Source organism: Sciscionella sediminilitoris (genome assembly GCF_000737195.2).
In the GTDB taxonomy this organism is placed as follows: domain Bacteria; phylum Actinomycetota; class Actinomycetes; order Mycobacteriales; family Pseudonocardiaceae; genus Sciscionella; species Sciscionella sediminilitoris.
Window position 1 is genome coordinate 1 of sequence record NZ_JALM01000133.1, and the last position, 49,852, is coordinate 49,852.

General features: G+C 65.5%; 52 protein-coding genes. 20 read left to right on the forward strand and 32 right to left on the reverse strand.

The features are described from left to right. Positions 1-16: 16 nt before the first annotated feature. From AD72_RS32910 to AD72_RS32935, 7 genes are all read right to left on the reverse strand, one after another. On the reverse strand, positions 17-409 hold the full coding sequence (locus AD72_RS32910) for a hypothetical protein (RefSeq protein ID WP_031470555.1): 393 nt from the start codon (positions 407-409) through the stop codon (positions 17-19). Between the two features lie 177 nt (positions 410-586). After that, a complete protein-coding gene (locus tag AD72_RS32915) occupies positions 587-1,273 on the reverse strand; it encodes a hypothetical protein (RefSeq protein WP_031470556.1) in 687 nt (228 codons plus the stop codon). Between the two features lie 65 nt (positions 1,274-1,338). Beyond that, on the reverse strand, positions 1,339-1,920 hold the full coding sequence (locus AD72_RS36935) for a hypothetical protein (RefSeq protein WP_156365491.1): 582 nt from the start codon (positions 1,918-1,920) through the stop codon (positions 1,339-1,341). Positions 1,921-2,200: 280 nt separating this feature from the next. Beyond that, positions 2,201-2,332, reverse strand: a complete 132-nt coding sequence (locus AD72_RS37980) for a hypothetical protein (RefSeq protein WP_255357209.1) — start codon at positions 2,330-2,332, stop codon at positions 2,201-2,203. Beyond that, the gene (locus tag AD72_RS37810; protein ID WP_031470558.1) at positions 2,329-3,279 is read right to left on the reverse strand and encodes a hypothetical protein; all 951 of its coding nucleotides are present in this window, start codon (positions 3,277-3,279) and stop codon (positions 2,329-2,331) included. Before AD72_RS37810 ends, AD72_RS37980 begins: the two co-directional genes overlap by 4 nt. Positions 3,280-3,368: 89 nt before the next feature. Next, positions 3,369-3,863 carry a hypothetical protein gene (locus AD72_RS32930; protein ID WP_082469295.1) on the reverse strand — a complete coding sequence of 165 codons (495 nt, stop codon included), beginning with the start codon at positions 3,861-3,863 and terminating at the stop codon, positions 3,369-3,371. Positions 3,864-3,964: 101 nt separating this feature from the next. After that, a complete protein-coding gene (locus tag AD72_RS32935; RefSeq protein ID WP_082469296.1) occupies positions 3,965-4,564 on the reverse strand; it encodes a hypothetical protein in 600 nt (199 codons plus the stop codon). Between the two features lie 706 nt (positions 4,565-5,270). On the opposite strand from AD72_RS32935, the gene AD72_RS37815 reads away from it, so the two are divergent. Both AD72_RS37815 and AD72_RS32940 read left to right on the forward strand, forming a co-directional pair. Next, positions 5,271-5,426 carry a hypothetical protein gene (locus AD72_RS37815; protein ID WP_231645107.1) on the forward strand — a complete coding sequence of 52 codons (156 nt, stop codon included), beginning with the start codon at positions 5,271-5,273 and terminating at the stop codon, positions 5,424-5,426. Further along, entirely contained in the window at positions 5,399-6,010 is a 612-nt protein-coding gene (locus AD72_RS32940) for an MmgE/PrpD family protein (protein ID WP_231645108.1), read from the forward strand. The genes AD72_RS37815 and AD72_RS32940 overlap by 28 nt, the downstream gene beginning before the upstream one ends. 73 nt (positions 6,011-6,083) lie before the next feature. Here AD72_RS32940 and AD72_RS36945 read toward each other — a convergent pair whose 3' ends face one another. From AD72_RS36945 to AD72_RS32975, 9 genes are all read right to left on the reverse strand, one after another. Beyond that, the gene (locus AD72_RS36945; protein WP_156365492.1) at positions 6,084-6,197 is read right to left on the reverse strand and encodes an FAD-binding protein; all 114 of its coding nucleotides are present in this window, start codon (positions 6,195-6,197) and stop codon (positions 6,084-6,086) included. Positions 6,198-6,221: 24 nt separating this feature from the next. Then, on the reverse strand, positions 6,222-7,028 hold the full coding sequence (locus AD72_RS32945; protein WP_197285149.1) for an alpha/beta fold hydrolase: 807 nt from the start codon (positions 7,026-7,028) through the stop codon (positions 6,222-6,224). A 16-nt stretch (positions 7,029-7,044) separates the two neighbouring features. Next, a complete protein-coding gene (locus AD72_RS32950; RefSeq protein ID WP_197285150.1) occupies positions 7,045-7,956 on the reverse strand; it encodes a beta/alpha barrel domain-containing protein in 912 nt (303 codons plus the stop codon). Positions 7,957-7,985: 29 nt separating this feature from the next. Then, positions 7,986-9,620, reverse strand: a complete 1,635-nt coding sequence (locus tag AD72_RS32955) for an AMP-binding protein (protein ID WP_031470563.1) — start codon at positions 9,618-9,620, stop codon at positions 7,986-7,988. 136 nt (positions 9,621-9,756) lie between these two features. Then, the gene (locus AD72_RS32960; RefSeq protein ID WP_031470564.1) at positions 9,757-10,785 is read right to left on the reverse strand and encodes an LLM class flavin-dependent oxidoreductase; all 1,029 of its coding nucleotides are present in this window, start codon (positions 10,783-10,785) and stop codon (positions 9,757-9,759) included. Between the two features lie 29 nt (positions 10,786-10,814). Next, positions 10,815-11,306, reverse strand: coding sequence for a PaaI family thioesterase (locus tag AD72_RS36170; protein WP_231645109.1), 492 nt, complete (start codon positions 11,304-11,306; stop codon positions 10,815-10,817). Beyond that, positions 11,299-12,315 (reverse strand): Ldh family oxidoreductase, encoded by a 1,017-nt coding sequence (locus AD72_RS32965; protein WP_231645110.1) that lies wholly within the window; start codon positions 12,313-12,315, stop codon positions 11,299-11,301. Before AD72_RS32965 ends, AD72_RS36170 begins: the two co-directional genes overlap by 8 nt. Further along, positions 12,312-13,622: an MFS transporter gene (locus AD72_RS32970; RefSeq protein ID WP_031470566.1), complete on the reverse strand. Its 1,311-nt coding sequence runs from the start codon at positions 13,620-13,622 to the stop codon at positions 12,312-12,314. Before AD72_RS32970 ends, AD72_RS32965 begins: the two co-directional genes overlap by 4 nt. Before the next feature lie 40 nt (positions 13,623-13,662). After that, positions 13,663-14,178, reverse strand: a complete 516-nt coding sequence (locus AD72_RS32975) for a flavin reductase family protein (RefSeq protein ID WP_031470567.1) — start codon at positions 14,176-14,178, stop codon at positions 13,663-13,665. An 82-nt stretch (positions 14,179-14,260) separates the two neighbouring features. On the opposite strand from AD72_RS32975, the gene AD72_RS32980 reads away from it, so the two are divergent. Both AD72_RS32980 and AD72_RS32985 read left to right on the forward strand, forming a co-directional pair. Next, positions 14,261-14,800, forward strand: a complete 540-nt coding sequence (locus AD72_RS32980; protein WP_031470568.1) for a MarR family winged helix-turn-helix transcriptional regulator — start codon at positions 14,261-14,263, stop codon at positions 14,798-14,800. 19 nt (positions 14,801-14,819) lie between these two features. After that, entirely contained in the window at positions 14,820-16,043 is a 1,224-nt protein-coding gene (locus AD72_RS32985) for a bifunctional 3,4-dihydroxy-2-butanone-4-phosphate synthase/GTP cyclohydrolase II (protein ID WP_031470569.1), read from the forward strand. A gap of 213 nt (positions 16,044-16,256) precedes the next feature. Here the strand turns inward: AD72_RS32985 and AD72_RS38290 are convergent, their stop codons facing one another. After that, positions 16,257-16,559 carry an Imm1 family immunity protein gene (locus tag AD72_RS38290; RefSeq protein ID WP_425480796.1) on the reverse strand — a complete coding sequence of 101 codons (303 nt, stop codon included), beginning with the start codon at positions 16,557-16,559 and terminating at the stop codon, positions 16,257-16,259. On the opposite strand from AD72_RS38290, the gene AD72_RS32990 reads away from it, so the two are divergent. After that, positions 16,471-17,685 (forward strand): hypothetical protein, encoded by a 1,215-nt coding sequence (locus AD72_RS32990; RefSeq protein ID WP_231645112.1) that lies wholly within the window; start codon positions 16,471-16,473, stop codon positions 17,683-17,685. The genes AD72_RS38290 and AD72_RS32990 overlap by 89 nt on opposite strands. A gap of 98 nt (positions 17,686-17,783) precedes the next feature. Here the strand turns inward: AD72_RS32990 and AD72_RS36180 are convergent. From AD72_RS36180 to AD72_RS33010, 4 genes are all read right to left on the reverse strand, one after another. After that, positions 17,784-18,583, reverse strand: a protein-coding gene (locus AD72_RS36180; RefSeq protein ID WP_156365494.1) for an IS5 family transposase whose coding sequence is annotated in 2 segments (ribosomal slippage) — positions 17,784-18,262 and positions 18,262-18,583 — 801 coding nt in all. Because the reading frame shifts where the segments join, the coding sequence is not laid out codon by codon here. A 488-nt stretch (positions 18,584-19,071) separates the two neighbouring features. Next, entirely contained in the window at positions 19,072-20,598 is a 1,527-nt protein-coding gene (locus tag AD72_RS33000; protein ID WP_031470573.1) for a long-chain-fatty-acid--CoA ligase, read from the reverse strand. Positions 20,599-20,633: 35 nt separating this feature from the next. Next, a complete protein-coding gene (locus AD72_RS33005) occupies positions 20,634-21,533 on the reverse strand; it encodes a TIGR03620 family F420-dependent LLM class oxidoreductase (RefSeq protein ID WP_037348195.1) in 900 nt (299 codons plus the stop codon). A 90-nt stretch (positions 21,534-21,623) separates the two neighbouring features. After that, entirely contained in the window at positions 21,624-22,355 is a 732-nt protein-coding gene (locus AD72_RS33010) for an IclR family transcriptional regulator (protein WP_031470575.1), read from the reverse strand. Positions 22,356-22,463: 108 nt separating this feature from the next. Here AD72_RS33010 and AD72_RS33015 point away from each other — a divergent pair, with 108 nt between their 5' ends. The 10 genes from AD72_RS33015 (at position 22,464) to AD72_RS33060 (ending at position 32,693) form a co-directional block, all read left to right on the forward strand. Next, on the forward strand, positions 22,464-23,321 hold the full coding sequence (locus tag AD72_RS33015) for an isocitrate lyase/PEP mutase family protein (RefSeq protein WP_031470576.1): 858 nt from the start codon (positions 22,464-22,466) through the stop codon (positions 23,319-23,321). A 1-nt stretch (position 23,322) separates the two neighbouring features. Then, positions 23,323-24,570, forward strand: a complete 1,248-nt coding sequence (locus AD72_RS33020; RefSeq protein ID WP_031470577.1) for a 3-isopropylmalate dehydratase large subunit — start codon at positions 23,323-23,325, stop codon at positions 24,568-24,570. After that, positions 24,567-25,079, forward strand: a complete 513-nt coding sequence (locus AD72_RS33025; protein ID WP_031470578.1) for a LeuD/DmdB family oxidoreductase small subunit — start codon at positions 24,567-24,569, stop codon at positions 25,077-25,079. Before AD72_RS33020 ends, AD72_RS33025 begins: the two co-directional genes overlap by 4 nt. Positions 25,080-25,099: 20 nt before the next feature. Continuing rightward, positions 25,100-25,561 carry a cupin domain-containing protein gene (locus AD72_RS33030; RefSeq protein WP_197285151.1) on the forward strand — a complete coding sequence of 154 codons (462 nt, stop codon included), beginning with the start codon at positions 25,100-25,102 and terminating at the stop codon, positions 25,559-25,561. Between the two features lie 34 nt (positions 25,562-25,595). Continuing rightward, positions 25,596-26,354 carry a maleate cis-trans isomerase family protein gene (locus AD72_RS33035; RefSeq protein WP_031470580.1) on the forward strand — a complete coding sequence of 253 codons (759 nt, stop codon included), beginning with the start codon at positions 25,596-25,598 and terminating at the stop codon, positions 26,352-26,354. 29 nt (positions 26,355-26,383) lie between these two features. Beyond that, positions 26,384-28,387: an oxidoreductase gene (locus AD72_RS33040; RefSeq protein ID WP_031470581.1), complete on the forward strand. Its 2,004-nt coding sequence runs from the start codon at positions 26,384-26,386 to the stop codon at positions 28,385-28,387. 19 nt (positions 28,388-28,406) lie between these two features. Continuing rightward, the gene (locus tag AD72_RS33045; protein WP_051899280.1) at positions 28,407-28,985 is read left to right on the forward strand and encodes a nuclear transport factor 2 family protein; all 579 of its coding nucleotides are present in this window, start codon (positions 28,407-28,409) and stop codon (positions 28,983-28,985) included. 82 nt (positions 28,986-29,067) lie between these two features. Continuing rightward, the gene (locus tag AD72_RS33050) at positions 29,068-29,871 is read left to right on the forward strand and encodes an amidohydrolase family protein (protein ID WP_197285152.1); all 804 of its coding nucleotides are present in this window, start codon (positions 29,068-29,070) and stop codon (positions 29,869-29,871) included. A 225-nt stretch (positions 29,872-30,096) separates the two neighbouring features. Beyond that, entirely contained in the window at positions 30,097-31,257 is a 1,161-nt protein-coding gene (locus tag AD72_RS33055; RefSeq protein ID WP_051899281.1) for an MFS transporter, read from the forward strand. A gap of 32 nt (positions 31,258-31,289) precedes the next feature. Continuing rightward, positions 31,290-32,693 carry an MFS transporter gene (locus tag AD72_RS33060; protein ID WP_051899282.1) on the forward strand — a complete coding sequence of 468 codons (1,404 nt, stop codon included), beginning with the start codon at positions 31,290-31,292 and terminating at the stop codon, positions 32,691-32,693. 55 nt (positions 32,694-32,748) lie between these two features. Here AD72_RS33060 and AD72_RS33065 read toward each other — a convergent pair whose 3' ends face one another. The 11 genes from AD72_RS33065 to AD72_RS33115 form a co-directional block, all read right to left on the reverse strand. Continuing rightward, positions 32,749-33,456, reverse strand: coding sequence for an SDR family NAD(P)-dependent oxidoreductase (locus AD72_RS33065; RefSeq protein ID WP_197285154.1), 708 nt, complete (start codon positions 33,454-33,456; stop codon positions 32,749-32,751). A 23-nt stretch (positions 33,457-33,479) separates the two neighbouring features. Continuing rightward, positions 33,480-34,031, reverse strand: a complete 552-nt coding sequence (locus AD72_RS33070) for a hypothetical protein (protein WP_063890842.1) — start codon at positions 34,029-34,031, stop codon at positions 33,480-33,482. Continuing rightward, positions 34,028-35,176, reverse strand: a complete 1,149-nt coding sequence (locus AD72_RS33075) for a thiolase family protein (protein ID WP_031470587.1) — start codon at positions 35,174-35,176, stop codon at positions 34,028-34,030. The genes AD72_RS33070 and AD72_RS33075 overlap by 4 nt, the downstream gene beginning before the upstream one ends. Next, positions 35,169-35,579 (reverse strand): Zn-ribbon domain-containing OB-fold protein, encoded by a 411-nt coding sequence (locus tag AD72_RS33080; RefSeq protein ID WP_051899284.1) that lies wholly within the window; start codon positions 35,577-35,579, stop codon positions 35,169-35,171. Before AD72_RS33080 ends, AD72_RS33075 begins: the two co-directional genes overlap by 8 nt. Continuing rightward, positions 35,576-36,688, reverse strand: a complete 1,113-nt coding sequence (locus AD72_RS33085; protein WP_231645117.1) for a CaiB/BaiF CoA transferase family protein — start codon at positions 36,686-36,688, stop codon at positions 35,576-35,578. Before AD72_RS33085 ends, AD72_RS33080 begins: the two co-directional genes overlap by 4 nt. Before the next feature lie 54 nt (positions 36,689-36,742). Then, a complete protein-coding gene (locus AD72_RS33090; protein ID WP_031470590.1) occupies positions 36,743-37,639 on the reverse strand; it encodes an SMP-30/gluconolactonase/LRE family protein in 897 nt (298 codons plus the stop codon). 13 nt (positions 37,640-37,652) lie between these two features. After that, complete coding sequence (locus tag AD72_RS33095; protein ID WP_031470591.1) at positions 37,653-39,269, reverse strand: class I adenylate-forming enzyme family protein; 1,617 nt, start codon at positions 39,267-39,269, stop codon at positions 37,653-37,655. A 46-nt stretch (positions 39,270-39,315) separates the two neighbouring features. Then, on the reverse strand, positions 39,316-40,257 hold the full coding sequence (locus AD72_RS33100) for an NADP-dependent oxidoreductase (RefSeq protein ID WP_031470592.1): 942 nt from the start codon (positions 40,255-40,257) through the stop codon (positions 39,316-39,318). Between the two features lie 76 nt (positions 40,258-40,333). Beyond that, positions 40,334-41,041, reverse strand: coding sequence for a carboxymuconolactone decarboxylase family protein (locus AD72_RS33105; RefSeq protein ID WP_197285155.1), 708 nt, complete (start codon positions 41,039-41,041; stop codon positions 40,334-40,336). A 31-nt stretch (positions 41,042-41,072) separates the two neighbouring features. Further along, entirely contained in the window at positions 41,073-42,686 is a 1,614-nt protein-coding gene (locus AD72_RS33110; RefSeq protein ID WP_031470594.1) for a thiamine pyrophosphate-binding protein, read from the reverse strand. Positions 42,687-42,766: 80 nt separating this feature from the next. Beyond that, on the reverse strand, positions 42,767-44,134 hold the full coding sequence (locus tag AD72_RS33115) for an MFS transporter (protein WP_051899286.1): 1,368 nt from the start codon (positions 44,132-44,134) through the stop codon (positions 42,767-42,769). Between the two features lie 274 nt (positions 44,135-44,408). Between AD72_RS33115 and AD72_RS33120 the strand changes: the two genes are divergently transcribed. From AD72_RS33120 to AD72_RS33145, 5 genes are all read left to right on the forward strand, one after another. Continuing rightward, positions 44,409-45,197 carry a class II aldolase/adducin family protein gene (locus AD72_RS33120; protein ID WP_031470596.1) on the forward strand — a complete coding sequence of 263 codons (789 nt, stop codon included), beginning with the start codon at positions 44,409-44,411 and terminating at the stop codon, positions 45,195-45,197. Between the two features lie 68 nt (positions 45,198-45,265). Further along, positions 45,266-45,958, forward strand: coding sequence for a GntR family transcriptional regulator (locus tag AD72_RS33125; RefSeq protein ID WP_231645119.1), 693 nt, complete (start codon positions 45,266-45,268; stop codon positions 45,956-45,958). Positions 45,959-46,837: 879 nt separating this feature from the next. After that, positions 46,838-47,623, forward strand: coding sequence for an HpcH/HpaI aldolase/citrate lyase family protein (locus AD72_RS33135; protein WP_031470599.1), 786 nt, complete (start codon positions 46,838-46,840; stop codon positions 47,621-47,623). Between the two features lie 12 nt (positions 47,624-47,635). Next, positions 47,636-48,820, forward strand: a complete 1,185-nt coding sequence (locus tag AD72_RS33140) for an acyl-CoA dehydrogenase family protein (protein ID WP_037348200.1) — start codon at positions 47,636-47,638, stop codon at positions 48,818-48,820. Between the two features lie 20 nt (positions 48,821-48,840). Further along, complete coding sequence (locus AD72_RS33145) at positions 48,841-49,461, forward strand: FAS1-like dehydratase domain-containing protein (protein WP_051899287.1); 621 nt, start codon at positions 48,841-48,843, stop codon at positions 49,459-49,461. The last annotated feature ends 391 nt before the right edge of the window (positions 49,462-49,852 follow it).

The following is a 49,852-nucleotide window of genomic DNA, read 5'->3' on the forward strand; positions in this document are numbered from 1 at the left end:
CATTCACTGGCCGCGGTCAGGTGAGTTCGAGCTGTCCCGCGTGCAGGGCAGCGTCGGCGGTGTGCTTGGCGGCGCGCTGCAACGCGGGGCGCGGTTCCTCGAAAACCCAGTGCATGAGCGGATAGAGCAGATGTGTTAGGTCGGGGCGGGAATTGACCACGGAGGTGTAGATCTCGCGTAGTGTGCCGGCGAAGTCCTCGGCGGTCTGCGCGCGCAGCTGCTCGGCGAGATCGGGACCGTGGGGGTCGCGCTGTCCGATCAGGGACAACGCGGCCACGACCGACAGGGCCACGTCGCGGCGGCCGGAGTGGTTGGACTGGTTCCACGCCGTGTCGACGGCTTCAGCGATGGCAACGGCGTGCTCTCCGGGTTCGCGGTGGTTGCGCCGTTGCGTGGTGGATTGGCTCATGCGTCCGCCCTCCTGGTGTGCGGCGTTGGTGCCCGGAGCGTTCCTGCATCGGGAACAGGTGTGACCGACGAGGAATGCGCCTGAGCGAAGAAATCAGAATTTAGAATGGGAAATCGGAGAATATTGCTGCGTTAGAGGAATTTCCTCATTCGTCGTCCAGCTGGTCGGATACGACTGCTATGTCGCCTGCTTGCATTCCGTCGGCAACGTCGACGCAGGGGCACACCAGTCGAAGCGCCAGTCTTCCGCGTCGTAGGGATTCGACCAGTTGCAGGACTGCGCGATCGACTCCAGCTCGGCCGAGATGACGCCGAGTTCATCGGGCTGTGCGTGATGGACTGGAGAAGGCCACATCCGGGCGGTCCAGCCGCGTCGTGGCGGCGCCCATGATCCAGGCCGCAAGCTGGGCCAGATCCAGCCCTTGAGTCCGGGCATAGTCGGTGCCGTAGACGCGAGCGACACAGGGTGCTCGGTTACGGTGCCGTTTTCAGCGAGGGTCAGGAGGAGCCACTGGGGGTAGTCCGTGGCGATCCAATGGAACCACTGGCCATCGTCGAAGGCGTAGATGTCGCAGCAGCTTTCGTGCGGTACCCAGTCGGCGCGGTGGACCGTGGCCTCGGGGATAGCGTCCTTCCCGGACGCCCGGGTGAACGTGTCGAATCCAGCCACGTCCCAGGCCAGTGCGAACCGCGCGAAGCGGTCGCGCACCTCGTTCGGTGCGGTGGAGGCGAGCAGTTGCCGTCCGATGGGAAATCGCGCCACGTCGTCGGGGGCCAGGAAGCCGCCGAATGTGCCGAGTGGTTGGGCGTGTGCCCCGCGGCCGAGGGCGAACAGGGTGTGTGCGCGGGTGGCGTCGGTGTCCATGGATATCGGCCTTTCTGCGCGTGCATGCGCGCGTAGTCGTGGTCGGTGTCGCGGTCTCCCCGGGGTCAGTCGGTGCGGGAAGCTGCGTGGGGATGGGGTTGGGCGTTGTCGGCTTCAGAACCGTCGATGGCGGTGTCGGGGAAGGTCGCCATGCCGACGAGTTCGTCAGCCCGGTACATGCGGCATTCGGTCTCGTCGCGGTTGTGGGCGTCCTGCTCGGGATCGTCGGAGCGAGGGGTGTACACGTCAGCGAAGACCCGATCGTCCGAGATGGTGACCGAGACGATGTCCTGTCCGTCGTCGGTGCTCATGCCTTCTTCGAGATCAGCAGCGGGCAGGCAGTAGAAGACCGGAACATCGGGCTTCGAGTGATCCTCGGTTTCGTCGTCCTCAGAGCGGTTGCCCTCCGGGGCGCAGGCGCCGGCAGGGTTGTGCGCCTCGTGCGCGTCGGGCGCGGGCGCGGCCACCTGCCAGGCGCGGGGAGCAACCAGGCCGGCGCGCATGCGCGCGTCCAGGTCGATCACCGCGTGGGTCAGGTCGGTCGCCAATCGGCGCACATGCCAATCCGTGGCTTCCCTGGGAAGCTGACGCACCGCTCCGGCGGTGACGATCATGCTTCGGTACGGGCGCTCGCAACTGGTTTTCATCGTCGACCTCCCAACGGAGAGAACAAGGACAAGGCAGCAAAGGAGGGATACGACCAGCGGACTCGGATGGCTGGTCGCGGAGTTCGGTCGCAGCGGCGACGGGAGGCCGAAAAATAAATGGGCCGACGGACCCACCCGGAGGGTGTTCGCACGGTCCGCCGGCCTGCCGTAACCCTGTGAAAGGGCTGCCGTCCCCGAAGGGAGGCACGGCCAGGGTAGCTCACTGAGCCACCGGAGAGCCCGTACCGCTCGCCCTGTGTAGTTGTCGTTTCGGTGCTGGTCAGACGGTGTGCGAGGGGCGCGGTCGATACCGGGTGACCACCTCCCAGAGCCGTCGGTAGTTGGTGTCGCCGAGTTGGGCGTTCACGTCCGGTGACTCGTGCGGGAGGGCGACCGGGGCGACGCCGGTCATGCTCGGGTAACCGGCTCGGATGCCGGCGGCGACCGCGGCGACCACGTCGGTGTCGGCGGAATCCCCGGTGACGTGCACGTGGACGTGCGGGGTGGCGCGGCACGCGGTGGCACCACACTCCACGTTGCCGGTGCCGTGACCGAGTGGGCGCGAAAGGGGACGATGATCAGGTCGACGCCGCCGAGCGTGGCCACGGTGTCGGCCTGGTGCGGGTCCAGATGCAGTAGCGTCACCGCGTGCCGGCAGGCGAGATCGGTCATGGCTTCCCGCACCGCGTCCTCGGGGGCGGCTGTGAATCGGTGACGAACAGCGTGCGCAGGCTGCCCGACCCGGTGGCGGGCGGATCGTGCCGCGCGCTGGATGGCTCGGTGCAGGTCGAGCCGGGTGGGGCGCGCGTTGATCAGGCCGAGGTGTTCTCCGGCTGCCGTCCCAGCTAGCGCGAGGCTGGCCGTGCTCGCCGTGCCGACCTCGCCCGAGGGGTCGGGATCAAGCACCGCCACCACCAACGCCGGGCGCTCCACGAGCATCGATTTTTGCTTTCGCAACACACCGGGGTCGTCCGGGACCGTGACCAGGTGGGTTGCGCCGAGCGCGAGAGCGTGTCGGTACAGGTCGGGCTCGTCCTGATCCTCGGGATCGGCGAGCAGCATCACCGCCTCGCGGGGAGGGAGTTCGTGCGGGCGGGCGCGCAGGACCGGCGCGGCCTGCGCGTCGATCAGCACCAAAGCGGCACGGTTCCAGTCTTCCCTAGCGAGCTGGTGCGGCGGGCGTGCCACCAGACGCACCCCGCGTGCGTACTGCAGGACGCCGCCCAGCATCGGCACAGCGGGCCGGCGCGCCATCCCCACGCCGACCGTTGTCAAGGCGCGCGCCAGCGTGGCGCGGTCGGTCCGGAACAGTACGGGCGCCGTCGACGCGGCGGTGGTGGTGTCGGTCGCGGTGGTCATCGCGCGTGCCTCCAAAAGAAAGGTGTTGCGGTATAAGAAAGTTCGGAAAGAAGGGGCGCCCGGATACGTCGCGGGCGCCCCCTGCGGGGTCAGCCGACCCAGTAGGTTCCGGTGTGGGCCGTGGTCAGCTCGACGTGCGGCATCGGTTCCCCCGGGTACGGGGTGTGCATGATCAGCCGGCCGCCGTTGTTCGGTGCGTCATCGGGAATGCGGCGCAGGGTGAACGCGAACGCGCCGCGCGGGTCGCCGACGCTGATCGTGACCGTGATCGAATCCTCGCCGGGATCGGTGTGGATCGTGGCGCCGTTGGCCCACGACAGCGGTACCCGCTGTGGACGGTGCGGCCCCTCGCGGAAGTCCGGCGCGGACTCCACATCGTCAACCCCGGGGTCCTCGTACGGGTCGTAGGCATCGCAGACCAACGAGCCGGATTCGTCGGCGTAGCCGTCCGGTTCCTCGGACAAAGACTCGCCGCACGCCTGGCACCGGTATTCGGTGTCCTCGGCGTTCTCGACCGTGATCACCGAGGAGTCGTCGTCGTAGTCGGTGGAGATCATCTCGCCGTTGGCGGACAGCACAAACACAGCGCACCTCGCAGAAGGGAGATCAAGACGGAAGGGAAGGACGGGAGGTGCGGCCGGCCGCCGCGCACGGGAACAGCGGCGCGGCCAGCCGCACGGAAGGGTCAGAATCGGCAGGTAAACCGCACGGACTTGCCGCAAGTCGGGCAGGCCACGTAGGCGCGGTCACGGTCGCCTAACGGCACGCGCACCAGCTCAGGCACGCGGTAGGCGTGCGGACTGCCCGACCAGGAGTACAGGTGCACCGTGTCGGCGGTCTCCCAGCGATGCCCGTTCACGTATTCACCCGTGGCGTTGGAGTAGTCGGCCAACTCTTCCAACTCGTCCACAGTGGAGCGATAGACGGTTGGGGCGACATACAGGCCGAGGTGATCGCTCACGGTGATCATCAAATCGCCGAGTTCGGCCGAGGACAGCACCACGAACCCGAGATCATCGATCAGGTGATCGGAGAAGTTGATCAGGTTGTGATGCCACAGTTCCCCGTCACCATGCAGACCGGCCGGAGGTTCGCTCGTGCGATCGATGATCCACTTCGCGATCACCTCATCGTGCGGCCACTTGTGGCCGTTCGCGTCCATCCACTCGCGCAAGTCGTCGGTCAGATCGTCCGCGTACTCGCCGCGATCGTTGATCCATTCCTGCGTGTCCACGGTCAGATACCCGTCACCGTGCGACCACGCTTCAACAGACACACTGGTCATGAGAATGCCTTTCACTGATTACGGCTGCGGGAATATCGGGGTGCGAATCCCTACCCGCAATGTTTGTTTCTGTTCGGAACTTTCCGGGATCTCTTCCCTGTTGTTTCGATGGTTCTAGCCTAACGCCGGCGCCGCGCGCGTCACAACATCGCGCGATGGGTTTTTCTGGCGATTTTCCTTGGCGGGCCAAGCTGTCTTTGCCCGAGCCTGACCAGTGTTGATGCGTGCATCAAAGAGAAGTAGCGAACGCTGAACTGAAGCCGTGTTTGACTCTTTTCTATGGAATTCGGAAAGCGTCTTTGGTGGGCGCGAATAGAAATGGAGGAAACGCGATTAATGGTAAGTCGGTGCCACACGCCATGCGTCGTCCACCACCCACGCTCCCTCCGGTTCATGCCTCTCTCCCCTCAGTCGTCAACCGGTTCCCGCGGGGTACCGAGGCTTGGTGCGCTCAGGAAGGGCCAGCAGCCCGTTGACCTGCGACAACGCGCGGCCGGGGGCTTCTTATTTAATGGGAAGATGAGCAGGCAGATGAGTGGGAAGATGAGCAGGTTGATCACATGAGGTCACAGTGCGTAGATCATCTAATTCTCTGATTGGGTGGAGTTGACCACTCAATAGGTTTGGACGGCGCGCTTGAGCGGCGTGCCTACCTGCGTCGGAGTGATCATGGACGGTCCGGGGGTGCTACGCGCATCCGCTGGACATGGACGACACCAACCGGGCCCAGACGGGCCACCCCGGTGTCGCGATCTTTCCCGTCGCCACCGCCGAAGCCGAACGGCTCGACGTGGACGCCGCAGGTTCCTGGATGCGGTCGCTGTCGGGTATGAGGTGTGCTGCCGGATCGGCGCGGCATTGACCCCGAGCAGCTACGAGCGGGGCTTTCACATCACGGCCGTGTCCGGCATTTTCGGTGCCGTCGCGGCAGTGGCCAGGCTGCGCGGGTTCGACGCCGAGGCCACGGCGTCGGCGTTCGGTCTTGCGCTGAGCAAGGCCGCGGGCAGCATGCGGTACCTCGCCAACGGCGCGTGGCACAAGCGGCTGCACCCCGGATTTCTCGCGCACGACGCGCTGACCTGCGCCACGCTGGCGGAGGCGGGTGTGCGCGGAGCCGACGGCGCGATCGAGGGGCGATACGGCCTGCTGGCGGGATACACCGAGAAGGCACAGCCGAAGGCCCTCACCCACGAACTCGGAACGAGCTGGCTGCTGCTCGACACCGCCGTCAAGCCCTACCCGTCCTGCAGGCTCACCCACGGTGCCATCGACGCCGCGCTCGCGCTGCGCGATGCCGTCGCGCAGGAGGAGCGCGCTGAGGCGGCACTCCAGGTCGGAATCCCGCCGACCGCCATGACGATCGTTGGCGAACACAGTTGTGCGAGTGCATTGATCAGTTCCCGGTCGGCGCGGCCATCGCTCATCTCCATCAATTCGGAGACGTAGGCTTCCCTGGTGTAGGACGGTGCGTCGATCCGGTCGGCTTTCGTGCCCGGCTCGAAGTCCTCGGTGATCGAGGTCAAGTCCTCGGGCCGCCCTTCTCCAGCAACGTCATGGTGGCCCCGGCCTCCCGGGCGGAGATGGCGGCGGCTAACCCGGTCAGGCCGGCTCCGGCGACGACAATGTGCGGCATTGGTCCTCCTTGGCCGGTGAGCAGTCAGTTCTTGGCAAAATCATTGAGGGTCGCGGCAAATCGTTCGGCCTCTTCGAGGAACGGGCTATGGCCGCTGTGCTCGAAAATTTCTACGCGCCCTTCGGGAAGTACGGAGAACAGTGACGCGGTGTCCGGACTTACCAAACTGTCGTGCCGGCCAAGTACAACGAGCACAGGTCGCCGTACACGCGGGAGTGTGTCTCGCAGATCTTGGCAGACTCCGTCCCAAAATACCGAGGCGGCACCGGCCGGTGGGGCACACCGCAGCGTCTCCTCGATCAAAGCGCCGAGTGTGTCATGCGGCAGGTGATTGTGAAAAAAGGTGGGGACAATGGTCCGCACCGTATCCTCGAAACTGGCCTCGATCGCAGTACGTAGCTGGTCGGCGGCCGCAAGTTCGAACCCGCCGAGCCGCCACTCGCCGTGGTTCAGCTGGCACACGCCGGGACCGATAAGCACGATCTTCGCCACGCGTTCGGAGCCAAACAGGTCCGCGTGATAGAGCGCGGTGGTGCCACCAAATGACCATCCGACCAACACAACGTCGTGGAGGTCGAGTGATGCGAGGAACTCGTTCAAATCATGTGCCCACCGGGCAATGCGCTGTCCCTGCGCGGTCTTTTCCGATGCCCCCTGCCCTCGGAAATCCAAGCCCAGCAATCGGAGCTCACTAGACAACAGATCGAACTGCCGGTCGAAGTAACGCGTCGACCCACCCCAGCCTGGAAGGAACAACACCGGACGACCGTTTTCCGGTCCGGAATCTCGATAGTGGAGGCTTATTCCGTCACTTGTAGTAAAGTTCGGCACTGATTTCTCCTTAACTTCACCATTGAAAGGAAAAGGTCCCTTTGGCCGTTTCCGGAACGGCTCCGGTGTGGCGGAGGAATCCTTTGCTGGGGGCACCGATCTCGTCGGCGAGCCAGTTGGCGGTGTCGATGAGGCGAGGCAGGTCGATTCCGGTGGGTATGCCGCACAGTTCGAGCAGTTGGATGGCGTCCTCGGTGCAGACCCCGCCGCCCTGGGTGCCGCGCATGGCGGGGTGCCCGCCGCTGCCGGCGAGGGAGGTGTCGATGTTGCGGATGCCGAGTTCCAGCAGGGGGAGCAGGGCGGCCAGGCCCATGCCGCGCGCGTCGTGGATCTGCACGGTGAGGTTCTCGTGGGGCACGTGGGCGGTTGCGGCGGTGACGAGTTCGCGGATCTGGGGCGGCGCGGCGTAGCCGGCGGAGTCGGCGAGGATCCAGTGGTCCACTCCGATGTCGAGCAGTCGGCGGGCCAGCGGTTCGAGGTCCTCACCACCACGGGCGGGACCGTTGGGCCCGCCCCAGGCGAAGATGATGTAGGTGCCGAGCACGGTGTCGTGGTCCGCGGCGAAGGCGGCCATGCGTTCGAGTTCGGCGAGCGACTCCGTGGTCGACCGGCCGATGTTAGCGCGGGCGAAGTCCTCGTCGGCCGAGAGCAGGAAGGACGCAGTGTTGGCGCCTACGTCGACCGCGCGGGCGAGGCCACGGGTGTTTCCGACGCAGCACCCCAGACTGAGTCCGGGAACGCGCGGGATCGTCGCGAACACCTCCTCGGCGTCGGCGAGGCCCGGCACCAGGTCGGGCCGCACGAACGAGGACAACTCGAACGCCCGGACGCCGGCGTCCAGGAGCCGTTGCACGAGCTCGATCTTCACCTCAGTGGGGACCACGTGATCTTGGAAGGTGAGGCGGGGCGCGATCTCGCGGATGCGCACATTTTCAGGCTTGGGCATGGCTGGTTTCCTCAGGCGTGTCGGGTCGGTGTGAGCCCGGCGGCGTGCGCGTCCCAGGCGTCCGCAGCGCCATGGCCGCGCAGGTCGTTCTTACGGACCTTGCCGGTCGGCGTGACGGGCAGTTCGTCGACGACCCGGTAGTAGCGCGGCACCATGAAGTGCGGCATGGACCGGTCGCAGTGCGCGAAGAGCTCTGTGAAGTCCAGGTGCCGGCCGGATTCGAGCTGGACCACGGCGAGCACCTCGTCCTCGCCCAGCTCCGACGGGGTGCCGACCGCGGCAGCCGCGACCACGCCTGGGTAGGCGAGCAACACCGACTCCACTTCGTGGGAGGAGATGTTTTCGCCGCGGCGACGCAGGGCGTCCTTCTTGCGGTCGATGAAGTAGAAGTAGCCGTCGTCGTCGGTGTAGCCGAGGTCGCCGGTGTGCCACCACAAGTCGTGCATGGTCACGAGTGTCGCGGCCGGATCGCGGTGGTAGCCGGAGAACATGACGTGCGGCAGGCGTGGCCGGTAGACGATCTCCCCGGCCTGGCCTGCAGCGGCGCGGTTGCCGGACTCGTCATGGATTTCCACAATGGATGATTCGGTTGGCAGGCCGATCGAGCCGACTTTCCGCGCGTGCAGCGGGTTGTAGAGGACGTTCTTGATTTCGGTGAGCCCGTAGCCCTCGACGATGTGCACGCCGAAGCGGTCCTCGAAGGGATGCAGCACCTGCGGTGGGGCGGGCGCGGCGAATGCCTTCGTGACGTGGTGGTCGCGGTCGTGCTCCGATGCGGGCTGGGCCAGCAGCATCGGCAGGATGGAGCCGAGCGCGTTGAACTGGGTGACCCGGTGTGCCCGGATGTCGTCCCAGAACTTGCTGGCGCTGAACCGGCGGCCGAGTACCACCGTCGCACCGGCGTAGAACCCGTGCAGCGAGATGTTGACCTGTGCGGCGCCGTGGAACAGCGGCAGGCAGGTGTAGAGCCGCTCATCGTATGTGGTGCCCATCTGGGCCGCGCATTCGCGTGCGGCGGCCACCTGCATCTGGTTCGGGTACACGACGCCCTTGCTGCGACCGGTGGTGCCGGAGGTGAGCATGATCGCGACCGGGTCGTCCCCGGCGACGTCGGGAAGGTCGGTCGCCGGGTCGCCGGCCGCGAGCAGCTCGCTCCAGGTCCGCACTTCGACCCCGCGCGGGATGCGACCGGGTGCTGCGTCGTCGAGCAGGACCACGGTTGTCAGCGTCTCCGGTGGTTCCGGCAGGTCAGCGACGAGTTCGAGCAGCGGTGCCTCGGTCACCAGGATGCGCACGTCGGTGCTGCGCAGCGCGTGATCGAGAAAGGAGCCCTTGTAGGCGGTGTTGACCGGTACCTCAACGAGGCCGGCGCGGGCGGCTCCGAGCCAGGTGAGCAGGTACTCGGGCCGGTTGGGCAGCAAGATCCCGACCGAGCTGCCCGGGCTGCCGCCCACTGCGATCAGTCCGCGTGCGACAGCGGTCGCTGCTGTGTCGAGCTCGCCATAGGTCAGTTCGGTGTCGTCGAACACGAGGGCGGGCTTGTCCGGGTGCGCCATGGCCCGGGCGGCGAGGAGTCCGCTGACCGTGCTGTCGGCGAGGTCGTTGAATCTCAGATCCCCGGTGCCCCGGGTGGTGGTTCGGCTCATGACTGGTCCGCCTCTCCGCGATGCGCAGTGGTGGTTGCCTCCGACCCCGTTTTTCGTCGCGTGGTCTCTTGTGGTCGGCTTGCGTCACGGTGCTGTGCGATGCGGTTGAGGAGGGCTGGGGTTGGTACCGGGCTACTCATGCCAGCTCCTTTTTCGCTCGGGCCAGGAAGCCCTCCAGGGCGGGGTCCCAGGCCGCTTCGGCTCCGGTGGTCACGAGGAACGTGTCGATGCCGAGGTCTCGGTACTTGCCGAGGGTGTCCAGGATGCGTTCCTCGGTGCCCACTAGCGCTTGGGAGTTGGCGAACCCGCCGAGGAGCTTGGTCAGGCCGGTCCAGAAGCAGTCGTCGTGCAGCTCCTCGTTGGTGAGAGCCAGCGCGCGTTCCCGGCCGACGGAGGCATCGGTGGATGACGAGCGCAGGAACTTGGTGGTGCCGGCGGCTTCGGCGATCTGCTGTTCTACGGCCCGGGCGTGGGCCCAGGCGTCGTCGTCGGTGTCTCCGACGAACAGCCGCAGGCTCAGGGAGAATCGCATCGGGCGGCCGTAGCGCTCGGCAGCGTCGGTGACCCGGTCGATGCGTTCCTTGGTCCCGGCGAATGGTTCGCCCCAGAGCATGTAGAGGTCGGCGTGGCGGGCCCCGAAGTCCACGGCGTCGGCGCTCTCGCCACCCATGAAGATCGGCACTTCGCCTTGGACCGGCTTGGTCTGAATCTTCACGGCTTCGGCCGTGTAGTACTCGCCGTGATGGTCGAACGGCGTGGTCTCGGTCCAGGTGCGGCGGACCACGTCGAGGTACTCGACCGCCCGCCGATAGCGCTCGCTCTTGGGCAGGTCATCGGACTCGCGGCGCAGGTCTTTCTCGGACCCGCCGACGACCACGTTGATGGCGAGCCGACCGCGGGCGAGCACGTCGAGGGTGGCGAAGTAGCGCGCGGCGGCCACCGGCGGCATTACGCCGGGACGGTGCGCGACGATGGGCGAAAACTTCTCCGATGCCGCGAGCGCGAATGGTGCGGTGGCGTGGTTGTGCGGCCAAGTGGAGGAATACCCGACGAGGACCCTGTCGATCACCTCGGATCGGTCCAGTTCTCGGACCCTGGCGATCATCTGGTCCGGGCCGGTCTCGCTGGGTTGGAGGGGTTGAAGCCCCGTGAAGAAGTCGACCATGGTGTGCCCCTCAGCTCTCTGTGTGGGATTCATTGCGGGTACGGGGTTGTTGGGCAAGCCAGTTCTCGTGCCGGGCGAAGTGGTCCGGGCGGCGAGTGCGCAGTTCGGCACGGGCAGTGGCCAGTTCCGGCCCGCTGGCTAGTGCCATCCAGGCGGAGACCTGCCACCCGTGGCCGGCATGGCCATCGATCCGAGCTGCGACTGTCAGTAGCCGTTCGACGGGCGACCGGGCGGAGATAGGAGACCGCCAGAGATTTGGTGACCAACCGCGACTCCCGGCGCAGTGCGGCTGCGGTCAGCACGTCATCGAACACCGCGGCAATCCAGCCGCCGTGCGCCACACCGGGCCCGCCCTGCCAGGACCGTGCGCAGCTCACCTCAGCTCGAACAACGTCGTCATGCACATCGGCGATCCCGACGCCGAGTCGGCAGACATCGTCGCCAGCGCATCCACCGCACAGCAGCCGACCCGACGGGGAGGGCTCGATCGCGAAGGTGTCGGGAGCGAATGATTCAGCCATGTGCTCCTCCGCGCGAGGTGTGCCCGGCCTCCCGGCGCAGAGCTGTGACCACCGTTTCGGGCACCTCGATCGTGCCCCGCCGGAGCGCCTCCTCGCGGCAGGCAACCGAGCGGTCGAACGGCACGCGGACAGCACCACCGCCTTCGACAGGGCGGGTTTCCCGGATCGACTCGGCGAATGCAGCGACCCTTCGGCGGTAGTCCGCTGAGTCGGTCAGCACACGCGGATCGACGAGCACGATGAAGAGCCCGCAGTCCGACACGCCTGGCGGTTCGGCGGCCGCGCCGGTCATCATGCCGAGCAGCTGGACGATCATGGCCAATCCGGAGCCCTTATGCCCGCCCCACACGCTGAACGCGCCTTCCAGGGCGGCGGCCGGGTCGAGCGTCGGAAAGCCGGTGCCGTCGTAAGCCTGGCCCGGTTCCAGGTCCGCGCCGAGCCGGGCCTTGAGCATGACCTCGCCGTACATGACCGCGGAGGTTCCGATGTCCCAGATGAACGGCGCCGGGGTAGACGGGAATCCGAACGCGATCGGGTTCGTGCCGAATCGGCCTTCAGTACCCCCGTGGGGTGCGACCACCGCAGGCCCGCTTCCGGCGATCATTCCCGCGAGCCCGGCTTGTGTGGCCTTTTCCAGATAGTAGGAGAACATGCCGGTGTACCAGGTGTTTCGGGCGCCGACGACCGAGATGCCATGTTCGCGTGCCTTTCCTATAGCCAGTTCCAGCGCACGCATGCCGACGACGTAGCCGACCTGGTCGCCGCCGTCGAGATTTGCCGACACCGCGGTCTCGGCAACGACGCGGATGGGCCCCGGTGACTCCTGTGCGGCTCGGATGCGCTCGACGATGGCCAGGCCACGGGCGAGACCACCGAACGGCAGCCCGCGCAGTTCGCAGTCGAGGAGGTGATCGGCGATGATCTCGGCTTCCTTCGCAGCGTGCCCAGCTCTGGTCATCGTCGTGGTGGCGAGCGCGCGGGCATCGGAGAGCGTCAAGGTGGTCATCATGGGGCCTCCGTCGACAAGGGAGTGATCTGGGGCGACGATGTCGGCTCCAGAGCGGAGCGGCGAGCGAGGGCCAGGGCGGCGACCGCGCTGACCGCGGCGGCGGCCATCAGCAGGTAGGCGGGTGCGCGGTTGTCGCCGGTGACCTCGACCAGCGCCTGGCTGACGAAGACCGCCGAACCGCCCAGCACCGCCGCAGCGACGTTGTAGGAAATGCCGATGACGCTGCCTCGCGTCCGCACCGGCACGAGCTGGACGAAGGTGATCGCTGCGATGCCCGAGTAGAACGCCGGACCCGCCGACAGCAGCACCACGCAACAGATCACCAGCCACAATGACGGGGCGGTCGAGAGCACGGCGAACAACGGATACGTGAGTACGAGCACGGCAATCGAGGTCGCCAGGAGCACCTTCGGGCGGCCCTTCCAGTCGGAGACGCGGCCACCGGCGCCCACCAGGAACACACCAACCACCAAGGCGAAACCGATCACGACCGTGGCAGTGAAGGGCGACAGGTGCAGTTGAATGAGGTAACTCTGTACGTAGGTGTAGACCATGTAGACGCCGACGATGTGCAGGACGGACACCCCCACGAGGAGACACACCCGCGGCCACTGGTTGACCTTGGTCTCCATCTCGGACAAACGGCTTCGTGCCGCGACAAACTCCGGGGTTTCACCGAGGCGGCTGCGCAGGTAGAGGCCGATCGCCCCGATGGGCAGCGCGAGCAGGAACGGCAGCCGCCAACCCCAGGCGAGCATCTCTTGCGGGGTCAGTGCGGCGCTCAGCGACAGCACCATCACGGCACCGATGAGAAACCCGGCAAGACTGCCGGCCTGCACACGGCTCGACAATGCCCCACGCCGGTGCGGCGGGGCAAACTCGGCGACGTAGATGATGGCTGTCGTGTATTCGACGCCGCCCGACAGGCCCTGAACGAACCGCAACAACACCAGCATGATCGGCGCGGCGATGCCAATGCTGTTTGTCGAGGGCAGCAGGCCGATCAATGTGGTTGCTCCGGCCATCAGCAACAGCGACGCAACCAGGGCGGGCCGGCGGCCCAGCCGGTCGGCCAGCGGCCCGAAGACCAGCGCGCCCGCCGGGCGAGCGAGAAACGCCGAACCGAACACCGCGAACGCCGAGAGCAGGGCCGCGCCGGGGCTGGCGGACGGGAAGAAGACCTTGGCTAGCACGGTAGCAAGGAACCCGTATACGGCGTAGTCGTAGGTTTCCACCGTATTGCCGATCGCGGCCGCGAGAGTCGTGCGTCTCAGCGTCCGGGCCGGAACTTCCGCTGTGGTGGTCATGCCACACCTCTCCGTTGAGGTTGCCGGGATGTTGTTGCGATCAGGCGGACACGAGGTGCCCGTACTGGCTTCGGAAGAACAGCAGCGGTGACGCTGCGGTATCGGCGTCCAGATCGTCGACGCGGCCGACGACGATCTGGTGGTCACCGGCGTCGTGCACGACCTCGATCGTGCAGCCGATCCAGGCCACCACGCCCTCGATGACCGGATCTCCGTGCGGCCCCGTCTGCCAGGCCACATCGGCGAACTTGTCACCCCCCGACGCCGACAGCGCACGGCAGACCCGCTCCTGGTCGGCGGCGAGCACGTTCACGCAGAAGGTGCCGCGCTCGGCGATGACCGGAAACGTCGACGACGACTTGCCGGGCAGGAAGGCCACGAGCGGCGGGGCGAGCGAGACCGACGTGAACGACGAGACGGCCATGCCTACCGGCCTGCCCTTCGAGTCCAGCGAGGTGATCGCGGCGACACCGCTAGGAAAGTGCCCGAGAACGGACCGGAACCGTGCGGAGTCGAGACCCGGCCGCGTGGGGCAAGAGAACCGAGTTGTAAGCATGCTTAGATAATATAAGCGTGCGATCGGATATTGCAAGCATGCTGACGTGACGGCAGTCTGCGGCCGCCCATATGCTGGTCACATGACAGAGCCACTGCCCTACATCGATCCGTTCGACGACGGCCGCTCGCCGACTCGTGCGACTACCGACATGGATGAGGCGTCGTCGCTGATCGATGCGGCATTCCGACTCGAGCGAGCTGTCACGAGGATCGGCAACACCCGGTTGCGGCCGTGGAAGCTGACGCTGTCGAGCTACACCGCGCTGCGAATCGTGGCCAATCGACCCCACCTCACCCTCGCCCAGCTCGCACGACGTTGCTACGTGCGGTCGCAGACTATGACCCGGATCGTCACCGAGCTCGAGAACCGAGGCTTCGTGGCGCGCAGTGCTCACCCGGAGAGCGAACGGGCGCTCTCGCTCCAGGTCACCGAGGCGGGCCTGGCCGCGCTGGAGGAGATGAGCAGCGAGGTGGGCAAGATCAGCGACACGCTCAACGCAGTCCTCAGCCCGAATGACATCGCGACGGCCGACCAACACCTGCGCCAGGCCGCTCTCGTCGTCGAGAACGAACTTCGAGAAGTGGCCCGGGTAGGAAATAAGCATGCGAACATAAAGTAACCATGCTTATAGTGTCCTCATGGAGGAAGACCGAGTAGCCCAGGCACTGGCCGCCCTTCGCGACGGCTGGCCGGCGCTGGTGACCGATGCCCGCGACCGCGAGGACGAAGGCGACGTCGTGCTCGCCGCACATGCCGTCACGCCGGACTGGGTGGCCTGGACCGTCCGGCACACGTCCGGCCTGCTGTGTGCTCCGATGACGCCGCGCCGTGCCGCCGACCTGCGGCTCCCGCTCATGGTGGAGCACAACGAAGACACGCGGGGAACCGCCTACACGGTCACGGTGGACGCAAGAACCGGCGTGACCACCGGCATCAGCGCTGCCGACCGTGCACGCACACTGCGCGCACTCGCGGATTCTTCGGCCACCGCCGCAGATTTCGTTCGCCCTGGGCACATCCTGCCGTTGCGCGCGCGAGCCGGCGGAGTGCTGGAGCGCCCGGGGCATACCGAAGCCGCCGTCGATCTGTGCCGGCTCGCCGGCTTGGCGCCCGTCGCTGCCATCGCGGAGCTGGTGGACGACGACGGGTCGATGCTGCGAGGACCCGGAGTCGAAGCGCTCGGACGCCGCTTCGACCTGCCGACGCTGACGATCGCCGAGTTGATCTCCTACCGCCAGCGGCACCCGCTCCCGGTCGCCGAACAACCGCGCGTGGTTCGGACAGCGGAGACGGAATTGCCAACGGAGTACGGCCAGTTCCGGGCACTGGGCTATCTCGATCTGCAGACCGGCGCCGAACATGTCGCACTCGTCCGCGGCGAGCTCCAGGACCCGGCCACGACGCGGGTGCACTCCGAATGCCTCACCGGGGAATCCCTCCACTCCCAGCGCTGCGACTGCGGCCCTCAACTCCACGACGCGCTGCGCCGGATTGGCCAGGAGGGTGGTGTGCTGGTGTACCTGCGCGGACACGAAGGCCGCGCGATCGGATTGCAGAAGAAGCTGACCGCCTACGAGTTGCAAGACACCGGTCTGGACACTGTGGATGCGAACCTCCACCTCGGCGAACCGGCCGATGCGCGTGAGTACGGCGCCGCCGCAGCGATACTCCACGACCTCGGTGTGGCGAACGTTCAGCTGCTGACAAACAACCCAGTCAAGGTCGAGGCTATAGAGGCTAGCGGCGTCGCCGTTGTGGACCGTCTACCCCTCACAGTCGGCGCCGCTCCAACGAACCTTCACTACCTGGCCACCAAACAACACCGAATGGGCCACCTGCTCGACCAACGCGAGATTTCCTGAATCGCAAGGTCAGCGGCGATTAGGGTCGTGGCTGTCCGTTCGGCTCCCAGCGGCCAGGGTGTCGCCCGGGACCGACAGGACCCGCCAGACGTCAAGTCCGCCGCACCGGGCGGCATACTGCTCAGCCGTTACCCGGTCACCGAACCGCACCTCTTGCGACCGTGTGGTGTGCACGATTTTGACCGCCACGAAGCCTCCCCGTCCGCTGGCAATTCACTCGAACCGCGATGTTCGCACTTCTGTTCGATCGACGCTCGGCGGCGCCCACTTCGCGAAGGGATCACGGGGGGCGGAGTCGCGTGCGGGTTGCCAGCCCAACGTGAGGGGACGCGTGGCAGTCTGCAGGAACTCCACCAGCGCCTCAACAAGCGAGTCGGTAGGGACCTCGCAGTGTGGGGGGAAACTCGTCGGTTTCGTAGATGACTGGTTGCTCGAGGCCGTCTCCGTGGCTGTAGAGGTGGACCGGCTCGGCACCGTGGCCGTCGTTGCCCTGCTACGACAGCGCTCCGCGGTCACCGTGGACGCCGATGATCACGGAGTGGTCCGGCACGGTCAGAAACGCCTCGGGATCGTCCTCTGGAGGAAAGGGAATCCCATTGGGCCGATCGCCACAGTGCACTGGCGGCTCGACGAGCGCGGCCGGTATGTGGCTGACGAGACCCGCAAGCCACTCCAACAAGCGCAGTTCCCGGAATCCCCGGACCATCCAGGCGTACTCGGCGAACTCTGCGAAACCTTGCTAACGATGGCCGACGGAGCCACGGGCGCACTACTGATGACGCTCGGAATGATGCCTTGCAAGAACGTCCAGACCAGCGCGGTGCAGCCGGCGGCCAAACAGTCACAGCGACACCAACGCCGCCACGGCCAGCCGCTGACGCGGTATCACGTTCTCGACGTCCAACCGATGACGCGCTCGCTCGACAAGGAGGGCCACGCCAAGCGAGACGGCATCGGAGCAGCCTTCCACCGTTGCCGCGGCCACTTCAAGACGTTCCACCCTGACGCTCCCTTGTTCGGCAAGCTCACCGGCCAGTACTGGTGGAACGCTCACGAGCGAGGCGACCGCCGGAACGGGACCACGAAGGCGTCCTATCGCGTGCATCCGCCCACCGAGGACAACGTGGGCGTAGTCTACGAAGGCAAGCTTGCCGACCTGCTACCGGCGAACGGTGCTGCAGAAGGGACTGCCAGCCCACCACGGCACGCGCAAGCGGCCCACGACGCCGTTCAAGACCAGCTCGCCGCTGCGCTCGAAGAAGCCGGACTTGTGCCGCTGCGGCCAGCAGCACACGAGCCCCAGTACGACCTTGCCTGGCAGCACTGCAACGAGTTGTGGATCGCCGAGGTCAAGAGCACCAACGCTAGCAACGAGGTGCGTCAAGTTCGCGCAGCGATCGGCCAAGTGCTGCACTACCGCAGCGAACTCGCCACCGCCGGACGAACGGTTCGTACGGTGATTGCAACCGAGCACCCCGTAAACGACCAAGCGCTCATCGAAGCCTGCCGCATGACCGACATCGCCCTCACCTGCCCGGCCGAATTCGACCAACTCATCTGCGCCCAAGTTAGCCGAGCACGAAACACGGTAGGCGACCACGGCCTCGGCAGAGCTCCGATGGACGCGGAGCACCAGGGATAACCCTGCGAGACGTCAAGGGCGATTCACCCTCGACGCGATTGCGACAACTGGGGCCGACCCCTGCGTACAGGGCCGGCCCCGTTGACGGCTTAGAGCTCCTAACGCATTCGGTTTGGGAGTCGTCGCCAGGTGATGAGGCTGCAGGCGAGCGCGAGGAACCCGTGGTGGATGTCGGTGCGGCGTTCCCAGCGTTCGGCCAGGCGGCGGAACTGGTGCAGTAGTGCGAGGGTTTGCTCCACGACCCAGCGCACGGGTTGGTTGTTGTCACGGGTGCCTCGGCGGCTGATCAGCGGTCGAATCCGGCGCTGTCGCAACAGGTCTCGGTACTTGTCGTGGTCGTAGCCTCGGTCGGCCACCACGGCCTCGGGTGTGCGGCGTGGCCGGCCCCGGCGCCCGCGGATGAGCGGGACGGCATCGACCAGCGGGATGAGTTGGGTGATGTCGTTGCGGTTGCCGCCGGTGAGCGTGACCGCGAGTGGGACACCGCCGCCCTCGCAGATCAGGTGGTGCTTGGAACCGGTCTTGCCTCGGTCGACCGGACTCGGTCCGGTCGCCTCGCCCCCCTTTTTGCGCGGATGTGGGAGGCGTCCACACACGCGCGTGACCAGTCGATCTCCCCGGCGGCGTTCAACTCGGCGAGTAGCTCCTGATGCAACCGGTCGAAGATCCCGAGCTCCTGCCAGTCCCGAAGCCGTCGCCAGCACGTCATCCCGGAACCAAACCCCAGCTCCTGAGGCAGGTCCTCCCACCCGATCCCGGTGAACAACACGAACAGGATCCCCTGCAACACCTGCCGATCCGGCAACGGCTTCGGCCCCGTCCGACTCGCCGGACGCACCGGCAACAACGGCCCTATCCGGGCCCACAACTCGTCCGACACGACCCACGGCGCAGCCACACCAAGATCATCTCAAACCAAGATCATCAACCTGTTAGGGGCCTAATCCCCATGCCTGGCTTCCTTTCGCCGTGTGCTCCTCGATACCCTCATGAGGTGAGGGGCGACTCCCTTGTCTGCCACCCACGCGGTCGGCGTCGTGGACACCGTTCAGGAACGCCGCGTACGGCAGGCTGTATCGTCGGCCCACCCCGAACATGGTGCCGTGCCCTCCAGCCGGGTCGAGCCCGTCGACGGCGGCGCGCACGGCGGGGGCTGCTCTCGGCTCGCGCGGCCGCGAACGCCGCGATCCCGATGTGATCGAGAAATAGGCCACGCAGGCGGGGCCTGAGTGCATCCGCTGCGCGGCCCACGTCGGTCCCGACGGCGAGCCGTGCGAGCGCCGTCGTGGCGGATGAGGTGGGCGGGCTGGCAGGGCAGGTGGTCATGGGACGGCCTCTCCTTCGAGTTCGAGTCCGATTAGGACGGTGTCGGAGTCCAGTTGGCTGTCAGATCTCCCGCTTGAGGATCTTGCCGGTCGCGGTCATCGGCAGGGTGTCGCGGAATTCGACGATGCGGGGGTACTTGTAGGCCGCGAGCCGCTCCTTGGCCCAGGCCACGATGTCCTCCTCCGTAACGTCGTCGTGGTCCTTGTGCTTGACGACGACGGCTTTGATCTCTTCTCCGTGGGAGGGGTGTGGGATGCCGATGACCGCGACAAGTGCGACCGCGGGGTGCGTGATCAGAGCCTCTTCGAGCTCGCGGGGGTAGACGTTGTAGCCGCCGCGGATGATGAGGTCTTTTGCCCGGTCGACGATGTAGTAGAAGCCGTCATTGTCTTTCGTGGCGAGGTCACCGGAGCGGAACCAGCCGTCGCGGATGGCTTCGGCGGTGGCTTCGGGGCGTTTGTAGTAGCCCTTCATGACGTTGTGGCCCTTGATCGCAATCTCGCCGACGGCTTCCGGATCCTGGGGCAGGTTCGTCCAGTCGTCGTTGATCAGTTTCATCTCGATTCCGGGCAGCGGCCTGCCGATCGAGCCGACTCGAGGTTGCTCGCCGGCGGTGGAGAACGACGCTAGTGGCGAGGTTTCGGAGAGTCCGTAGCCTTCGAGGATCGTCACGCCGAATCGTTCGCGGAATTCCTTGTGGATTTCGCCGGGCAACGCCGCGCCGCCCGATGCGGCCACGCGCAGAGTGTCCGCGACGGTGTCGATGTTCGGGGTGTCGTCGAGGGCGCGGAGCAGTCCCCAGTACATGGTGGGCACACCGGCGAAAAACGTCACCTTGTGCTCGAGCATCAGGTCGAGTGCGGTCGTGGCGTCGAAGCGCGGCTGCATGACAATCGTACCGCCGAACGCGATTGCGGTGTTCTGGATGGCGGTTTGCCCGAAGGAGTGGAACAACGGGAGCACACACAGAAACGTGTCTGGGTCCTCGGTGCTGACACCGAAGATGTGCTTGGTGGCGAGCGCGTTGTCACGGAGGTTGCGGTGGCGCAGCTCGGCGCCTTTGGGATGGCCGGTGGTGCCTGAGGTGTAGAGGATGACGGCCGTGTCGTCGTCATCGGTGTCGACTGTGTCGAAGGAGTGCGGCTGGTCAGCGGCCCAGGGCAGCGCGGTGCCGGGTGAGGCTCCGAGGGAAAGGAATAGCTCACAGCCCGGGGTTTCCTCGAACGCGGTGCGCGCGGCCGTGCCGAGCGGAAGGTCGGGGCTGCCGTCGAAGGCGACGTAGGCCTTGGCGTCGGAGTCAGCGAGATGGTAGGCGATTTCGCGGGCCTTGAGCAGGATGTTCAGCGGTACCACGGTGGCGCCGACCTTGAGGATTCCATAGTAGACGATCGAGAAACATGGCAGGTTCGGGCAGGACAGCGCAACCTTGTCGCCGGGGCGAATGCCGCGCGCGGCCAGCAGATTGGCCACCTGGTTCGCCGATTCGTCCAGCTCGGTGTAGGTGAGTCGGAGATCTGCGGAGACGATGGCGGTGCGAGCGGGGTATTTCGTACTCGTGTTTTCGAGAAGGTCAGCGAGGTTGGCCACAGGAGATCACCAATCTGTGCGGGTGGTCGGGTTGGTCAGGCGGACGTGCGAAGGGACTGTGCCAGCAGCTTGAGTTGTGCGACGCCGCCGTCGGGTTCGTCGATGAGCGGGTGCGCCGCGACTTGGGTGGCTCCGGCGTCGAGGTGGGCGCGCATCCGGCGCATAACGGTGTCCTCGTCGGCGATTACGACCAGGGAATCGATCAGTTTCTGGCTGCCGCCGCCTTCAAAGTCGTTGTCGGTGAAGCCCAGTGCGCGGAAGTGGTTGACGTAGTTGGGCAGCGTGAGCCGTGAGGCCACGAACGCGTGCGCCTTCTGGTACGTCCGTGCGTCCGGTGTACCGATGATGAAAGCCTGGTGGGGTACCAGTAGCGGCCCTCCGCCGAGGCGTTTTCGTGCGTCGGCGGTGTGTTCAGGAGGGGCGCAGAAGCTGTGAATGCCATCGGCGCGTTCGCGGGCCAGCTCCTGCATTTTGGGGCGCAGCGCGGCCAGGACGACCGGGACACGCCGCTCGTGCTGCGGCTGGAACGGTCCGGCCGAGTCGAGCGAATCCAGGTAGTCCCGCATGAAGGTCAATGGCCTTGAGTACGCCTGCCCGCGGTCGGCTACCCGGGTCGCGTGGCTGGTGCCGAGCCCGAGTACGAACCGCCCCGGGTAGGCGTCGTTCAAGGTGTGCGCGGCGGCGGCGGTGGCGGTTGCGTCTCGAGCCCAGATGTTCGCGATGCCGCTGGCTACGGCGAGCTTCTCGGTCGCGGCGAGTAGAACTCCCGCCTGGGTGAACACTTCATTGCTCGTAGGTGTTTCGGGGATCCACAAAGTCCCGTATCCCATCGCCTCGACCTGTCGAGCGATGGCGCGGCACGCGGCCGAGGGCTGTCCCCGCAAGGTGAGCCAAGCAGCCAGCGGAGACTGCGAGACGGAGGGCACTTCGCGCATACAAGTTCCTCAGCTTCGAATAGTTCCAGAATGGGAAACTAGTAGTTTCAATTTCTGAATCAGAGTAAAGTGAAGCCGAGGTTTCGTCTACTACTTGATCGCCGCGGTGCGCTCGGCCAGCGTGGCGAGGAACCGGGGGGCGAAGTCGAGCATCTTCTGCTTGGTCCACCGGCTCCCGGGACCGGACACCGAAACGGACATCTCGGTGCCGGGTAGGGGTGCGGCGAGGCCGTGCAGGCCGGGATGGTTCGCCTCGAACGACAGGACGAAGCCGTCCTGGCGTATCTGCCTGATCTCCTGGCGTACGCGTTCCACGTCGTCGACGGGTTTGTTCGCGAGCAACTGGTCGACCAGGTCATCGGCGAGGCTCACCAGGATTGCGAGGCCGGAGCTGCCGCGCGTGACCGGTGTCAGTTCTCCGATGGTCAGCACCCGTCGCAGGGGATGCAGGGTGCTTTCCGCCCCGAGAATCAACATGGCCTGGTCGCCGATGCGGCGGTGCAGGGTGCACGTTTCTCCAGCTTCTGACGCGATTTGCTGCAGCATCGGCAGGTAGGCGGTGTGTGTGTCGAAGTTGGGCAGTGCCGACGCGGCAAGGGCGAACAGTTTGCTGCCGCCGAGGTAGCCGCCGCCTTTGGCATGGTCGATATAGGACTCGTCCTGCAGGACTCGCAGCAGCCGGTAGACCATGCTCTTGCTGTACCCGGTCCGGCGGATCAGCTCGTCGAGCATGACCGGATCGCTTGAAGCGCCGACGATTTCCAGTACCCGCAGGGCGCGGCGAGCGGTGTCGGCTCCTTCGGCGCGAGGCGTTTCCGGCATGTCATTCCCTTTCGTCAGCCCGTGGAGACGTCGCTGTTGACACGGTGCCCCACGCTACGTACGCTCAGTTTCTCATAGTGAATCCGATAGTTCTAGATTGTGACACTAATGCATGAAGGACCAGGCGCTCGGCTCAGGGCGCTGCTTGCTTCCGGCGAGGTGCTGGTTGCCCCCGGCGTCTACGACGGCATCTCGGCGAATCTCGTGCGCCGCATGGGGTTCACCGGCGCATACCTGACCGGGGCGGGGGTGGCGGCGTCGGGGTTCGGCCTGCCGGATATCGGTCTGGCCACCGCCTCGGAGATGGCGGAGCGGGCGGCCATGGCGGCCGGCGTGCTCGAGGACGTGCCCCTGATCGCCGACGCGGACACCGGCTACGGCGCGCCGTTGAACGTCACCCGGACGGTGCGGGCATACGAGCGGGCCGGGGTGGCCGCGATCCAGCTGGAAGACCAAGCATTTCCCAAGCGCTGTGGCCATCTCCCGGACAAGGAACTGGTGGGGGAGAAGGAGTTTCTGGACAAGCTGGGTGCGGCACTCGACGCTCGCGACGATGCCCTCGTCGTCGCCCGGACCGACGCGCGTGCCGTGCTCGGCCTCGACGCGGCGATCGACCGGGCTAACTCCTACGCGGACGCCGGCGCCGACATCGTCTTCGTCGAGGCGCCGAGAACCACCGAGGAGATCGAGCGGATCGCCAAGGAGATCAAGGCGCCCAAGCTGATCAACCTCGTCCAGACGGGGCTGACCCCCGACGAGGGTCCGCAGCGACTCCAGGAGTTGGGTTTCGCCATCGCGATTCACCCGAGCGAACCGCTGTTCGCCGTGGCCAGCACGGTGATCGACTCGCTCGTGTCGCTCGGCGGCGTGCTGCCGGACCGCGAGTCGTCCGGGGTCGCCTCGTTCTTCGATCTGGTCGGGCTGCGCGAATGGTCCGCGCTTGGCGAGAAGTGGGGGAGGTCGTGACATGGGCATGACGATGATCGACAAAATCCTGGCCCGCGCCGGAGGCATCGAGCGGGTCGCCGTCGGAGAGACGGTGGTCGTCGACGTCGACCTGACGGTGCTGATCGATCTGCAGTTCGCGACCGGCTGGATCGAGCCGGTCAAGATCGCCGATCCGGACAAGCTGGCGATCGTGATGGACCATGCGGTGCCGGCACCGACGCTCCAGGACGCGGCAGGTGGTACCGCCGCGCGGCGATTCGCCGACCGGTTCGGGGTCACGCGGTTCTACGACATCGGCCGCCACGGGATCTGTCACCAGGTCATCGCGGAGAACGGGCTGGCACTGCCCGGTCAGGTGCTGGCCTGCACCGACTCCCACACCTGCGCCGCCGGGGCGTACAACACGGCTGCACGCGGACTCGGTATCGCCGAGGTCCTGTCGGTGATGTGCACCGGCAAGACCTGGTTCACGATCGCGCCGACCATCCGGTACGAGTTCTCCGGCGAGAAGCCCAGGCACGTCAGCGGGAAGGACATCTTCCTGCATATTGCCGGGACCTACGGGGATGCCACCAACCACAATCTGGAGTACGGCGGCCCCGGCCTGGCCTCGGTGCCGATGAACGACCGCCGCACGATCGCGACCCAGGGCGCGGAAATCTCCGCGGATTTCAGCATCTTCGGCGCCGACGAGACCTGCCGGGAATTCCTGGCCACGGTGACCAGCGAGCCGTTCGACCCCGTCGAGCCCGACCCCGGCGCCGAGTACGCGGCGGTCCGCGAGATCGACCTCGGCTCGCTGGTGCCGTACGTGGCCCGCCCCGGAACGGTCAGCAGCAACGCCTTCCCGATCACCGAGGTCGAGCGCCGCACGGTTGATCAGTGCTTCATCGGTTCGTGCGCGAACGGACAGCTCGACGACCTCCGGATCGCGGCCGAGGTCCTGCGTGGCAAACAGGTCGCGGACGGGGTGCGCCTGATCGTCACGCCCGCTTCCCAGGGCGTCTACCGCGACGCGATGCGCCTGGGATATCTGGGCGACATCGTCGACGCGGGCGGCGTGGTCACCAACTCGACGTGCGGCGCCTGCTTCGGCTACCACATGGGAGTCGTCGGCCCAGGCGAGGTGTGCCTCACGTCCTCCACCCGGAACTTCACCGGACGCATGGGCAGCCCGCAGGCGGAGATCTACATGGCCTCCCCGGCAACAGTGGCCGCCTCCGCGGTCGCCGGAGTCATCACCGACCCGAGGGCGGTGGCCGCGTGACCACGGAAATCGAGGGCCGCGTCTGGGTGGTTGACGACTCGGTCAACACCGACGCCATGTACCCCGGGTTCGCGATGAAGCTGAGCCACGAGGAAGCCGCGAGACACGTCTTCTACGAGCTGCGTCCCGGGTGGACCGAGCAGGTGCGCGAAGGCGACATCGTGGTCGCCGGGAACAACTTCGGCGTGGGGTCTTCCCGGCCGGTCGCCCGGTTGCTGCGCATTCTCGGCGTCCGCGCGTTGCTCGCGAACGAGTTCAACTCGCTGTTCTACCGCAACTGCATCAACTACGGCCTGCCAGCGCTCACCGTTCCCGGGGTGCGAGCGGCGTTCAACGACGGCGAACGAGCGCGGCTCGACATTGGGACCGGGCAGGTCGAAAACCTCGACACCGGTGCCCATTTCTCGGTTCCCGGACTCCCTGCGATGCTCACCGGCATTCTCGACGCCGGGGGCCTGATTCCGCGCTTGAGCCGCGACGGGTATCTGCCGTCTGGAGCATACGAATGAAACCTGACCGCTCCCGGGTCGTGACCACGGGGCTGAACGAGGACGGCCGCTCGACAGTCATTTCCGACGAGCCCGGTGTCCTACTGCTGGACGGACCGTTCGTCAAGGTGTTCAACCTGTGGGAGACCAACGACTTTCCGATCGCGATCACGGACGAGTTCGGACCGCAGCTCCACGACGGGTTCGAACCGGACTCGGGCATGCGGGTCTACCGCACTCTCATCGCTCCTGACGAGAGCTGGAACGCGGACCCGGACACCCGGGCGGAAGCGCTGAACACCGGAGCGGACTTCCACCAGACGGCCACTGTGGACATTCAGACCGTACTGTCCGGCGAGGTTCATGCCGTGCTGGAGGAACGCGAAGTCGTGCTGCGGGCGGGCGACAGCATCGTCACCAGAGGCGTTCCGCACACGTGGCGGAACCGCTCCAGCCAGGTCGCGGTCCTGCTTGCGGTGATGATCTCGGCTGCCACATCTTGACAATTTTGACTCCCTCCAAGGAAGAAGGGTGCACATGACCGACATCTACGGGTACCGGCTGAAGATCGGAGTGGTGACGCCGTCGGTGAACACCGTCGTTCAGCCCGAGTACGACGCCATACGGCCCCAGGGCGTGACCAACCACATCGCACGAATTCACGTCACGAACATCGACACCGTCGCCGACGCGGGAATCCACCAGTCGATCGCGGACATCGACGCCGGCGTCGACGGAGCCGTCGAGCGAGTGCTGACCTGCGAACCGGACCTGATCGTGCTCGGCGTATCGCTGGAGGCCATCTACGCCGATCCCGAAGCGGGGCAAGCGATCGAGGGACGGCTGCGCGCCAAGTTCGGCCAACCGGACCTTCGGCTCGTGCACGCCGGAGAATCGATCCCCGCCGCGCTGGCGGCCCACGGCGTGACCAGCGGGTCGATCGCCTTGCTCACCCCCTATGGCGACACCGCGGAACCACAGCTCACTTCGTTCATGAAGAGCTGCGGCTACGAGATCCAGGAGATCGAGCATCTGCGCGCACCCAGCCTGGTGAAGATCGCACACAACACCCCCGAGGCGATGCGTGCCAAGGCCGAAAAGCTCGCGGCGACGAAGCCGCGCGCGATCGTCCAGTTCGGCGCCAACCTCCCGTTCGCTCCCACGGCAGTGCGCCTCGAAGCTGAGTTCGGTATCCCGGTCATCCCGGTCAACACCGCAAGCTACTGGCATGCACTGCGCACCTCCGGAATCGACGACAAAATCGACGGATTTGGCGCTCTGCTCTCCGAACACTGACCTACCACCACGAGCGAACGGGCAGAAACATGCCAGACAATCCTTACGAGAATCTGCTGTCGCCGATCCGGATCGGCCCGCGCACCGCGCGTAACCGCGTGTGGCAGACGGCGCATGCAACGGAATTCTCCACCGACGGGACATTCGCGGACGAGAGCGTCGAGTACTACGCCGAACGCGCCCGTGGCGGGGTCGCCGCGATCACCATGGAGGCGATGGCGGTCCACCCCACCTCGCGGCCGCGGCGGGGCGTCATCCTCGCTTACGACGAGCGCGTCGTCGACACCTACCGCAAGGTCGCGGCCGCGGTGCAACCGCACGGGACACTGCTGATTGCGCAGCTGTGGCACCGGGGCAGGCAGACCGACGGCATGGTCAGCCGTCTGCCGACCTGGGCGCCGAGCGCGGTGCCGGATGTGACCTATCGCGAGATCCCGCACGCGGTCACGCTCGCCGAGATCGACGAACTGGTGGAGCATTACGTGCTCGCCGCCCGCTATGCCATGGAAGGCGGGGTCGACGGGGTCGAGGTGCATGGTGTCTCGCACGGCTACCTGATCAATCAGTTCCTTTCTCCCGCGACGAACCATCGCACGGACGACTACGGCGGGTCGCTGGAAAACCGGCTGCGGCTGCTTCGGCGGATCGCCGACGGCGTGCGCGCGGTGGTGCCGGCCGACCGGGTCATGGGCATCCGCATCAACAGCAACGACGGAGCCATGGAAAGCGGGCTCGGCAACGCCGAATGGGTCGAGATCGCCCGCGAACTCGCGTCCTGGGGAGTCTTCGACTACCTGTCGACGACGCAGGGCACGTATCAGGACCCTATGTCGATCTTCGGTACGCCGGCCGCGAAACCACTGGCCTACGAGGTCGAGGACACGGCCCGGCTCAAGCAGGTCACCGGTTCGTTGCCGGTGATCGCGGTCGGCCGCATCACCACGCCCGAACTGGCAGAAGAGATCGTCGCCTCAGGCAAAGCCGACATGGTCGGCATGGCCCGCCAGCTGATCGCGGACCCCATGTGGGTGCGCAAGGCGGAAGAAAACCGTGCCGACGACATTCGTCCTTGCGTCGGCGCGAACTGGTGCCTGACGGCGGCAATGCGCAGCACTCCGCTGATGTGCATCCACAATCCCGGGGTCGGCCGCGAGAAGCAGCTCAGGGAAATGCCTGCCTCCGCGGGCAGCAAACGGGTCGCCGTTGTGGGCGGTGGACCGGCCGGCTTGCGCTCCGCGCTCACCGCGGCCGAGCGCGGCCACCAGGTCACGCTGTTCGAAAAGTCCCATGTGCTCGGCGGCCAGGTCAACCTGATCACCCAGGCCCCGACCTATCGCGAATGGTCCGGTGTGATCAGCTGGCTCGAAAGCCAGCTTGCCAAGACCGACGCCAAGATCGTGCTCGAACACGAAGTGCAGGCATCGGAACTCGTCGACGCCTTCGACGAGATCATCGTGGCGACCGGGTCGACACCGCTCCGGCACGGCTGGACCGCGGCGCAACCCGCCCGCTGGGCACCCAGCGCGGACATCCTGCCCGGATCCGATCAATGGAACGTGTTCGCCCCCGAGGACATTCTGAGCGGCAAGGCCGACATTCCGAACCGGGTCTTGGTTCTCGACGACACGGGCGACCGGCAGGCTTTCGTCGTGGCCGAATACCTCGTGCAGCGGCGGCACCCGGTCCACGTCGTCACCGGCTTCCAGCAGATCGCGCACCAGACCGTCGGCGGCATGGACCACGGATTCGTCTACGGCGCGCTGCGGAAACAAGGTGTCATCTTCACCACTAACACGATGCTCACCGAAATCAACGGAGACGAGGTCGTCCTCACTGACGTCCACACCCAGGAACAAACTCGCCTCGACTCCGTCGATGCCGTGGTTCTTTCCCTCGGCAACGTCGCGAACGACCGGCTCTCGCGGGAGCTAGAAGCCCTCGGCGTCGCTTGGCGGTCGGTGGGGGACTGCCAGTCGCCTCGGCGCATTTTCAACGCTATTTGGGAAGGCGAACTCGCCGCGCTCGCACTCTGACCACGTTGAGGAGGATTTGATGCCCACCGAGGCACAACTGCAGGAACTGCTCGACAAACAAGCCATCTACGAGGTCCTGTGCCGCTACTGCCGCGGCGTGGACCGGTTAGACAAAGAGCTCGTCCTCTCCTGCTTTCACCCGGACACCCCCGACACCCACCTCGGACTCGGCGGGACGTTGTACACCGGAACGATCGAGGAGTACCTGGACGCGGAATTCCCCAAGTTCCGCGAAACCACCGCCGGCATGATGCACTACATCATGAACTTCCTCTGCGAGGTCGACGGGGACCGCGCAGTCGCAGAGACCTACCAGCTGTCCACGACCTGGGGTAAGGATCCCACCGATCCGCGCGTGAACATGCAGAACTCCAACCGCTACATCGACTACCTCGAGCGGCGGAACGGCGAATGGCGCATCGCCGAACGCACGCTCATGCGCAACTACACCTACCTCGAAAACCGGCCAGGGGAGTTCCCCGACGCGATCAACGGCTGGCCCAAGTACGCCCGGGACCCCTCCGACCCCGCATATTTCTCGGTCCGCGACTACCGCGCGCAACACGAGCAGTCGCAGGAGGATCTCGATGGAGCTTAGCGAGGATCGGTTTCACACGCCGTGTCCCCCACCCGATCCACGACCGCGCCGGCCCCGGAGGTTCACCGTTCCGGCCGGTGGGGTGGACACACATGCTCACGTCATCGGCACCGAAAACTACGTTGACGACCGGCGGTACACGCCAACACCGGCCAGCGCCGATGAATACCTCGCCATGCTCCGCGCAACCGGTATGACGCATGGCGTACTGATCCAGACGAGCGTCCACGGCACCGACAACAGCGTCATGCTCGACGTGCTGACAGAACACCCCGACATGCTGCGAGGTATCGCGGTCGTCCCGGCGAACGTGACCGATCGAACGCTGGCGACACTCAAGGCTTCGGGCTGCGTCGGGATACGGCTGAACATCATCGGCGGTGGCGGGATCGGTGACGGACTCGCCCAACTCGACCGATACGAGGCGATTTGCCGGGAACTGGATTGGCACATCCAGTTTCTCGTGACACCTGCCCAGCTGCTCGCAACGGCACCACGGTTGCGCGAGCTGACCGTTCCCTACGTGCTGGACCACCTGGGAGACGTCGACGTCACCGATGGGACGGCGTCTCCCCGCTGGGCGGCCATGCTGGACCTCATGCGCAGCGGAGCCTGGACCAAGTTGTCGGGGGCGTTCAGGCTCGCGACGACGTACCCCTTCGCCGAGCTGCGGCCGTTCGTCCGCGAGCTGCTCGACGTCGCCCCAGAGCGGTGCGTATGGGGTTCCGACTGGCCCCACGTGGCGTTCTGGGGAACCATGCCGAACGTCGGTGACCTCCTCGACCTGCTGGCGGACTGGGCTCCTGATTCAGCACAGCGGGACGCCGTTCTCGCTGGGAACCCGCAACGCCTCTACGGCTTTCCACCGCCGCCCGCGGTCCCATAGCGCACTGCGACCTCGCGTCATCACCTCGAAACAACTCCGCGAAACGGGTACAGATTCATGTCAACGTCGACTCAATCCGTACGGCCGCGTGGCCGCCGCAACAACATCCGCTGGACGCTGTTACCCATCCTGTTCCTGGGATTCACGGTCGCCTGGATGGACCGCACGAACCTCAGCGTCGCGGCACCGTTCATGAGTGACGATCTCGAACTTGGCCCCTAGCTCATGGGGTTGGCCTTCGGAATCTTCTCCTTCGTGCAGATCATCACCCTGCCGGCAGCGGGCTGGATCGTCGACCGGTTCGGGGTACGCCTCACCTTTTTCTTCGCCGCAGTGTCCTGGGCCGCGATAACGGTGGCCACGGCACTCGTACGCGGCTTCGTCTCACTGGTGACACTGCGGTTCATCCTCGGTGCCGGCGAAGCTCCGATGGCGCCGTGCGCCAACAAGGCCGTCGCCGAATGGTTCCCGAAGCGAGAACGCGCGTTCGCGATAGGCAGCTACCAGGTCGGGTCGGATTTCGGCGTCGTCATCACCATGCCGATCGTGAGTGGCCTTATCGCATTCATGGGTTGGCGAATCTCGTTCGTCGTGACCGGACTGATCGGTCTCGTGTGGGCGTTCGTCTGGCTGCGATTCTACCGATCACCGAGGAACCACCCGAAGCTCAGCGAGCAGGAACTCGCGTACATCGAGTCGGGCGGCTCGAGGAGCAGCGAGAACGAACACGAGGTGCATGGTGGGAGGATCCGGTGGATCGACCTGTTCCGGTATCGCACCATCTGGGGACTCATCGGCGTCATGTACTGCCGGGCCTCGGTGATCTACTTCTTCATCACCTGGTTTCCAAGTTACCTTGTTGACGAGCTCGGTTTCAGCCTGCTCGAGGTGGGGATCTACGGAGTCATCCCCGGATTGATGGCCGCGGGGGCCAGTATGGCCGGAGGGGCCCTGTCCGACTGGATGATCCGCCGCGGCACTGACCCGTCCTGGGCGCGAAAGCTCCCGATGGCGATCGGCCTCTTGCTGGGCGCCGCGATCGTTCCGGTCGGCTTCAGCGACAACGCCGTCGTCGCAGTGCTTCTGCTCGGAGTGTCGTCAGCGGGGGTGTCACTCGCGGCAGGCCCGCTATACGCGATGATGATCGAGGTCACGCCGGGCGCCGGCAACGTCGCCTCGACGACGAGCCTGCTGGTCTCCGCCAGCGCCGTCGGGGTCGCTGTCGGCCCCGTACTGGTCGGGTTCATCCTCGGCGCAACAGGGTCCTATGTGATCCCCCTATTGCTCGCCGGCGGATTCACGATTCTCGGCATCGTCTTCCTGTTCACCCTGGTGGGAAAGAACGAGGCCCTGCCCGTCAAGGGAAAGACCGTCGCGGCGCGATGAGTTTGCACCGCCGTCCGCTCAAAGGAGAGCCCATGACCATCAACCCCGGAGGCACGAGCACCGGCCGCCTCGCCGCTTCCCCGTCAGCCAGACTCGAACGCCTGCCCCGGATCACTGGGCCGCACCGCGTCTGGCTCGTCATCCTCAGCGTCATGTACATGTGCGACCTCGCCGACATCTATGGCCTGTCCTACGCGGCTCCCGCGATGCGCAAGACGTGGGAGCTGTCGACCACGCAGGTTGGAGCCCTCACCTCCTGCACCTTTCTCGGCATGGCGATCGGCGCCGTCGTCGGTGGACGGCTGTCCGACCGCTTCGGGCGCCGCCGCACGATGATCATCGCGGCACTGATCTTCTCGCTCAGCTCCATCCTTTCCGGACTGGCACCCGGCTTCTGGGTGTTCGCGGTCCTGCGTTTCCTGACTGGCGCCGGTCTGCAGGCCGCACTCGGCGTCGTTCTCGTCTACGTAGCGGAAATGTTCCCCAAAGCATCCCGCGGCCGGTTCCTGTCGGTTGTGGTCGGTATGGGCTCGCTGGGCATCCCGTTGATCGCGGTAGCGTCGCGCGCCATCGTCCCCGCCGGCCCCGAAACCTGGCGCTGGATATTCGTTCTTGGCGGCATCGGGCTCATCCCGGCGCTGCTCGGTCTGTTCCTGCTGCCAGAATCCGTGCGCTGGGATGAGTCCAACGGCAACGCCGCTCGCGCCGGCCGGTTCGTCACGAGGCTCGAGCAACAGATCATCGCCCGCACCGGTGCGCCGCTCCCAGATCCCGGGCCCGCCGCAGTCGCGGCGAAACAGGCGGCGACGCAACTATTCACCGCGCGATACCGTCGTCGGACGTTGGTGTCCTGCGCGGCAATGGCACTGCTCATCCTCGGCTTCTACGGCTTCAACAACTGGGTGCCCACGCTACTGGTCGACCGTGGGTTCACCATGGCTGACGCACTGACCGTGGGCACGATACTCTCGCTCGCTCCCGTGGCCGGTGCCCTCGCGGCCGTACCGATCACCGACCGGTGGGAACGGCGGTGGATCTGCATGGTGTTGTGCCTGCTGGCCGCCGCAGCGATGATCGTGTTCGCGTTCACCCACAACTATGCCGCGCTCGTGATCTCAGGCTTCGTCGCGGCGTTCGTCCTCCTGACCAACACCGTGGTGCTCTACGCCTACCTGCCGGAGATCTTCCCGACCCCGCTGCGCGGTGCTGGCTCAGGCCTCGCCAACGGTGCCGGGCGGGTAGCGGGCATCGCCAGCGGATTCGTCATCGCGGCGATCGCGGGCTCGTTCGGATTCGGCGGCGCTTTCACCGCGACGGCGCTGTTCACGGCCCTGACCGGACTGGTGCTCGGATTCTTCGGGGAGAACACCCACAACCGCAACCTGGACGAGATCGGTGCCCCGGAAAGCTCGGAGGTGGCCAAGGAACCCGCGTGAAGGCCGGAGCGGCAGGGGCTTGGCTCCGGAGGTGTTCTCCGGAGCCAAGCCCGCACTATTTGTTCCCGATCGACCTGCCCCCGCAGACGGTGAGAACCTGGCCGCTGACATACGATCCGTCGTTCACCATGAAGCTCACCGCTCCGGCGATGTCGTCGGGCCGTCCGCCGTGCCGTACCGGGATCGCTGCCATCGTCGCGTCCAGCACGTGTTGTGGTAGCTCGCGAGCCATGGGGGTTTCGATGAATCCCGGGGCGATGGCATTGACGGTGATCCCGAGTGGGCCCAGTTCCAGGGCGAGCGCACGCGTGATGCCGACCAGCCCGCCCTTGGACATCGAGTACGCCCCGGAGCCGAAGATTCCGAGGAAAGCGCGTGACGCGATGTTGATGATGGTTCCCCGCCCCGCCGCAACCATCGCCGGAACGGCCTGCCGGGCCAGCGAAATCGGGCCGATCAGGTTGACGTTCAGGGTGAAGCGCAAGGGCTCGTCTTCGATCTTCGGGATGCGAGCGTCGCGGTTGACCCCGGCACAGTTCACCAGCACGTCGAGTCGCCCGAACTCGGATATGAGCCTTTCCACCACCTGTGTACGACCGCGGCCGTCCGCGACGTCGAGCGGCCACACGTGCACATTCGGCGGGAAACCCTCCGGGGAAAGAGCGTCGATCACCGGAGGCAGATCTGTCAGGACGACCGTTCCCCCGTCCTCGGCCAACCGGTCGACGATTGCCGCACCGATGCCGCTTCCCGCACCGGTCACGACGCAGACTCGTTCGGACGATGTCATGGCTTGACCCTTCCCAAGTTGGGGCCCCGATCGACGTAGATCTCTTGACCAGTGATGAGGGTGCCACTGTCCAGTAGCGAGTCCAGCAGCTTCGTCATCGCGCCGAGATCCTCGTCCGGGAGTTCTCCGTGCAGAACGACGTTCATGGAGATTCCGTCTTTGCGTAGCTCGATGGCCGCGGTGCGGGCGAATGACAGTGCCGCACCGCACAACGAGCCGGCCAAAGCGTTTTCGGGAGTCCCAAGCGTGACGTCGGCAGGCAAAAGCACGACGATTCCGGACCCTTGACCCGAGACCACTAAAGTCTCGCGCGCTTGCTGAACCGCGTGCACGAGGTCGACCAAACGCTCTTCGAGCTCGCGGAGAGAGCCGTCATCAGTATCGGTGAAGGTGCAAGCGGGTGGGGGCACGACACGAATACAGACCTGGGAGGCATTCTGCGCGGGTGCGTCGGCCGCGGCGGACCGCTGTGAGGCGAGGGAATCCGCGGTGCCCCCGAGGGTCACCACCATACGATTGCGGGCAGATCCCGTTGCGATGCCGCTCATGCTTGCATCACCAGGGTCGAAACGGACGCACCATCGGTACCAGAGACCGTGCCTCCCTTGCAGTAGGCAAGAGCGGTGCGTGCTCCATCAACCTGTCGGCCGTGTGCCTGGCCACGCAGTTGCCAGGTCAGCTCGCAGGCTTGCCTGGCTCCGGTTGCGCCGATGGGATGTCCACACGAGAGAAGCCCGCCGCTCGGATTCACCGGAAGCCTCCCACCAAGCGAGGTGAGGCCGTCTTGCGTCCACTTTGCACCTTCGCCGCGAGGGATAAGCCCGAGGCCTTCCATCCGGACGATCTCGGCTATGGAGAAGCAGTCGTGCATCTCGACGAAGTCGATGTCCGTGGGGTCGATCCCCGACAATTCCCATGCGGCGACGCCTCCTCGCCGCGAGATGCCCTCATCGTTGATCGAGCGGACGCCGTCATTATGGGTGCCACTGACAAGGCCGACACCGAGGATGCGGGGTGCCGACTCGGAGAGGCCCAACCGAGCCAGACCAGCGGCGCTGCAGATGACCACGGCGGCACCGCCGTCGGAGATCGGGCTGCAGTCATACAGGCCGAGGGGATCCGCGATGAGGCGAGCCGAGAGCACCTCATTGAGGGAGATCGGTCGCTGATACTGCGCATATGGGTTGTGCATCGAGTGGGTGTGGTTTTTCACCGCGACGGCGGCGATCTGTTCGCGGGTCGCTCCGTAATCGGACATATATCGTCGCGCACTCATGCCGTGGTTGGCAGCCATGACCATGCCCAGTGCCGTGTCCAGGTCACTCTTGTCGACGAGGATGCCACCGGACACCCGATCGGTCATTTTCTCGACGCCGGCGGCGACGACGACGTCGTAGAGTCCAGCGCGTACGGCGATCCAGGCGTCCCGGATCGCGGCCGCTCCGCTCGAGCAGGCGTTCTCGATATTGACGACCGGGATGCCCGTTGCGCCTACCTGCGCCAGGACCCTCTGGCCGGCGACCATGCCGCCATAAACCGTCCCGAGAAAAAGTGCTTCGACTTGGGTGATGGCGGCACTGGCGTCCTTGAGAGCGGCACGGATGGCGCGTACACCGAAATCCTCGAAGGGCGTGTCCGGAAACTTTCCGAAGCGCGTCATTCCGGCCCCGGCCACGTACACGGGCTCAGGCATTGCGGTCCTCCTCGACCAGTTCGAACGCGAAAGCCAGGAGTTCCTTGCCCGAGGAATTCAGGAGATAAGGGATGGCGTGCACCCTGGCGCCGATCTGCGGAGCCACTCGGTCGCCTCCGACGATTCGCGAGAGTAGGACAACGGGGCCGTCCAGTTTGACGAAGCCCAGCATGTATGGAACTGCGAGCCCGGGTGGTGCCTGGCGGACGGTGGTGAAGGTCTCGAGCGTGCCGTCGAGGGGAAGGTCGCAGTTCTCCACGTCGGCCGAGTGACAGGTGGGGCAGAAGTCGCGCCGTGGGAATGTTACGTGTCCGGCGGGCTCGCATCTCGTGCCGATGAGCCTGAAGGGTTCGATGGCGAGGATGTCGTCACGCAGGAGCTCATGCTCAAGCACGCTTGTCATAGCGCCTCCTTAGGTTGGGTATATGACTGCCAGCGTTCAAGTGCCTGCCGGATGTCCGCCTCGTATCTAGGGCTGGCCGCGATCGACAGTGAGCTACGAGAGAGCCGTGGTGCTGCAGCGGGGAAGGTGTCCCCGTTCAGGTCGATCAGGGATTGCCGCGCGACGATATGGGGGTCGTGCCGGACCTCATTGACGGCGTTCAGCGGGGTGACGCACGCTTCGGCGTCGGCGAAGATCTCAGCCCATTCCTGTCGTGTGTGCTGGCGGAACGTCTTGGCGATCACCCGCTTCCGCTCCCGCCAGGTGGATCGATCCCATTGGGCGTCAAGCAGATCCGGCTCGCCCAGTGTGTTGACGAAGTTTCGATAGAATTGCGGCTCGACGCAGGCCACAGCCATGAACTGGTCGTCGCTCGTCCGGTAGGAGTTGTAGAACGGGGCACCAGAGTCCATGTCGTTTGTGCCGGGGATGTCGGTCCACTTGCCGTCCGCCACCCGCTGCCAGAGCCCGGACATGAGCAGCAAGCCCGCGTCGACCATTGCCGTATCCACTACCTGGCCACGGCCGGACGACGAGCGTTCCAGCAGCGCGGTCATGAGGCCGTAGGCGAGCAGGAGCCCACCGCCGTAGTCGCCGATGACGTTGAGCGGCGGGACTGGGTCCTCGCCCTCGCGGGCGATCGAACGGGCAACGCCGGTGATCGCCAGATAGTTGAGGTCGTGTCCGGGCTGGTTGGCTCGGGGCCCGTCCTGGCCCCAGCCGGTCATGCGCCCGTAGACCAAACGCGGGTTCTCGGCGAGAAGCAGTTCCGGGCCAAATCCCAGGCGCTCCATCACACCAGGGCGGAAGCCTTCGACGAGGACGTCCGCGGCACGGGCGAGGTCGGCAGCGGTGCCGGCGTCACGTTCGTCCTTGAGGTCGAGTGAGACGATTGTTCGACCTCGAAGCGAATAGCCGGATGATGTGTTCGCTCCAGGACGTTCGACGCGGATCACATCGGCGCCGGCGTCGGCCAGCAGACTGCAAGCAAATGGTGCGGCGCCTAGACCTGCGAACTCGAGTACTCGTGTACCGCGAAGCGGTTGCGATGACATGAAATGCTCCTGCATCGGGTCGGTTCGACTTTTCTCCCGTGGCGTGGTCGGGGCCAGCGAGCAACTGAGCTACCGCCACACCGGAAGCGGGAGACCCGGGTTAGGTGCGTCTACCGCGACCACTGTTCCGCCCTTGGCGATCGTGACGACGAGTGTGCGCAACTCGTCGCCGGCGAAACACAGGCTGGTCACGAGTACGCCCTGACCGAAGCCATACTCGGCCCTGATCGTGCCTGCTTCGTCGAACGCGACGATGTTGTCGCCGTGGCTCCCGGCGACCCAGAGCCACCCTTCGCTGTCCAACGCGATTCCGTCGGGAGCCGCCCCAGGGACTGCGACTTCCCAACCGTCCCAGGACAGCGCGGGACCGTGCACGCGGTAGCGGCGAACGACTCCACGCGCAGTCTCGGCCACGTAGAGGACGTCTGCGGCACTGCCGAAGGCAAGGCCGTTGGGAAAGAGAAGACCGTCCAGTGCCGTCTCGACGGAACCGTCGTGGGGGTCGAAAACACGAACGCTGCCAGGCTCTGCGTCGCCGGAAATCGCGTGTCCTGCGGGATCGGTGAACCAAAGTTTGCCGTCTTGAGCCACAACGCAGTCGCTCGGTGCGTTGAGACCTGAATGCACGATGACGTCGAGCTTACCGGTGGCGTCGAACCGTTGAATTGACGGGACCACCGGCAATGCGGACCGAGACGGCATCGCGGTGCCGCCGTTCTGGGTGATCCACAGAGAGCCGTCTCGATCGAGGGCAACGCAGTTCGGGCCTCCACCGGTTTCGACAACCCTGGTGGGATCGGAGCCGTCGAGCGCCACCTGGTAGACCTCGCCTCGGTTCACACTGACGAGCGCTACGTCGCCCGACGGCAACAACACCGGCCCTTCGACGAAGCCCAGTTTCGACGCAACGACATGAGCATCCTTGGGTAGCACCAACTCACGCTCGCTCTGCTGACCAGCGACCACGAGCTTCTCCTCACTATTGTTTACTGCGACTGCGCTCTTGATGGGTGGACACCGATTGCTTTGCAAGGAACTGCTCGCCGATGAGGCGTTTGTTCACCTTGCCTGTGGCGGTCAGAGGGACCTCGGTAGAACCCAGAAACACGAAGACACTGGGAACCTTGTAGGACGACAAGCGCTCGCGGAGCCAATTGCGGAGCTCGGCCTCGAAGTCGGCGCCCATGCACACGCCTGGCTTGACGACAACCCCGCACGCGAGTTGCTCGGTGCCATCGGCTGCCGGCCAGCCGAACACGTAGGCCTGGTCGACATCGGGGTGCGTACACACGAATGTCTCGACCTCCGCGGGCGAGATTGTGATGCTTCTGATCTTCACCACTTCCTTGATGCGGCCGCCGTAGTGGAGCCTCCCGTCGCCGTCGAACCAGCCGAGGTCCCCGGATCGAAACCAACCATCCGAGGTGAAGGCCTCATCGTTGCTCTGCGAGTTGTCGAGGTAGCCGGGCGTGATGCATCCGCGAAGCTGGATTTCGCCGAGCCGGGACCCGTCGGTTTCTTCGATCGTCTCGCCCGTGCCCAGGTCGGTGATCCGGATCGGGTGGGAGGGCAGTGGTCGGCCGACCGTGTTCATCACGGTCTCCAGAGCGTCCCCGGGCTCGGTCATTGTGCACAAGCCGTAGTTTTCGGTCAGGCCGTAGACGCTGCAGCCGTCGCGGATGCCGAGGTCTTCGACAGCCATCCGCTTCTCTTCCGGGCTCAGTCCGATAGCTCCGGTCCGGAGTGCGGACAGGTCGTAGGCCGCCGTCGCTTTGGCGTCGACGAGGGCTCGAATGACCTGTCCCAGCCCGTAGAAGACGGTGCATCGCCGCTCGGATGCGAAGCGCGCACCGTCCAGTGCCTCGAACCGCTCCTGGAAGCAGATGGTCGCACCATGGGTCAGCGCGACCATCACGGCGTTGGCGCATCCGTAGCCGAAGAACAGCGGCGAAGTGAACCAGATGCGTTCGCCTTGGCCGAGCCCTTGCCGTTCGCCCATCGCGAAGCCGTTGGCGATCAGGTTGCCATGATCCAGCACGACCACCTTGGGTGCGGCGCTACTCCCGCTGGTGAACACGTAAAGCGCGTGGTCGGCCGGATCGACGATTTCCCGGGCGGGCTTTGGCGGATCTCCGGTCCGCTCGAATGGAGTGTCGCCACTGTCCCAGAAGAACGTCCCCCGGAACGCATCCCCCGGTTCGGCAATTCCGGCGCTTTCCGTCAAGGCCACGAAGTCTCGGCCAAGGACAGTGCGCTGGGTGATGATAAGCGACAAATTGGCGCGAGACGTCGCATCGGCGAGCTCTGCCTCCTTATACCAGGTATTCAGGGGAACGGCGACCAGTCCGGCATAGGCCGCACCGAGTGTGGCCACCATCCATCGCCACCCGTTCGGCAGCAGCACGCCGACTGCCGAGCCTTTGGCCAGCCCCGTGGCTTGAAGGCCGCTTGCGAACTCGCGACAGAGCCGCACGAATTCAGCGGCGGTCAGGTCGCGGTCGTCCGCGGAGAGCAGCAGTGCTTCTGGCCAAGAATCCGCGAAAGCGTCCAGGACGGCCGGAATGGTCGGGACACTCGCGTTGTCGATAGGTTTCATCGGCGGACGCCTCCTGCTAGGAGATAACCGGGGTTGGCCTGACGACTCAGAAGGTGAGGACAATCCGTCCACGGACACCCCCCGCGTCGAGTCGCTTCTGCGCGGCAGCCGCGTCCTCGGCCCGCACGGTATCGGCCACCCTGAGGGTGAGCGACCCGCGCTCGGCCAACCGGCAAAGTCTGTCGAGCTTCTCGCCCCGCGTCGCGTACTGCCGCACATAGATTTCGTGCACTCGGATGTCCCGCTGCGCGCGAACCGCAATCGGCCGGACCAATGCGATCTGCCCGCCGTCGCGGACAACGGAACTGACGTGGTCGCCAAGCAGAGCGCCGTCGGCAAGCGCGTCGACCTGGCCATTGTTGAGGCGGACCGCCTCGGTTGCGAAGCCCTCGCCCCTGCCAACGATAAGGTCAGCGCCCATGGCTTCGATGAGGGCATGATCACTGCGAGAGGCGTCGGCCACCACGCGCAGTCCGTCGAGTCGTGCCAGTTGCACGAGATAGCCACCGTACGCGCCGGCCGATCCGGTGACCGCGATGGTGCTGCCGGGAGCAAGGTCGAGAACGTCCAGGGTCATCCGGGCGGTCATGGCGTTCATCGGCAGAGTCGCGGCCTCGACCAACGAATACCCCGCCGGTGCCCGCGCTACGGACGCCGCCGGAACGATCAGGTACTCGGCATACGCTCCGCCGGTTCGGGAGGTCGGTACGACGATCGCCACAACCGGGTCACCAAGGTCGAGACTGCCGAGATCTACGTCGTCGCCGACGGCATCCAGGGTTCCCGCCGCGTCCATCCCAGGGACGAACGGCGGGCCGCCCTGCACCTGGTCGGCGTGGTAGCCCGAACGAAACAGGACATCCGTGGGATTCACCGCAGCCGCCCGCACCCGAATACGGACCTCGCCAATCCCGGGTTCGGGAATAGGTACCTCGTGAGGCCCCAGCACTTCGGGGCCACCGAACTCCGTGAGACCGATGACTTTCACGTACCGCTCCTCCGTGTCACTTTCGGTGATGCATCGAGCTTTCCCATTTGCATTCGTCCAGCTGCGACAAGACGTGTCATCGCTCGGTGTCCGATGGGCTCAGTGCGAGTTTCATCAACTCTGCGGTCCGCTGGACATAGACCACGTCAAGCAGTACCGCGGATACCACTTCTTCGGCGGTTGCGCCGTAGCGCATCGCGTTCGCGGCATGCAACTGGGCGCCGGACGAGAACAGGTGGTTGGTGGCGAGATCGGCTACGACCCACACCAACTCCCGCCACTTCGGATGCAGGCCTTTAGCCTGCCAGATCGCTGATCCCATTTCACGATATGCTTCAAAGAAGTCAGGTGTAGCTTTTGCCATTCCCCCGTGAAGTCCGGGGAACGTCGATTCAAAGGTCTCCCAATAGGGCCCCGACATGTCTTGGGGCGCCGGATAGCTCCCGCCGACCGCGATAGGAAGTCCCTCCGCCACGCTGTGGATCGAGAGCATGCACAGGAGCCTGAAGACGTCCAAGATCTCTGCGGTCGAGGCGCCGGCCTCGCGTGCTCGATGGATCCGCCGGCGTACACCGTCGCGGTCGAGCACGGTCAGAGAGGCATCGTGCGCGAGCAAGAGCAGCTCTGTGATGTGTGGCGGCAGCGCATCAGGTGAGCCGGCCGCGACAAGGTACTTGGACAGCGCGTCGGCAAACCCTGGATCGGCGTCGTAGAGAAGTGCCCACGCCTCGTCGACGTCGCCATTGAGTGCCTTGATTCTTCCGCTCACTACGTCGAAATTCATGTCGCCCTGCATTCTGAAATCTGGTTACGGTCTAGTACGGCAGTGGGAGGTCGTTGACGTCCAACTTGATGTCGAGGAGCACCGGAGTTGTGCGCTCGTCGACCAGCCGCTCAGCATCAGCGAAGTCGGCACTGGTCCGGATCGTCGTGCCGGCACCGCCGAGGGCAACGGCGACCGGAGCGAGGTCAGGCCAGGGGACCTCAGTGCTGGCTCCTTTCAGGCCCCGGCGCATGAGTTGGACGTGCTCCATGCCGTATGCGGCATCGTTGAGAACGGCAACCACGAGGTCGGCCCCGGCTCGCACTGCGGTGCTGAACTCCGTGAGCCCGCCGAGCATGAAGCCGCCGTCGCCGGTGAGCAGGAGTACGGGGCGATCGGGCTGACCGAAGTACGCGCCTATCGCCGCGCCGAGACCCAGGCCGATGGAGCCGAAGTTGATCGGCTCGATCCATCCGCGTGCGCCGTCCGTCTCGATGTCGTGGAACACGCTGAACATGAAGCGTCCGCCGTCGATCACCACCGTGCGTTGCTCCTTGAGCAGTCCGTTCAGCCACTGAAGCGTTTCGCCGAGCGTGACCGCGCCGTGGCTGCTTTCCACGGGTGCCGCGGGCATGACGGATGCACGGAACTTGGCGCGCGCCTCATCGCTGAAGAACCCGGTGGGCTGGACCTCACCTTCGTCGAGCAACTCGATGACGGCGTCGACGGTCGACGCGACATCGCCGAGGATGGACACGTCGACGTTCGGCACGGTCCCGACCCGACTGGCATCAATGTCGACTTGAACGACGCGTTTGCCTGCGAGCAGGCTGCCCTTTTCGGTTGTCCGGTGATTGAGACCAGCGCCGAGGGCAATGACACAGTCGCTCGCACCCACCACCTCAAGGGTCCAGGGCTGGGCGAGACCGCCGAAGAGACCAATGGCATTGCCGCTCGCGTTGAACGCGTCCTTCGCCTTGAGTGTCGTCGCGATAGGTGCCTCGAGTCTGGCAGCAAGCCGTTGCACCGCAAGACTTCCCGACGCGGAGGTCGTTCCGCGGCCGGCAAGGATGAGCGGTCGTCGAGCGGAGGCGATGACTCCGACCGCTTCCTCGACTGCGTCGGCCGAGGCTCGTGCGACGCGGTCCACCACCGGACGTTTGGAGACGGCGTACTCGACATCCTGCCACCAGTACTCGACTGGCACGTTCAACACGTAGGGTCGGCTCTCTGCTTCAACTCGTGTCAAGACTGACGTCAACTGCGCGAGGCTTGAGTCTGGAGCTCGGACGGTCTCAAAACCCGCACCCGTGGGTGCAACGAACTCGCGTTGGTCGATGTTCTGCACCGACGTGATGTCGTCGCGCGCGGTGTCTCCCACGATTACCAGCAGAGGGATCCGACCGATCGCGGCGTCAACCAACGCGGTGAGGGTATTGGTGAGGCCGGGGCCGTGCGTGGTGGTGGCGACGCCGACACGACCAGACGAGAGTGTGAATCCGTGTGCCATCATCACGGCACCGGCTTCGTGCCCGGCCGCGATGTATGCGCCACCTGCCTTCGAGAAACTGTCGACCAAGAAGAGGTTGCCATCGCCGACCAGGCCGAACATATGATCGACCCTGGCGTCAAGAAGCGCACGGCACACGGCTTCGTGCAGGTACACGTTTTCTCCGGCCTTTCATTCGACTCAGTGGACGCAGTTATGGCTTCCGCGGCTCGGCGCCTCACGGCAAACGGAGGTACTCAGCTCCCGCTGGGCTCAGCAGCGACCGCATTCTCCGTCGATATTTCCGCGCGCTCGGCAATGAAGTGATCCTTGCTGTGCCGCCATAACACGAACGCCGCGAGGGCGGCGATCACGAGGAACAGGGAAGCCGTGAGGTACATGTTGACCGGCGCGACGAACGACAACGCATATCCCGCGGCAAGCGGGGCCAAGATTGCGCCGACACGGCTGATGCCATACATGAATCCGAGAGCTCGTGCCCGGACGAGGATCGGATAAAGCGGCGGGGCGGCCGCCGTGTAGGACGACAGAGCGCCGAAGGCGCCCATTCCCAGCAACACGGCCGCCGCGATCGCGACACCGCCCTGCAGGGTGAGCGCAAAGACGATCTGTGCGGCCACCGCGACGATCAACGTGACCCAGGTGAATTTCGTGGCCAGAACTTTGATGCCGATGATTCCGAAGATGACGGCCCCGCACACGCTTCCGACGCTGATCATGGTTCCGACCAGGGTTCCGGTTTCCTTGCTGCCACTGCTCGTCGCAATGAGCTGAGGCGTCCAGCTCGAGACGAAGAAATAGGCGACCGTGACGCAACTGTAGCCCAGCCAAATGAGCAGGGAACGCGTTCGGTAACGGGGCCCTACCAGCGATGTCTTGCCCTCGCCGGTCGCCTGGACAGCCTCGGCGGGCGGTTCTGCGTTCGGGTCGACATCCTTCAGACGCATGCGAGTCGCGATTCTGCTGATTTGGTCACGCGCAACCGGAGAACGTTGGGCGACAAGGAAAGCAAGACTCTCCGGCAACCAGAAGATACTCGCGACGAGACCGAGCATGCTCAGCGCCGCACCACTCCAGAACAGGACCTGCCAGGCCCCACCGAACGCGTTGATCACGAACAGGCCGATGAAGCCCCCCACAACACTGCCGAGAGGAAAACCGAGGGTGACGAGACCGACGCAGAGATTACGTCGCGCGAGGGACGCGTACTCCTGCGCCAGAATAATCACCAGAATCGATACCATTCCCACGGCAAGTCCAGTGACGAACCTGGTGATCAGCATGAGTTCGGCGCCCGGCACCATAGCGGTGGCACTCATCGACACGACTCCGAGTCCGAGGCCCCACGTCACGACTTTTCGCCGGCCGATCCTGTCCGCGAAAGGTGCGAGGAAGATGGCGCCGACGGCCAAACCAATGAGGCCGATACTAACGAGCCACCCCTTCTCGCTCGGCGAGGCGAAACCCGCCGGCAGATGCGGCAGCGCGAACCCCATGATGAAAAGGTCGAAACCGTCGAGCATATTACAGAAAAGGCACAACGTAACTGCCAGGTACTGCGGCGGGCTCATACTGCTCCGCTTCACGGCGGTGACGACGTCCATCGAACTCACTCCTCGTTGAGAGATTTTTGGACAAGGCAGCCGAACTGATCACGGCCGAGCGACCTCGCGTCTCGCCGCGGCCCGACGGCACCTCCGGATGCGACCGCCCCGACGAACCCTTGCGGGGATCTTTGATGATGTATATATTGTACGGGTAGTCCGCAGCTGTCAACACCTGGCTTGCCAGCACCTTGATTCCGGGATGGTTCATGGCCTCTGATTAGTCCCGGCAGTCAGGCGGACAGATCAACGACTCGACGACGAGGAGATTGCGATGACGTCCACGCTGCCGACCTTTGACGACAAGGCATATCAGCTGCCGAAGCCGCCGACCGCAGCGACTGTCGAGGAGGAGCGTTTGCGGCGAAAGAGCGAGCTAGCCGCCACGTTCCGGCTCTTCGGGCGCTTCGGTTTCGGCGAGGGCGTCGGTGGCCATGTCACAGCGCGCGACCCCGAACACACAGACTGCTTCTGGGTCAATCCGTTCGGCATGCCGTTCGAACACATCCGCGTGTCGGACCTGTTGTTGGTCGACGAGGCGGGTCATCTTGTCGAAGGCGAGGGCATCGTCAACCTGGCCGGCTTCTACATCCACTCACGGGTTCACGCGGCGCGTCCCGAAGTTGTGGCGGCAGCGCACGCTCACTCCCTCCACGGAAAAACGTTCTCCAGCTTCGGACAGCTGCTCGAGCCGATCACCCAGGACGTGCTGGCGTTCTACGAAGACCACGCGGTCTACGACGACTTCGGTGGACTCGTGTTCGACCTCGAAGAAGGTAACCGGATCGCCAAGGCCCTTGGCTCCATGAAAGCGGTAATCCTCAAGAACCACGGACTGTTGACGGTGGGCAGGACTGTCGCCGAGGCGGCGTGGTGGTTCATCACCATGGAGCGATCCTGTCAGGCACAGCTGCTCGCGATGGCCGCGGGTACGCCCTCGCACATCTCTCACGAGGAAGCGCGCGGTGTCGGCGATTTCACCGGCTCGCCCGAATTCGGGTGGTTCAACTTCCAGCCCCTGCACCAGAAGATCTTGAGGCTGGAGCCAGACCTCCTGGATTAGGTTGGCGGTCAGTCAGGCGGCGTGACCGATATGTATACTTTACGCATTGCGTATCGAAGGGTGGATCTGTGTCTGCGGAGGCGACCAAGCGCGAGCGGCCTGGTAACGGAGCCCGGCTGACGCGGGAGAACCTCAGCGTCCACGTGGCCGACTACATCCGTGGCTGCATCTTCAACGGGCAGCTCAAGGCGGATGAGCGGATCCAGCAGGATGCCATTGCCGAGGTGCTGGGGGTCAGTCGTGTTCCTGTTCGAGAGGCGCTGATCGCGCTCGAAGCCGAAGGGCTGGTTGCCTCCGCACCACACCGCGGAACCCATGTCGTCCCGATCCGGCAAGAGGATATCGAGGATCACTACCGGATGTACGGGATGATCCAGGCATTGGCGGCAGTTCGAGCGATCGACAACATCACCGAACCCATACTCGACGAACTCCAGGCCTTGCATGATCAGATGTGCTCGAGTTCCGACCCGGAACGGCTGCATGAGCTCAACACCGAGTTCCATAGGCTTATCAACCACACGGGCGGAAGCAAGCGCGTACGGTCCGTCCTTCGGTACCTGTCGAAGAACCTGCCGTCCGAGCTGTACCGACTTCCGCCGGGGGCAAGCCCTCAGGCGAGCGTCGAGCATCAACGGATCCTCGACGGACTCCGTGAGGGTGACGCCACCATGGTGGAAATGGCCAATCGTGATCATGTCCGACGCGAGAGCGACTACGTCGTAGCCGCGCTACGAGCGGCTGGAGTCCTCGCAGACTAGCGCGGGCGAGGCACGCGGCGGACCGGGTTGAGCCAGCGTCGTCCACGGCGATCGCGGCCAATCCGTTGGGACGGCGAGATCTGGTCGATGAGGTAGCGGCGACGGTGCTCGCCCGCTGGCGATTCATCACGAGCGCCGAGTTTGTTGCGGACGGGAGTCTGGCGTCCTGGCGAAGCGAGGTCGGGCCTCCTTCGCCGTAATGATCGCTCGAGCATGCGCCCGGCCGGCAGCAACCTTGGTCATCCAGTCCTGTTGAGGAGGGACTTTGAACCTTAGGAGTGGTGTCAGGCACCGGCGTCCTATCTCACCAATCCCGCGCCGTGATCGGGCGGCGCGACGAGATACCGATCCCACTGGGCACCACGCTGTCAGGAGTAGCGGCGTCGTTCGTCTCCGGCACCGGCACCGGCACCGGCACCGGCGGGGATGGGTACATGGCGCAGATGCAGGGCGCTATCAGGGCTTCGAGACGCATCCTCTGCTTTGCGCCAGTGACAGGGCCGTCCTAACCATCGACGAGTTCGGTCTCGATCAGCCACCGCGGCTGAGAGGAATGGCATGCCCTGCGACGGGCTCCCATCGCCAGGCATGTGCCGTAGCCACCGATACCTCGGGCTTGTGGTCGTGGTATCGCGGGCTCGCTCTGTTCGCTGCTGGCGATTGTGCACGGCTGACGGCCAGTCCGTCGGTCGGCAAGGTGGCTCAGCGCGGCATCGGTAGCTACCTGGCTATCGGCCTGCCCCTGCTGTTCAACGGTGCGCTGACGTCACCAAGCCCACGACTCGGACAGGACACGGCAGAGATGCTCCACGAGCGACTCGGACTTACCAGCGGCAGGGGCAATAACCTGCAGCGTCGCGGAGCCATCGGGGCCGCGGTATGAAGCCACTTGAGGCAGCGACGACGTTCTTGTTCGTGCCGGGCGACCGTCCGGACCGGTTCGACAAGGTGACTGCGAGCGGAGCGGACGTCGCGATCCTGGATCTCGAAGACGCCGTCGGTCCGCAAGACAAGGATGTCGCTCGTGAGCACATCCGGGTGTGGCTTGCCGCTGGTGGGCAAGCGATGGTCAGGATCAACGCGGCCGGGACCCCGTGGTTCGATGCCGACCTCGACCTCGCCTATTCCCAGCAGGCACCGGTCATGCTGCCCAAGGCCGAAAAGCTCGACGTGGTTGCCAGCCTCAGCGGGCTGTCGGTCCTCCCGCTCGTCGAGACTGCGGCCGGGGTCGCGAACGTCGCACGTCTGTGTGCCGCGCCCGGGGTCGTCCGGCTTGCCTTCGGCAGCGTCGATCTAGCCGCCCAGCTCGGCGTCGCGCACGACGACCCGGTCGCCCTGGACCACGCACGGGCACGGTTGGTCCTCGCCTCGGCGGCAGCCGGGATCGCGGCCCCGATCGACGGGGTCACGACAAACCTGCGCGAGGACTCGGCCACCAGTCACGACGCGAGGCACGCCCGACGTTTGGGTTTTCGCGGCAAGCTCTGCGTGCATCCACGTCAGCTAGAGGCTGTGCGAGCCGCGTTCGCCCCCACCGCTGACGAACTGGCCTGGGCCCGCCGCGTCACCGCGGCAGCGGGGACCTCTGCGGCCGCGATTGACGGCGAAATGGTCGACAAACCCATCGTGGACCGCGCCCGCAGGCTGCTTGAGAGTCAGGATTGAGAGGAAGACCGAATGGACCACCTGGACGACATCGAGCAGGCCATCGTGACCACGGTGCGCGACTTCGTCGACCGCGAAGTGCGGCCCACCGTGCGTGAACTCGAACATGCCAACACCTACCCGGAGAAGCTCATCGAACAGATGAAGCAACTCGGGATCTTCGGTCTCGCCATTCCAGAGCCGCACGGTGGTCTGCAAGTCTCGACGCCGTGCTACGCGATGGTCACCGAAGAACTCGCGCGCGGGTGGATGAGCCTCGCCGGTGCCATGGGCGGCCACACCGTCGTCGCGAAGCTGCTGCTCACATTCGGCACCGAGGAACAAAAACAGCGCTATCTGCCGCGCATGGCCACCGGCGAACTACGCGCGACGATGGCGCTCACCGAGCCCGGCGGCGGGTCAGACCTGCGGGCGATGCGCACCACCGCCCGCGCTGACGGCGACTACTACGTCGTCAACGGAACCAAGACCTGGATCACCAACGCCCGTCGCGCCGGCCTCGTCGCCCTGCTTTGCAAGACCGACTCAAAAGCCCAGCCGGCACACCGGGGCATCAGCATCCTGCTAATGGAGAAGGTCCCCGGTTTCACCGTCTCCAAGGACCTGCCCAAGCTCGGCTACAAGGGCGTGGAGAGCTGCGAACTCAGCTTCGACGATTGCCGCGTCCCGTCGACCGCACTGCTCGGCGGGGCGGAAGGCCAAGGGTTCCCGCAGATGATGCGTGGTCTAGAGATTGGCCGTATCCAGGTCGCCGCGCGCGCCACTGGAGTTGCCCGGGCCGCCTTCGACGACGCCTTTCAGTACGCGCAGCAACGCGAATCCTTCGGTAAGCCGATCTGGAAACACCAATCCGTCGGCAACTACCTCGCAACCATGGCGACCAAACTGACAGCCGCCCGCCAGTTGCTGCTACACGCGGCACACCGCTACGACGGGGGACAGCGCGCCGACCTCGAGGCCGGGATGGCGAAGCTATTCTGTTCGGAAACCGCGATGGAGATCGCACTCGACGCGGTCCGGGTCCATGGCGGCTACGGCTACTCCACCGAATTCGACGTCGAACGCTACTTCCGCGACGCACCGCTGATGATCGTCGGCGAGGGCACCAACGAGATCCAGCAGGACGTCATCGTGCGCCAGCTCGTCTCCCGCGGTGGACTCGGCTACCCGGTACGACGATTCGCAAACCCAGCTTGACAGCAAGGAGCGCATGACCGGTGGTGGACCTGAACGAGATCGTTAGCGGCTGGAAGCCAGAACCTGTCGAAGCCTCCGAGGTGATCGGGGCATGGCCGACGGCGGCGTTCTCCGCCGTGCTCGACTTCCCGGCGCCCGTCGCGTGTGCGGGTGACTCGCTACCGCTGCTGTGGCATTGGTTCCATTTCCTCGAGACACCCAAGCAGGCCGACCTGGGCGAGGACGGCCACCCCGCCACAGGACGGTTCATACCAGCGATACCGGACCGGCGTCGGATGATCGCCGGAGGCCGGGTCCGGGTGCACTCGCCGATCCTGATTGGGGAGCGGATCGACCGACGAAGCGAACTGGCCGGGGTGACGGTAAAGAACGGGCGCAGCGGGCAGATGGCGTTCGTGACTGTCCGCCATGAGTTCCGGCGCGGAGCCGATGTCCTACTGACCGAGGAACAGGACGTGGTCTACCGCTCCCAGCCCACCGGACAGCTACGCAAGCTGGCGCCGGGCACTCACGGCGAGGAGCCACAGCATGACCGGCGGATCAGCACACCGACCGGGCCGGAACTGCTCTTTCGGTTCAGCGCCTTGACCTGCAACACCCACCGGGTCCACTACGACAAGCCATATGTGACCGAGGTCTAGGGATATCCGGACCTCCTCGTGCACGGCCCACTGCTCGCGCTCTTGTCGCTGGAGATCCCACGCCGGTACAGCCAGCGTCCGGTGGCCTCGTTCCAGTATCGGTTGTCACATCCGGTGTTCTGCGGTGCGACGGTCCTGACCCATGGCCGCCGGAATGGGGCCGACACATTCGCTCTGTCCGCCATGGCCGACGGTGGACCCGCAGCGCTCACCGGGGCCGCCGTCTTCTCGTGACGAGCTTGCGTCCACATAGAAGGAGCGTTGGCCTCAAGCTTCTTCAACGTCCACGACCTCGAAGACGCCAGCGTCGCAGCTGGGGTGCGTGATGACCTGCGCAGCACTGATAAGGTGATCACACCGCCACAAGATCGCTGGCTCTGTCGCACTTTTC

Excerpts from the sequence above, each read along its gene's own strand:
- AD72_RS32910 (WP_031470555.1), bottom strand. The coding sequence starts at position 409 with ATGAGCCAATCCACCACGCAACGGCGCAACCACCGCGAACCCGGAGAG.
- AD72_RS32915 (WP_031470556.1), bottom strand. The coding sequence starts at position 1,273 with ATGGACACCGACGCCACCCGCGCACACACCCTGTTCGCCCTCGGCCGC.
- AD72_RS36935 (WP_156365491.1), bottom strand. The coding sequence starts at position 1,920 with ATGAAAACCAGTTGCGAGCGCCCGTACCGAAGCATGATCGTCACCGCC.
- AD72_RS37980 (WP_255357209.1), bottom strand. The coding sequence starts at position 2,332 with ATGACCGGCGTCGCCCCGGTCGCCCTCCCGCACGAGTCACCGGACGTG.
- AD72_RS37810 (WP_031470558.1), bottom strand. The coding sequence starts at position 3,279 with ATGACCACCGCGACCGACACCACCACCGCCGCGTCGACGGCGCCCGTA.
- AD72_RS32935 (WP_082469296.1), bottom strand. The coding sequence starts at position 4,564 with ATGACCAGTGTGTCTGTTGAAGCGTGGTCGCACGGTGACGGGTATCTG.
- AD72_RS37815 (WP_231645107.1), top strand. The coding sequence starts at position 5,271 with ATGGACGACACCAACCGGGCCCAGACGGGCCACCCCGGTGTCGCGATC.
- AD72_RS36945 (WP_156365492.1), bottom strand. The coding sequence starts at position 6,197 with ATGCCGCACATTGTCGTCGCCGGAGCCGGCCTGACCGGGTTAGCCGCC.
- AD72_RS32955 (WP_031470563.1), bottom strand. The coding sequence starts at position 9,620 with ATGAGCCGAACCACCACCCGGGGCACCGGGGATCTGAGATTCAACGAC.
- AD72_RS32960 (WP_031470564.1), bottom strand. The coding sequence starts at position 10,785 with ATGGTCGACTTCTTCACGGGGCTTCAACCCCTCCAACCCAGCGAGACC.
- AD72_RS36170 (WP_231645109.1), bottom strand. The coding sequence starts at position 11,306 with ATGGCTGAATCATTCGCTCCCGACACCTTCGCGATCGAGCCCTCCCCG.
- AD72_RS32965 (WP_231645110.1), bottom strand. The coding sequence starts at position 12,315 with ATGATGACCACCTTGACGCTCTCCGATGCCCGCGCGCTCGCCACCACG.
- AD72_RS32970 (WP_031470566.1), bottom strand. The coding sequence starts at position 13,622 with ATGACCACCACAGCGGAAGTTCCGGCCCGGACGCTGAGACGCACGACT.
- AD72_RS32975 (WP_031470567.1), bottom strand. The coding sequence starts at position 14,178 with ATGCTTACAACTCGGTTCTCTTGCCCCACGCGGCCGGGTCTCGACTCC.
- AD72_RS32980 (WP_031470568.1), top strand. The coding sequence starts at position 14,261 with ATGACAGAGCCACTGCCCTACATCGATCCGTTCGACGACGGCCGCTCG.
- AD72_RS32985 (WP_031470569.1), top strand. The coding sequence starts at position 14,820 with ATGGAGGAAGACCGAGTAGCCCAGGCACTGGCCGCCCTTCGCGACGGC.
- AD72_RS33005 (WP_037348195.1), bottom strand. The coding sequence starts at position 21,533 with ATGCGCGAAGTGCCCTCCGTCTCGCAGTCTCCGCTGGCTGCTTGGCTC.
- AD72_RS33010 (WP_031470575.1), bottom strand. The coding sequence starts at position 22,355 with ATGCCGGAAACGCCTCGCGCCGAAGGAGCCGACACCGCTCGCCGCGCC.
- AD72_RS33015 (WP_031470576.1), top strand. The coding sequence starts at position 22,464 with ATGCATGAAGGACCAGGCGCTCGGCTCAGGGCGCTGCTTGCTTCCGGC.
- AD72_RS33020 (WP_031470577.1), top strand. The coding sequence starts at position 23,323 with ATGGGCATGACGATGATCGACAAAATCCTGGCCCGCGCCGGAGGCATC.
- AD72_RS33035 (WP_031470580.1), top strand. The coding sequence starts at position 25,596 with ATGACCGACATCTACGGGTACCGGCTGAAGATCGGAGTGGTGACGCCG.
- AD72_RS33040 (WP_031470581.1), top strand. The coding sequence starts at position 26,384 with ATGCCAGACAATCCTTACGAGAATCTGCTGTCGCCGATCCGGATCGGC.
- AD72_RS33045 (WP_051899280.1), top strand. The coding sequence starts at position 28,407 with ATGCCCACCGAGGCACAACTGCAGGAACTGCTCGACAAACAAGCCATC.
- AD72_RS33055 (WP_051899281.1), top strand. The coding sequence starts at position 30,097 with ATGGGGTTGGCCTTCGGAATCTTCTCCTTCGTGCAGATCATCACCCTG.
- AD72_RS33060 (WP_051899282.1), top strand. The coding sequence starts at position 31,290 with ATGACCATCAACCCCGGAGGCACGAGCACCGGCCGCCTCGCCGCTTCC.
- AD72_RS33070 (WP_063890842.1), bottom strand. The coding sequence starts at position 34,031 with ATGAGCGGCATCGCAACGGGATCTGCCCGCAATCGTATGGTGGTGACC.
- AD72_RS33075 (WP_031470587.1), bottom strand. The coding sequence starts at position 35,176 with ATGCCTGAGCCCGTGTACGTGGCCGGGGCCGGAATGACGCGCTTCGGA.
- AD72_RS33080 (WP_051899284.1), bottom strand. The coding sequence starts at position 35,579 with ATGACAAGCGTGCTTGAGCATGAGCTCCTGCGTGACGACATCCTCGCC.
- AD72_RS33085 (WP_231645117.1), bottom strand. The coding sequence starts at position 36,688 with ATGCAGGAGCATTTCATGTCATCGCAACCGCTTCGCGGTACACGAGTA.
- AD72_RS33095 (WP_031470591.1), bottom strand. The coding sequence starts at position 39,269 with ATGAAACCTATCGACAACGCGAGTGTCCCGACCATTCCGGCCGTCCTG.
- AD72_RS33105 (WP_197285155.1), bottom strand. The coding sequence starts at position 41,041 with ATGAATTTCGACGTAGTGAGCGGAAGAATCAAGGCACTCAATGGCGAC.
- AD72_RS33115 (WP_051899286.1), bottom strand. The coding sequence starts at position 44,134 with ATGGACGTCGTCACCGCCGTGAAGCGGAGCAGTATGAGCCCGCCGCAG.
- AD72_RS33120 (WP_031470596.1), top strand. The coding sequence starts at position 44,409 with ATGACGTCCACGCTGCCGACCTTTGACGACAAGGCATATCAGCTGCCG.
- AD72_RS33135 (WP_031470599.1), top strand. The coding sequence starts at position 46,838 with ATGAAGCCACTTGAGGCAGCGACGACGTTCTTGTTCGTGCCGGGCGAC.
- AD72_RS33140 (WP_037348200.1), top strand. The coding sequence starts at position 47,636 with ATGGACCACCTGGACGACATCGAGCAGGCCATCGTGACCACGGTGCGC.